56 protein-coding genes, 4 pseudogenes and 1 other annotated feature (1 of these 61 running past the window's edge) are annotated in these 55919 nt (G+C 59.0%); of the genes and pseudogenes, 30 read left to right on the top strand and 30 right to left on the bottom strand.

Annotated features, from left to right (window positions below; genetic code table 11):
- The 4 genes from PSOLE_RS17955 to PSOLE_RS17940 all read left to right on the top strand — a co-directional run.
- On the top strand, positions 1–217 hold the 3' portion of the coding sequence (locus tag PSOLE_RS17955) for a hypothetical protein (protein ID WP_169716115.1). 8 nt of this gene lie to the left of the window's left edge; only the last 217 of its 225 coding nucleotides appear in the window; its start codon lies off the left edge, out of view; it ends in the stop codon at positions 215–217.
- A 44-nt stretch (positions 218–261) separates the two neighbouring features.
- On the top strand, positions 262–651 hold the full coding sequence (locus tag PSOLE_RS17950; RefSeq protein ID WP_074858810.1) for a response regulator: 390 nt from the start codon (positions 262–264) through the stop codon (positions 649–651).
- 1 nt (position 652) lies between these two features.
- Positions 653–1192, top strand: coding sequence for a prepilin peptidase (locus tag PSOLE_RS17945; RefSeq protein ID WP_074858812.1), 540 nt, complete (start codon positions 653–655; stop codon positions 1190–1192).
- Positions 1193–1548: 356 nt separating this feature from the next.
- Positions 1549–2880: a tyrosine-type recombinase/integrase gene (locus tag PSOLE_RS17940; RefSeq protein ID WP_244597313.1), complete on the top strand. Its 1332-nt coding sequence runs from the start codon at positions 1549–1551 to the stop codon at positions 2878–2880.
- A 111-nt stretch (positions 2881–2991) separates the two neighbouring features.
- Here the strand turns inward: PSOLE_RS17940 and PSOLE_RS17935 are convergent, their stop codons facing one another.
- The 3 genes from PSOLE_RS17935 to PSOLE_RS17925 form a co-directional block, all read right to left on the bottom strand.
- The gene (locus PSOLE_RS17935) at positions 2992–3993 is read right to left on the bottom strand and encodes a hypothetical protein (protein ID WP_074858816.1); all 1002 of its coding nucleotides are present in this window, start codon (positions 3991–3993) and stop codon (positions 2992–2994) included.
- A gap of 418 nt (positions 3994–4411) precedes the next feature.
- On the bottom strand, positions 4412–5239 hold the full coding sequence (locus tag PSOLE_RS17930) for a 3'-5' exonuclease (RefSeq protein WP_074858819.1): 828 nt from the start codon (positions 5237–5239) through the stop codon (positions 4412–4414).
- Between the two features lie 266 nt (positions 5240–5505).
- A complete protein-coding gene (locus PSOLE_RS17925) occupies positions 5506–6615 on the bottom strand; it encodes a DNA-binding protein (RefSeq protein WP_074858822.1) in 1110 nt (369 codons plus the stop codon).
- A gap of 423 nt (positions 6616–7038) precedes the next feature.
- On the opposite strand from PSOLE_RS17925, the gene PSOLE_RS17920 reads away from it, so the two are divergent.
- The 6 genes from PSOLE_RS17920 (at position 7039) to PSOLE_RS17895 (ending at position 13483) form a co-directional block, all read left to right on the top strand.
- Entirely contained in the window at positions 7039–7719 is a 681-nt protein-coding gene (locus PSOLE_RS17920) for a cupin domain-containing protein (RefSeq protein ID WP_004574802.1), read from the top strand.
- A complete protein-coding gene (locus PSOLE_RS17915; RefSeq protein WP_004574803.1) occupies positions 7716–8300 on the top strand; it encodes a TetR/AcrR family transcriptional regulator in 585 nt (194 codons plus the stop codon). The genes PSOLE_RS17920 and PSOLE_RS17915 overlap by 4 nt, the downstream gene beginning before the upstream one ends.
- Positions 8301–8359: 59 nt before the next feature.
- A complete protein-coding gene (locus PSOLE_RS17910; RefSeq protein ID WP_004574804.1) occupies positions 8360–9136 on the top strand; it encodes an SDR family NAD(P)-dependent oxidoreductase in 777 nt (258 codons plus the stop codon).
- Positions 9137–9150: 14 nt separating this feature from the next.
- The gene (locus PSOLE_RS17905) at positions 9151–9717 is read left to right on the top strand and encodes an OsmC family protein (protein ID WP_004574805.1); all 567 of its coding nucleotides are present in this window, start codon (positions 9151–9153) and stop codon (positions 9715–9717) included.
- 239 nt (positions 9718–9956) lie between these two features.
- Positions 9957–10514 carry a recombinase family protein gene (locus tag PSOLE_RS17900; protein WP_012478189.1) on the top strand — a complete coding sequence of 186 codons (558 nt, stop codon included), beginning with the start codon at positions 9957–9959 and terminating at the stop codon, positions 10512–10514.
- Between the two features lie 2 nt (positions 10515–10516).
- Positions 10517–13483 carry a Tn3 family transposase gene (locus tag PSOLE_RS17895; RefSeq protein WP_074858824.1) on the top strand — a complete coding sequence of 989 codons (2967 nt, stop codon included), beginning with the start codon at positions 10517–10519 and terminating at the stop codon, positions 13481–13483.
- Between the two features lie 33 nt (positions 13484–13516).
- Here PSOLE_RS17895 and PSOLE_RS17890 read toward each other — a convergent pair.
- From PSOLE_RS17890 to PSOLE_RS17855, 8 genes and pseudogenes are all read right to left on the bottom strand, one after another.
- A pseudogene (locus PSOLE_RS17890) lies at positions 13517–13995 on the bottom strand (transposase); the annotation flags it as partial.
- Positions 13598–13714: a sequence feature (AL1L pseudoknot), on the bottom strand. Its footprint overlaps the pseudogene before it by 117 nt.
- An 86-nt stretch (positions 13996–14081) precedes the next feature.
- On the bottom strand, positions 14082–14909 hold the full coding sequence (locus PSOLE_RS17885) for a CbtA family protein (protein ID WP_074858831.1): 828 nt from the start codon (positions 14907–14909) through the stop codon (positions 14082–14084).
- A gap of 179 nt (positions 14910–15088) precedes the next feature.
- A complete protein-coding gene (locus PSOLE_RS17880; protein ID WP_012248397.1) occupies positions 15089–15280 on the bottom strand; it encodes a CbtB domain-containing protein in 192 nt (63 codons plus the stop codon).
- A gap of 40 nt (positions 15281–15320) precedes the next feature.
- Positions 15321–15755: a nitrile hydratase accessory protein gene (locus tag PSOLE_RS17875; RefSeq protein ID WP_012248398.1), complete on the bottom strand. Its 435-nt coding sequence runs from the start codon at positions 15753–15755 to the stop codon at positions 15321–15323.
- A gap of 2 nt (positions 15756–15757) precedes the next feature.
- On the bottom strand, positions 15758–16417 hold the full coding sequence (gene nthB, locus PSOLE_RS17870; protein WP_074858835.1) for a nitrile hydratase subunit beta: 660 nt from the start codon (positions 16415–16417) through the stop codon (positions 15758–15760).
- Positions 16418–16427: 10 nt separating this feature from the next.
- A complete protein-coding gene (gene nthA / locus PSOLE_RS17865; protein ID WP_074858889.1) occupies positions 16428–17063 on the bottom strand; it encodes a nitrile hydratase subunit alpha in 636 nt (211 codons plus the stop codon).
- A gap of 260 nt (positions 17064–17323) precedes the next feature.
- Positions 17324–18730 carry an Asp-tRNA(Asn)/Glu-tRNA(Gln) amidotransferase GatCAB subunit A gene (locus PSOLE_RS17860; protein WP_012248401.1) on the bottom strand — a complete coding sequence of 469 codons (1407 nt, stop codon included), beginning with the start codon at positions 18728–18730 and terminating at the stop codon, positions 17324–17326.
- Entirely contained in the window at positions 18727–18933 is a 207-nt protein-coding gene (locus PSOLE_RS17855; RefSeq protein ID WP_012248402.1) for a hypothetical protein, read from the bottom strand. The genes PSOLE_RS17860 and PSOLE_RS17855 overlap by 4 nt, the downstream gene beginning before the upstream one ends.
- A 154-nt stretch (positions 18934–19087) precedes the next feature.
- Here PSOLE_RS17855 and PSOLE_RS17850 point away from each other — a divergent pair.
- Positions 19088–19850 (top strand): IS5 family transposase gene (locus PSOLE_RS17850; RefSeq protein ID WP_088339335.1). Its coding sequence is split into 2 segments (ribosomal slippage): positions 19088–19413 and positions 19412–19850, totalling 765 coding nucleotides; the frame shifts between segments, so codons are not numbered across the junction.
- Here PSOLE_RS17850 and PSOLE_RS25220 read toward each other — a convergent pair.
- The 3 genes and pseudogenes from PSOLE_RS25220 to PSOLE_RS17840 all read right to left on the bottom strand — a co-directional run bounded on the left by PSOLE_RS25220 (position 19847) and on the right by PSOLE_RS17840 (position 23286).
- Entirely contained in the window at positions 19847–20005 is a 159-nt protein-coding gene (locus PSOLE_RS25220; protein ID WP_371916051.1) for a phage integrase central domain-containing protein, read from the bottom strand. The two genes, PSOLE_RS17850 and PSOLE_RS25220, sit on opposite strands and share 4 nt — an antisense overlap.
- Positions 19999–20127: pseudogene (locus PSOLE_RS17845) on the bottom strand (transposase); the annotation flags it as partial. The pseudogene PSOLE_RS17845 and the gene PSOLE_RS25220, both read right to left, overlap by 7 nt.
- 243 nt (positions 20128–20370) lie before the next feature.
- Positions 20371–23286: a Tn3-like element IS1071 family transposase gene (locus PSOLE_RS17840; protein ID WP_003049965.1), complete on the bottom strand. Its 2916-nt coding sequence runs from the start codon at positions 23284–23286 to the stop codon at positions 20371–20373.
- Positions 23287–23440: 154 nt separating this feature from the next.
- Between PSOLE_RS17840 and PSOLE_RS17835 the strand changes: the two genes are divergently transcribed.
- The 5 genes from PSOLE_RS17835 (at position 23441) to PSOLE_RS17815 (ending at position 30824) form a co-directional block, all read left to right on the top strand.
- Positions 23441–24001, top strand: coding sequence for a recombinase family protein (locus tag PSOLE_RS17835; protein WP_074858839.1), 561 nt, complete (start codon positions 23441–23443; stop codon positions 23999–24001).
- A gap of 2 nt (positions 24002–24003) precedes the next feature.
- On the top strand, positions 24004–26970 hold the full coding sequence (locus tag PSOLE_RS17830; RefSeq protein WP_074858842.1) for a Tn3 family transposase: 2967 nt from the start codon (positions 24004–24006) through the stop codon (positions 26968–26970).
- Between the two features lie 207 nt (positions 26971–27177).
- Positions 27178–27417 carry a ribbon-helix-helix domain-containing protein gene (locus PSOLE_RS17825; RefSeq protein ID WP_003089107.1) on the top strand — a complete coding sequence of 80 codons (240 nt, stop codon included), beginning with the start codon at positions 27178–27180 and terminating at the stop codon, positions 27415–27417.
- Positions 27417–27827: a putative toxin-antitoxin system toxin component, PIN family gene (locus PSOLE_RS17820; protein ID WP_003150546.1), complete on the top strand. Its 411-nt coding sequence runs from the start codon at positions 27417–27419 to the stop codon at positions 27825–27827. Before PSOLE_RS17825 ends, PSOLE_RS17820 begins: the two co-directional genes overlap by 1 nt.
- A gap of 3 nt (positions 27828–27830) precedes the next feature.
- Complete coding sequence (locus tag PSOLE_RS17815) at positions 27831–30824, top strand: Tn3 family transposase (protein ID WP_003299771.1); 2994 nt, start codon at positions 27831–27833, stop codon at positions 30822–30824.
- A gap of 12 nt (positions 30825–30836) precedes the next feature.
- Here PSOLE_RS17815 and PSOLE_RS17810 read toward each other — a convergent pair whose 3' ends face one another.
- Genes PSOLE_RS17810 through PSOLE_RS17800 form a run of 3 tightly spaced genes read right to left on the bottom strand, consistent with a single transcriptional unit; the run spans position 30837 to position 31695 of the window.
- The gene (locus tag PSOLE_RS17810; protein WP_003089113.1) at positions 30837–31049 is read right to left on the bottom strand and encodes a GDCCVxC domain-containing (seleno)protein; all 213 of its coding nucleotides are present in this window, start codon (positions 31047–31049) and stop codon (positions 30837–30839) included.
- A gap of 7 nt (positions 31050–31056) precedes the next feature.
- Positions 31057–31332: a mercury resistance system periplasmic binding protein MerP gene (gene merP / locus PSOLE_RS17805; protein WP_003150552.1), complete on the bottom strand. Its 276-nt coding sequence runs from the start codon at positions 31330–31332 to the stop codon at positions 31057–31059.
- Positions 31333–31344: 12 nt separating this feature from the next.
- The gene (locus PSOLE_RS17800; protein ID WP_003089115.1) at positions 31345–31695 is read right to left on the bottom strand and encodes a mercuric transporter MerT family protein; all 351 of its coding nucleotides are present in this window, start codon (positions 31693–31695) and stop codon (positions 31345–31347) included.
- Positions 31696–31769: 74 nt separating this feature from the next.
- On the opposite strand from PSOLE_RS17800, the gene merR reads away from it, so the two are divergent.
- A complete protein-coding gene (gene merR / locus PSOLE_RS17795; protein WP_003089120.1) occupies positions 31770–32168 on the top strand; it encodes an Hg(II)-responsive transcriptional regulator in 399 nt (132 codons plus the stop codon).
- Positions 32169–32481: 313 nt separating this feature from the next.
- On the opposite strand, the gene PSOLE_RS17790 is transcribed toward merR, so the two are convergent.
- The 3 genes from PSOLE_RS17790 to PSOLE_RS17780 are packed head-to-tail and all read right to left on the bottom strand — an operon-like array spanning position 32482 to position 33774.
- A complete protein-coding gene (locus PSOLE_RS17790) occupies positions 32482–32658 on the bottom strand; it encodes a hypothetical protein (RefSeq protein WP_244597301.1) in 177 nt (58 codons plus the stop codon).
- Between the two features lie 4 nt (positions 32659–32662).
- Entirely contained in the window at positions 32663–33343 is a 681-nt protein-coding gene (locus PSOLE_RS17785; protein ID WP_074858845.1) for a DsbA family protein, read from the bottom strand.
- Positions 33340–33774, bottom strand: a complete 435-nt coding sequence (locus PSOLE_RS17780; RefSeq protein WP_011078038.1) for a disulfide bond formation protein B — start codon at positions 33772–33774, stop codon at positions 33340–33342. Before PSOLE_RS17780 ends, PSOLE_RS17785 begins: the two co-directional genes overlap by 4 nt.
- A gap of 232 nt (positions 33775–34006) precedes the next feature.
- On the opposite strand from PSOLE_RS17780, the gene PSOLE_RS17775 reads away from it, so the two are divergent.
- The gene (locus PSOLE_RS17775; protein ID WP_011078037.1) at positions 34007–34966 is read left to right on the top strand and encodes an efflux pump; all 960 of its coding nucleotides are present in this window, start codon (positions 34007–34009) and stop codon (positions 34964–34966) included.
- A 25-nt stretch (positions 34967–34991) separates the two neighbouring features.
- Here the strand turns inward: PSOLE_RS17775 and tnpC are convergent, their stop codons facing one another.
- Together tnpC and PSOLE_RS17765 are read right to left on the bottom strand one after the other, a co-directional pair.
- Positions 34992–35354, bottom strand: coding sequence for a Tn3 family transposase post-transcriptional regulator TnpC (tnpC, locus tag PSOLE_RS17770; RefSeq protein WP_011078036.1), 363 nt, complete (start codon positions 35352–35354; stop codon positions 34992–34994).
- Entirely contained in the window at positions 35351–38365 is a 3015-nt protein-coding gene (locus tag PSOLE_RS17765; RefSeq protein ID WP_011078035.1) for a Tn3 family transposase, read from the bottom strand. Before PSOLE_RS17765 ends, tnpC begins: the two co-directional genes overlap by 4 nt.
- Positions 38366–38499: 134 nt before the next feature.
- Here PSOLE_RS17765 and PSOLE_RS17760 point away from each other — a divergent pair.
- The 8 genes and pseudogenes from PSOLE_RS17760 to PSOLE_RS17730 form a co-directional block, all read left to right on the top strand.
- Positions 38500–38793 (top strand): annotated as a pseudogene (locus tag PSOLE_RS17760) (Tn3 family transposase); the annotation flags it as partial.
- A gap of 282 nt (positions 38794–39075) precedes the next feature.
- Positions 39076–39615, top strand: a complete 540-nt coding sequence (locus PSOLE_RS17755; RefSeq protein ID WP_074858848.1) for a hypothetical protein — start codon at positions 39076–39078, stop codon at positions 39613–39615.
- Positions 39616–39630: 15 nt separating this feature from the next.
- Entirely contained in the window at positions 39631–39963 is a 333-nt protein-coding gene (locus tag PSOLE_RS23865) for a hypothetical protein (RefSeq protein ID WP_139204964.1), read from the top strand.
- A gap of 13 nt (positions 39964–39976) precedes the next feature.
- Positions 39977–40252 carry an ASCH domain-containing protein gene (locus PSOLE_RS17750; RefSeq protein WP_074858850.1) on the top strand — a complete coding sequence of 92 codons (276 nt, stop codon included), beginning with the start codon at positions 39977–39979 and terminating at the stop codon, positions 40250–40252.
- Between the two features lie 122 nt (positions 40253–40374).
- Positions 40375–41490: an extracellular solute-binding protein gene (locus PSOLE_RS17745; RefSeq protein WP_074858852.1), complete on the top strand. Its 1116-nt coding sequence runs from the start codon at positions 40375–40377 to the stop codon at positions 41488–41490.
- Between the two features lie 85 nt (positions 41491–41575).
- Positions 41576–41818: a hypothetical protein gene (locus PSOLE_RS17740; RefSeq protein ID WP_074858855.1), complete on the top strand. Its 243-nt coding sequence runs from the start codon at positions 41576–41578 to the stop codon at positions 41816–41818.
- An 8-nt stretch (positions 41819–41826) separates the two neighbouring features.
- Positions 41827–42237 (top strand): hypothetical protein, encoded by a 411-nt coding sequence (locus PSOLE_RS17735; protein ID WP_084344052.1) that lies wholly within the window; start codon positions 41827–41829, stop codon positions 42235–42237.
- Positions 42237–42566 (top strand): hypothetical protein, encoded by a 330-nt coding sequence (locus PSOLE_RS17730; protein WP_074858861.1) that lies wholly within the window; start codon positions 42237–42239, stop codon positions 42564–42566. Before PSOLE_RS17735 ends, PSOLE_RS17730 begins: the two co-directional genes overlap by 1 nt.
- 117 nt (positions 42567–42683) lie before the next feature.
- Here PSOLE_RS17730 and PSOLE_RS23860 read toward each other — a convergent pair whose 3' ends face one another.
- The 3 genes from PSOLE_RS23860 to PSOLE_RS17720 all read right to left on the bottom strand — a co-directional run bounded on the left by PSOLE_RS23860 (position 42684) and on the right by PSOLE_RS17720 (position 46423).
- Positions 42684–42920: a hypothetical protein gene (locus tag PSOLE_RS23860; RefSeq protein WP_139204966.1), complete on the bottom strand. Its 237-nt coding sequence runs from the start codon at positions 42918–42920 to the stop codon at positions 42684–42686.
- Positions 42921–43026: 106 nt separating this feature from the next.
- Complete coding sequence (locus PSOLE_RS17725; RefSeq protein ID WP_074858865.1) at positions 43027–46197, bottom strand: Eco57I restriction-modification methylase domain-containing protein; 3171 nt, start codon at positions 46195–46197, stop codon at positions 43027–43029.
- A 7-nt stretch (positions 46198–46204) separates the two neighbouring features.
- On the bottom strand, positions 46205–46423 hold the full coding sequence (locus PSOLE_RS17720; protein WP_074858868.1) for a DUF6471 domain-containing protein: 219 nt from the start codon (positions 46421–46423) through the stop codon (positions 46205–46207).
- A gap of 119 nt (positions 46424–46542) precedes the next feature.
- Between PSOLE_RS17720 and PSOLE_RS17715 the strand changes: the two genes are divergently transcribed.
- On the top strand, positions 46543–47550 hold the full coding sequence (locus PSOLE_RS17715) for an IS1595 family transposase (protein WP_011911811.1): 1008 nt from the start codon (positions 46543–46545) through the stop codon (positions 47548–47550).
- On the opposite strand, the gene PSOLE_RS17710 is transcribed toward PSOLE_RS17715, so the two are convergent.
- The gene (locus PSOLE_RS17710) at positions 47544–47981 is read right to left on the bottom strand and encodes a hypothetical protein (protein WP_011911810.1); all 438 of its coding nucleotides are present in this window, start codon (positions 47979–47981) and stop codon (positions 47544–47546) included. The two genes, PSOLE_RS17715 and PSOLE_RS17710, sit on opposite strands and share 7 nt — an antisense overlap.
- Between PSOLE_RS17710 and PSOLE_RS17705 the strand changes: the two genes are divergently transcribed.
- From PSOLE_RS17705 to PSOLE_RS17695, 3 genes are all read left to right on the top strand, one after another.
- Complete coding sequence (locus PSOLE_RS17705; RefSeq protein ID WP_169713336.1) at positions 47980–48561, top strand: hypothetical protein; 582 nt, start codon at positions 47980–47982, stop codon at positions 48559–48561. The genes PSOLE_RS17710 and PSOLE_RS17705 overlap by 2 nt on opposite strands.
- An 89-nt stretch (positions 48562–48650) precedes the next feature.
- Positions 48651–49538 (top strand): TonB C-terminal domain-containing protein, encoded by an 888-nt coding sequence (locus PSOLE_RS17700; RefSeq protein ID WP_074858871.1) that lies wholly within the window; start codon positions 48651–48653, stop codon positions 49536–49538.
- 123 nt (positions 49539–49661) lie between these two features.
- Entirely contained in the window at positions 49662–50747 is a 1086-nt protein-coding gene (locus tag PSOLE_RS17695; protein ID WP_084344051.1) for a site-specific integrase, read from the top strand.
- Positions 50748–51602: 855 nt separating this feature from the next.
- Here PSOLE_RS17695 and PSOLE_RS17685 read toward each other — a convergent pair.
- The 4 genes and pseudogenes from PSOLE_RS17685 to PSOLE_RS23855 all read right to left on the bottom strand — a co-directional run.
- Positions 51603–52154 (bottom strand): Arc family DNA-binding protein, encoded by a 552-nt coding sequence (locus tag PSOLE_RS17685; protein ID WP_074858880.1) that lies wholly within the window; start codon positions 52152–52154, stop codon positions 51603–51605.
- 7 nt (positions 52155–52161) lie between these two features.
- On the bottom strand, positions 52162–53004 hold the full coding sequence (locus tag PSOLE_RS17680; protein WP_058151442.1) for an alpha/beta fold hydrolase: 843 nt from the start codon (positions 53002–53004) through the stop codon (positions 52162–52164).
- 63 nt (positions 53005–53067) lie between these two features.
- Positions 53068–55662, bottom strand: a complete 2595-nt coding sequence (locus PSOLE_RS17675) for an autotransporter family protein (protein ID WP_074858883.1) — start codon at positions 55660–55662, stop codon at positions 53068–53070.
- 132 nt (positions 55663–55794) lie between these two features.
- A pseudogene (locus PSOLE_RS23855) lies at positions 55795–55919 on the bottom strand (IS1595 family transposase); the annotation flags it as partial.

The following is a 55919-nucleotide window of genomic DNA, read 5'->3' as shown; positions in this document are numbered from 1 at the left end:
CCTGCCCCTCTATCCGTTCCTCGGCCCGCTCTGGATGCCCTACGATACGGCCCAGAGCGCGAAGAACCGCAACTACTACGCGACGAAGGAATTCGTCGAGCGCGAGAAGCGTAAGGCGCTCACCGAAATAGACCACAAGATGGAAGATAAACAGCTCACGTATGAGCAGCACGTTCGCGAGCAACGCCTGATCGAGGCCAAATACTCGCCCTACTAACGACCCATAAGGAGCAGGCTTCTGGCCTGCTTTTTGGTGCCTAGATGAAAGTAATTATCCTCGACGATTCGCGTACCGATTCCTACCTCGCAAGCCAAGTGGCCAAGAACTACTTCGACGAGGTAGAGGTTTACGGGATGCCGGCAGAATTTCATGCCGGGCTCAAGGGGGGCAATGAGCCTGATCTGATGCTCATGGATGTGCATATCGGCGATTTGCACAACGGCATCGGAGAGTTGGCCAGCATCAAGGAGCAGTACAACTCCACCAGCTTCATTCCTGTCATCATCGTTACGGCCTCTACCGATGCTGCGTTGCACAAACTGGCGTTGGAGCGAGGTGCGGATGCGGTGATCGTCAAGCCGATCAGCAAAGAGAAACTGGAGCCGATCCTGCGCGAACTGCTCCCCGAGCTTCAAATCGAGGGCGCGTAAGGTGAGCGTTGCCGACCTGTCCTACGGTTGGGCAGTAGTCCTGTGGTTTGGCATCCTGGGCCTGTGCGTTGGCTCGTTTGTAAACGCGTTCTGCTATCGCTGGCCCATCATCAAGGGGGTTGGTGAGTTCGCGGACGGTAAGCGCCTCCAGGAGCTTGTAACCAAGCACGGCAAGTTCACGCTCGCCTCGCCTCGATCAGCTTGCCCGTGCTGCCAGAGCAAGGTGCGCGCTCATCACAACATCCCCGTTGTCGGCTGGTTGTGGCTCAGGGGCAAATGCCGCGATTGCGGTGCCAGTATCAGCTGGAAGTACCCTGCTGTTGAGCTGCTGTTCGGTGCGGTTTTCGCCGGCTATGTGTGGTTCGAGGGGGTGTGGGTAGCTGGCCTGCTGTCGCTGGTCCTGATGCCTGTTGCATTCAGTTTTCTATGGTTGCGCATTGCGCACCGGCATAACGACAAGGCGTTGATCTGGTCGTACATCGTCACACTGGCAGCCCAAATTGGGCTGAGCGGACTGGGTTTGAGCGCCTACGTCCAGTAAACGAGCACAGCTTTTGGCAGGCCCGCCGCCTGCCTTTTTTTTGCCCGAAAAAAGGTGATAGCTCATGCAAGACACGCCGATCCTGTCCATCGAGAAAGAAGCCGATCTGTGCAATCTGTTCATGAAGGAGTTCGGCGCCCTGCCCGGCTGGCGCTGCTATCCAGAAGCGGGCGGCTTCGATTGAGCCAAGCGTTTCGCGGGGCGGTGCCCTATTTGCTTGTGTGATTGCAATCTGCGTCAGCTCCGCTATTTGGATTCAGCATCCTGCGTTGTGCTCGATGCGGCAGGTGCCCTGCCCTCCCCTACGATTTATACTGTGACCACTCCCTAGTTTGCAGGCTATGTAAATCGTGAATATGCAGGCAACTCACCCAGTCAACAAAGCACGCGCACTGCCTCGCAAGTCAGCAAAAGGCGCCAGTATTCGTCTGATCCCGTTGATCGACACGCATGCGGCTGTGACCAACTCAGATGCTGATGAGTACGAGGGCGATAGGCCCTTCATCACTGAGTACCTGGAAGGCTTCCAAACTCAGTTTGATGCGCGGGCTGACTACGATGCTGTCCGTCGATTCCTCAAGGCGCACGACGACACGCCGACCACGTTCAACAACTACCGCACCCAGGTCGAGCGCCTGCTGCTCTGGGCCTGGAACAAGCGAAATAAGGCATTCAGGGATTTCGTCCGCAGCGACGTTGAGGACTTCCTCAGCTTCTGCAAGAACCCTGATCCCGCCTGGATAAGCAGCGCCATTCACCCGCGCTACATCATGGTGGAAGGAATCTACGAGCCCAATCCGGCTTGGCGCCCGTTCGCCATGAGAACCCAGAAGTCCACCGCCAAGAGCGCTATTGAGAACAATCGCGAGGTGCCGGCCCCAACCTTCCAGATGGCGGATAGTTCGCTCAAGCAGGTCTATGCCGTGCTGAATTCGCTATTCAGCTACTGCACCGCTGACAGGCTAATGGATAGCAACCCTTGCGTGCTCATCAAGCGCGACATGAAGAAGAACAAGTCCAAGGCGCTCAAGATTCCCAAGCAAAAGTCGTTGTCCAAGCTGCAATGGGAATTCCTGCTGGAAACGGCTGAGCTGATGGCTGCGGAGAGCCCGAGCCCAGGCGAAAGAACTCTGTTCTGTATCGTCATGATGTTTGGCTGCTATTTGCGCGTCAGCGACCTCGCCGGCAATGGTGAGTGGGTGCCGGCCATGGGGTCGTTCGTTCGTGAGCGCGATGCGTGGTGGTATCACGTTATCGGTAAGGGCAACGTGCAGGCCCGTATTGCCGTTAAGCCCGACTGCATCAACTACCTGACGCGCTATCGCCGGTTCCGTGGTCTGTCGGATTATCCGGCACCGGGTGACACCGAGCCGCTACTGACGACAGTTCACGGTCGCCATGGATTGAAGGCGCGTCAGATTCGCGATGACGTTCAGGCGGTACTGGACCGAACTGTTCAGAGGATGAAGCATGAAGGCTTCCCCGAGTTCGAGTTGAGCGAGCTGCGGTCTGCAAGCCTGCATTGGCTTCGCCACACAGGCGCTACATTTGATGCCCCGCTGCGCAATCCGAAGAACCTCCAGGCCGACCTGCGGCACAAGAGCTTGGCGACTACCCAGAATATCTACTACCACGCCCTGGACGACGAGCGCAGTTCTGAGGTTGCGGGGCTTTCTTTGCGGCGCTGATCAAGGCCGGGGCAATGTCTCTCATTGCCCTTCGAGCTGGGCAAGTTCCTTAACCCCTAACATGAGAGTTGAGGCAGAGTAGGCTGTAGCAGTGCCGAAGGTAGTGCTCGGTTAAAACAAATTACAGAAATCACTTGTTGTCAAAGGGATTGGGAGCTTTGAGTCAGACTCAATAGAAACAGGGAACTGACCTACCTCTAACCATTGCCCGTGGTGATATACAAACCTAATCCAGTGCAGAGGAACGAAAGCTAAAATTTTAGCTCCATATAGACCTCTTTGAAGCTCCTTTGCTATCTCCATTTCAACTGCAAAAAGTGGCTCATCTTGCAGGCGGCTCCGTATGGCTTTATTGAAAGTTGGGTAAAACTCAATCGCACCACGATTCGACCACCATAGGTCAGTTTTGAAAAACCTAACTATCGTGCATTCTAGGCTTGTCCCAGAGGTTAAGATTACATCTTTTTCGCCCCCTTTGACCGTTGCAAGTGCTTCTCCCTCGGGAATTGTTACCATCACCTGCGTATCTTTGAAGACACTGCGAGTCATCAGTGTTTTGAATGACTTATCATAGTTGACCTCCAGTGAGGTAAAGATATGCCTATCTAGAAATTCTGTATCAATCAAGAGCAATTTATAAATGTCATGTAGCCATGATGTGGCTTCATTACTTATGAAGTAGTCGTGAAGGATGACATTGCTGCCATATAGAATGCTGGATGCTATATCAATTGCATACATCATGCGTGTGGCTGACACTGCATCGTTTTCCATTGCAAAAGATGCTACTTTGCTACTAATTGACTCTACCGCGTGGAAATTTAAGCTTGAGCTTTCATCGTGCATTTGGGGAAAGTATTTAGAATTGTAGAAGCTTCTCAGATCGTCCAGGTAGGATAATATCCATGGGCAATCTTGCTTGCTGAGAAAGGGGGGCTCGGAAGCAACAACCTCCATTGCGAATGTGATCGGATGGAATTCAGTTCCTAATCTTGGTTGTGGCTCCAGCTTCAAATACCTGACAGGGAAGTGCGACTCGCTATCTGTGACTAAATTGAAAGTGTATGGCCCGTTGCATTCCCGCTCAATAAGATCAATGCCTATGTATTTCATACGAAGTCCTCAATGAATATCTAGAATATTTCTCTTAACAGTTTCCAGGTGCCGATTTGGCGTAGGTGAGATAGTCATCGAAGCCCGTTTCGACATGCGCCAGATTCCCGCAATGGTTATTCTTATTCAAGCAGGGCAGCAGGAACCCTCACTCGAACTTACCGTACACACTTGACGAATCCGCTGCCTGAACCTCTCGCTTCGTGGGAAGGCCCGCAGGCGCTGCACACCAGCAGCCCATCGCGCTCAGGGGCGAAGCTCCAGTCATAGCATTCGGTGATGCCCTTGAACCCCGGCATCGAATGCGCCGTATTCTCGCGGCAGCCGCACACCTCACATTGAAACAAGCTCATAGCTAGGCATTTGTGGGATGCGAATAAACATCCGTACAAATAAAGTCTCTCTTCGAAATAGAGTTTCATCCTAAAACAGGGGGCAAAGCCTCCTGTGGGACGGTGGCCACTTTCGGCCCTGCCGGTCGCCGTCCGTTCGTGCGGCGCTGCAAGTATCGCAGCACACCCAGCGTCATGCGGGCGTCGGCAAGGGAGCGGTGTGCGCCGCCTTCTGCCACGCCGCAGTCGGTCGCAGCCTCGATCAGCTTCAACCATCGCCAGCGGTCGCGGCTCCGGTCGTACTCTCCATGCCACTCGGCATACATCAGCATCGCGCAAGCGGTCGTCAACACTGGCGCGGTGAGTCCGTGTATCTGGTAGGTCTGCCGCAGCAAGCGCGCATCAAAAGCGACGTTGTAGGCAACGACTGTTCGGCCAGCAACGGCGGCGGCGTACTGCTCGGCCACCTCGGGCCAGCTCGGCGCACTGGCCACCATGGCGTCGGTGATTTTGTGAATCGCTGTCGCCTCGACCGGGATTGGCCGGGTCGGGCGTACCAACGTGTCGAGGATCGGTGCGCCGGTCACGTCGAGTATGGTTATCTCGCAAATCTCGGCGTCATCACCGAGGCCGGTGGTTTCGGTGTCAAGCACAATGCAGCCTGCGGCAATCAGGTCTTTTGCCTGGGCTGCGACGTGCTGGCGACGGACTTGGGCACGCCCAGGCATCCAGCGCCACGGCACGCACTCAGCTGGGTTGTACACATTATAAGCCCCCTGCCCTTGCCAGACACTGCCAGCGGGCTTTGTGTTTAGTCCCGGCATGAGGCGGAAGCGCTCCTTGAGGTGCTTACGGCATAGAAGCCCCTTGGCCTCTGCTTCGGCTGGGGTGAGGTGTTTTCGGGTTTTGCTCATTCGACCTCCTTGTTGGTGTCTCAGGCCCGGCGGTAGTGGGCGGCGATTCAGACGCTCGAAAGTATGAGACTTTATTTTCACGATTCAGGCCGCGCCCAATGCCACGCGATCCTTTCAGAATGACACTTTGCCCGCCTGCCAAGCCTGAGCCTTTCAAAACAGTCCAGAAAATTGGCGCAGCTTAGGATGCGACTTTATTTGCATCCCACAGCATTGGTCAGTCAGGGGCAGTTGTGCAAAGCCCTGCGCCTGTAGGCACCCTTGCTTCAAGTCTTCTGGAATAGCCGTTCAATCTCGCGTTGAGCAATGGCCAGCTCCTTGAAGTCTGGACTGTCCTTTGCCTTGGTGTTTCGCGCAAGCTCGAACACGCGGCGGGAATGATCCACAAGGTTGGCGATCACCGAGCGATTGTCAGTGGCCATTTCATCCAGCTGCTTAGCGCAGCGAGCTTGCACGTCGATAATCTGTGATTGCATGCCTGCGAGCTGGCGCTGTAGTTCGCTGTTGGCGCTCATCGTGGTTGCCAGCTTGCTCTCTCGCTCGTTCTCGCGGCGTTTGAACTCAAGCTGCTCCACGGACAAGTCGCTGACCAGGGCTTCGAGTTTGGACTGCTGCGCTTCGGCCTGTGCGGCTCGCCGCGACAGCTGTTCACCGTCCTTTGTCAGCCGTTCCAGCTCTCGCTTGGCGTTGCCCAGTTGTTCGGTGAGCCGAAGCTCATTTGCGTGAGAGTCGCGAAGGCTGCTCTCAAGCCCTTCGACCTGCTTGGCATGCCTGTCCGCATCCTGTTTACGTTGGGTGGCAACTTGCTGCTCGTAGTGCTCAGCCATTTGCTTCATTTCGTCGATCTGGCGGCTTTGGCCTAGCAGACGCTCATTCAGCTGCTCGTTCAGCGCCTCGGCGACGTTAGCGCGATCTTTCAGTTCGTCCCGATCAGCTACTACAGATTCGAGCTTTTTCGTCAGGGCCTCCAGGCGCTGCGTGAGGTCGGCGGTGATTCGCTTCTCCGCCTCGAACGAGTTGACCGCTGTTTCTTTCTCCATCAGCAGTGTGTTCCAGCGCGCCTCGATGTTGCGCCTCACTGCCTGTACCTCCGCCCGCTCTTTGGCCACCCGCTCATCTGCCAGCTCGCCAAGCGTTTGCACCATTTCCCGACACAAGCTTTCGAGCCTGCTTGGGAACTCGTCCAGGTGCTGCTGTGGGCTGGCGCTGCCCGAGCGGACCATATCGATGAATCGCATGAGGGTGGTGTTCGAGCCTCCCCCAACCCTGGCCCTGACAGCCCTCACTGATGGTTCGGTGCCTTCCTCTTGCAGCTCCCGCATTGCATCGGCGACCTCGGCCAGGGTCACTGGATGCTGGCGTTTTGTGGGCTTCATAGCGGGCTTCTCCGGGTCTGTGTTTCATGTGGCGGCGTAACGATAAAGATAACGCGGATAACGTAACGGTAAAAGAGTAACGGTGAAAAAAATGCAGGTATTTTCTGACATTGCATAAAGCCTATAAGCGCATGTCAGAGCGCCTTCATGGGGTGCTCTACGCTTGATTAAGGGAAAACGCACGTTTAGTGCGATGTAACGTCATCACAGTCGTTACGGCATGGCTGGGCAGTGTGGCGTGCAGGATGTGGGCTACTGGGGGACGATAGAGAATTCGGAAAAAATCGTACGCTAAGCTTCGCGAGTTCTTGTAACCAATTCATTGTTTTTTCAATGGATGAAAGAAAATGGCGAAAGCTATTTGACAAACAAATCGGGATCTTATAACTTACCTACCAAGTAGTCGGTAGATGAAATAAAGCCATGAAACTCAATTCAGATCTTTCGCAGCGTGTTGTCGTCGAGCCTTCAAGCTTACAGTGGGTCGATTCGCCAGCGACCGGGATTCAACGCCAGTTACTGGAGCGTGATGGCGACGAAGTGGCGCGTGCCACCTCGATCGTGCGATACGCGCCGGGCTCCGCTTTTGAAAATCATAAGCACGACTTGGGCGAGGAGATTCTGGTCCTGGACGGCGAATTCAGCGACGAATCCGGGACCTTCGGGCCTGGGACTTACATCAAGAATCCACCAGGTTCTTCGCATGCACCGAGCTCCGCGACGGGTTGCACGTTGTTCGTCAAGCTGCGCCATCTTGATCTAGCCGACAGCCAACGCACCGTGGTCGACACCCGTAACGGCCCCTGGTTTCCAGGCCTCGTGCCGGGTCTGTCGGTGATGCCACTTTCTGAGTTCGACACACAACATACGGCTTTGGTGCGCTGGGCCCCGGGGACACGATTCAATTCGCATCGTCACTACGGCGGTGAAGAAATCTATGTGTTGGAAGGCGTCTTTGAGGATGAGTTCGGAAGCTACCCTACCGGCACATGGATGCGCAGTCCGCATTTGAGTGCTCACCGTCCCTTCAGCAATACAGGCTGCACCATCCTGGTCAAGACAGGCCACCTGCCAGTCGCCGAATCAAATGAGGCGCTTGCATGAAGCATTTCTCCGAAATCTCGCCGACCGCCGAGCGGGTGGTCGATGCCGCTGAAGGGTTGGTACAGCAGCACGGCTACAACGGCTTCTCATACGACGACGTGGCCCAGTTGGTAGGCATCAAAAAACCAAGTATCCACCACCACTTTCCCAAGAAGGGTGAACTCGTGGCCGTGGTCGCACAGCGCTACACGCACCGGTTTCGTGAGGAGTTGCTGAGCATCGAAGGGCAGCATGCGAAAGCGCCTGACAGGCTAACTGCGTATGCGGCACTTTTCGAACGCACCTTCGCCAAGGACCGGCGCCTTTGTGTCTGCGGCATGTTGGGTGCCGAGTCGGACTCGCTGCCGGACGCCGTTGTGAGCGAGGTCGAGCGATTCTTTAAAGTCAATCTCGACTGGTTGACTCTTGTCGTTGCCGATGGTCAGCGTGCCGCGCTGATCACCTCGAATTCCACCCCAGAGGCTCTCGCAGAGGCATTCTTGTGCGCGTTGGAAGGCTCGATGATGGTGGGCCGTGGCATGCGGTCGTCACGCGGACCGGCCGAAGTTGGAAACACTTTTCTTTCCACCGTGTTGACCTGAGGTCGGCACTTTTTTTGCAACACAACCCTACCATTTAGTTGGTAGTTAAGGAGATTATTATGAGTACTGAATTTAATGGCAAGAAGTTGTTGGTCATCGGCGGCACTAGCGGGATGGGACTGCAAACTGCCCGCATGGTTCTTGAGCAAGGCGGAAGCGTCGTCATCGTCGGTCACCGTGAAGACAAGGCCGAAGAGGCCCGCAAGGCGCTGTCGTCGTTGGGCACCGTGACCGCCCTGACTGCCGATCTCTCGCGAGCCGAAGATGTGAAGCGACTCCTGCATACCATCGATGAACACCACAAGGACATCAATCTTCTGGTCAACGCGGCTGGGGTGTTCTTCCCGAAGGCGTTTCTTGAGCACACGGAAAGTGATTACGAACAATATTTGACGTTGAATAAAGCGTTCTTCTTCATCACACAAAAAGTCGTGGCCAATCTCGTGGCCAGCGAGCGTCCCGGCGCCATTGTGAACATCGGCTCGATGTGGGGCAAGCAGGCGATTGCGGCTACGCCGTCGTCCGCGTATTCGATGGCAAAAGCAGGTTTGCATTCGCTGACCCAGCACCTTGCGATGGAGCTGGCATCCAAACAAATCAGGGTCAATGCCGTTTCTCCGGCGGTTGTCGAAACGCCGATTTACGAGGGATTCATACCCAAGGCCGAGGTTCATGGCGCCTTACAGGGATTCAACAGCTTCCACCCAATCGGCAGGGTTGGGACGCCACAAGACGTCGCCGAGGTCATCCTCTTCCTGTTGTCGGACAAGGCAGCATGGGTGACGGGCGCAATCTGGGACGTTGACGGCGGCGTGATGGCCGGGCGTAACACATAATGGGGGAACGAGAAATGAACACAAACATTAAAGGAACTCCCGGCAACGGGATCAACGTCGGCGCATTGCGTGAGTTTGCAGATCAGGTCGCAGCAAAGCCCGCCGCAGGCATCGCGACGTTCGGCGTCGTGACAACCTGGGAGGGTGGCACCCGGACGCGTGCGCGAACCATGCCGCTCGTACTAGGTGACACGGCCTTGGCGCGCGGCTTTGTCATCGACGCGGACGAACCGGCAGAATTGCTCGGTACCGACACGGCCGCTAATCCACAAGAATTGATCCTGGCTGCGTTGAACGCATGCATGACTGCAACCTACGCGGCAAATGCGGCGGCAATGAACATCGAGTTGCAATCGCTGACTATCCGCACGAAGGGAAGCCTCGATCTGAGAGGTTTTCTTGGAATCGATCCTGGGATCAATCCAGGGTACGACCAGGTCGAGTATGAGGTCGAAATGGAGTCGTCGGCGGATTCGGCGGCGCTGAAAGCATTGCACGCGCAGGTGCAGCGAACATCGCCGAATTACCACAACTTCGCGAGAGCCATTGATCTCAAGGCCAAGCTGACCATTCTCCAATGATCGAGTCAGTGTTTCCCGTGGTTGGCTGACGGGAGGCCAAACCAGATGCGCTATGACGGAAGGTTCAACCTTCCGTCATCACGTTCTCTGGAATACGCAGTGTCAATTTGAGGTATACCCTAACGCAACGTCAGGGAAGAGACTGTAATCACGTCAGAATAGAGTCCAATATGAAATTTATTGACACAATCAGTCAAGAGTAATAGATTTCACTCTGACACATTACCCTTGGAGACACTTTGTACGGTCAACGCATCGGCTACGTTCGCGTCAGCAGCTTCGACCAGAACCCGGAACGGCAATTGGAAGGGGTTCAGGTGGCGCGGGTGTTCACCGACAAGGCATCCGGCAAGGACACCCAGCGTCCCGAGCTGGAAAGGCTGCTCGCCTTCGTGCGCGAAAGCGACACCGTGGTGGTGCACAGCATGGATCGCCTGGCACGCAACCTGGATGACTTGCGCCGCATCGTGCAGGGCCTGACCAAGCGCGGGGTACGCATCGAATTCGTCAAGGAAAGCCTGGCCTTCACTGGCGAGGATTCGCCGATGGCGAATTTGATGCTGTCGGTGATGGGCGCGTTTGCCGAGTTCGAGCGGGCCTTGATCCGCGAGCGGCAGCGCGAAGGAATCGCGCTGGCCCGGCAGCGGGGTGCGTACCGGGGCCGCAAAAAGTCACTGAACGATGAGCAGATTGCCGAACTGAAACGGCGCGTCGCGGCGGGCGAGCAAAAGGCCCTGATCGCCCGCGACTTCGGCATTAGCCGTGAAACCTTGTACCAGTACCTGCGCGAGTCCTGAGCATGCCGCGTCGTTCCATTCTGTCCGCCACCGAGCGACAAAGCCTGCTGGCATTGCCCGATGTCAAAGACGATCTGATCCGATACTACACGTTCAGCGACACCGACCTGTCGGTGATTCGTCAGCGGCGCGGGCCTGCGAATCGGCTGGGCTTCGCCATTCAGCTTTGCTACCTGCGATTCCCCGGCGTCATCCTGGGCGTTGATGAGCCGCCGTTTCCGCCCTTGCTGCGCATCGTGGCGTCGCAACTCAAAGTGCCGGTCGAAAGCTGGGACGACTACGGGCAGCGGGAGCAGACCCGGCGCGAGCACCTGGTCGAACTGCAAACGGTGTTCGGCTTCCAGCCGTTCACCGTGAGTCACTACCGGCAGGCTGTCCACACGCTGACTGAGCTGGCTATGCAAACCGACAAGGGCATCGTCCTGGCCAACGCCTTGATTGAGCATCTACGGCGGCAGTCGATCATCCTGCCCGCGCTCAACGCCATCGAGCGCGCCAGTGCCGAGGCCATCACCCGCGCCAATCGGCGCATCTACGAAGCCCTGTCCGAGCCGTTGTCGAGCGGGCACCGGCATCGCCTGGATGAACTGTTGAAGCGCCGCGACAACGGCAAGACCACCTGGCTGGCATGGCTGCGGCAATCACCGGCCAAGCCGAATTCCCGCTACATGCTGGAACACATCGAACGTCTCAAAGCCTGGCAGGCGCTCAACCTGCCTACCGGCATCGAGCGGCTGGTTCATCAAAACCGGCTGCTCAAGATCGCCCGCGAGGGTGGCCAGATGACGCCCGCCGACTTGGCCAAGTTCGAGCCACAGCGACGTTACGCCACCCTCATGGCGCTGGCCATCGAGGGCATGGCTACTGTTACCGACGAAATCATCGACCTGCACGACCGCATCCTGGGCAAGCTGTTCAACGCCGCCAAGAATAAGCATCAGCAGCAGTTCCAGGCGTCCGGCAAGGCCATCAATGCCAAGGTGCGTTTGTACGGGCGCATCGGCCAGGCGCTGATCGACGCCAAGCAGGCGGGCCGCGATCCGTTCGCCGCCATCGAGGCCGTCATTTCCTGGGACGCTTTCGCCGAGAGCGTCACCGAGGCGCAGAAGCTCGCCCAGCCCGATGATTTCGACTTCCTGCACCGCATCGGCGAGAGTTACGCCACATTGCGCCGCTACGCGCCGGAATTCCTCGACGTGCTCAAGCTGCGAGCAGCGCCCGCCGCCAAGGACGTGCTCGACGCCATCGAGGTGCTGCGCGGCATGAACATCGACAACACCCGCAAGGTGCCCGCTGATGCACCGACCAACTTCATCAAGCCGCGCTGGCAGAAGCTGGTGATGACCGACGCCGGCATCGACCGACGCTATTACGAGTTGTGCGCACTGTCGGAACTTAAGAACGCGTTGCGCTCGGGCGACATCTGGGTACAGGGTTCACGTCAGTTCAAGGACTTCGAGGACTACCTGGTGCCACCCGAGAAGTTCGCCAGCCTCAAGCAGTCCAGCGAATTGCCGCTGGCCGTGGCCACCGATTGCGACCAGTACCTGAGCGAGCGCTTGGAGTTGCTGGAAGCGCAACTTGCCACGGTCAATCGCATGGCGGCGGCCAACGACCTACCGGACGCCATCATCACCGAATCGGGCTTGAAGATCACGCCGCTGGATGCTGCGGTGCCCGACACCGCGCAGGCATTGATCGACCAGACGGCCATGATTCTGCCGCACGTCAAGATTACCGAGCTGCTGATGGAGGTCGATGAGTGGACGGGCTTCACCCGCCACTTCACGCACCTGAAATCCGGCGACCTCGCCAAAGACAAAAATCTGCTGCTGACTACGATCCTGGCCGACGCGATCAACCTGGGCCTGACCAAAATGGCCGAATCTTGCCCCGGTACGACTTACGCCAAGCTCGCCTGGCTGCAAGCCTGGCATACCCGCGATGAAACCTATTCGATGGCGCTGGCCGAACTGGTCAACGCCCAGTTTCGGCATCCCTTTGCCGGGCACTGGGGCGATGGCACCACATCATCGTCGGACGGACAGAATTTCCGAACCAGCAGCAAGGCAGAAAGCACCGGGCACATCAATCCGAAATATGGCAGCAGCCCAGGCAGGACGTTCTACACCCACATCTCTGACCAGTACGCGCCGTTCCACAACAAGGTGGTCAATGTCGGCGTGCGCGATTCCACCTACGTGCTTGACGGCCTGCTGTACCACGAGTCCGACCTGCGCATCGAGGAACATTACACGGACACGGCGGGCTTCACCGATCACGTCTTTGCCTTGATGCACCTGCTGGGCTTCCGCTTCGCACCGCGCATCCGAGACCTGGGCGACACCAAGCTCTACACCCCGAAAGGCGAAGCCGCCTATGACGCGCTGAAACCGATGATCGGCGGCACTCTCAACATCAAGCACGTCCGCGCCCATTGGGACGAAATTCTGCGCCTGGCCACCTCGATCAAGCAAGGCACGGTGACGGCCTCGCTGATGCTTAGGAAACTCGGCAGCTATCCGCGCCAAAACGGCCTGGCTGTCGCCCTGCGTGAGCTGGGGCGCATCGAGCGGACGTTGTTCATCCTGGGCTGGTTGCAAAGCGTTGAGCTGCGCCGCCGCGTCCATGCCGGGCTGAATAAAGGCGAAGCACGCAATGCACTGGCCCGCGCCGTGTTCTTCAACCGGCTGGGCGAAATCCGCGACAGCAGCTTTGAGCAGCAGCGCTACCGGGCCAGCGGCCTCAATCTGGTGACGGCGGCTGTCGTGCTGTGGAACACGGTCTACCTGGAGCGCGCAGCGCATGCGTTGCGTAGCAACGGCCATGCCGTCGATGAAACGCTATTGCAGTACCTGTCGCCGTTGGGCTGGGAACACATCAATCTGACCGGCGATTACCTCTGGCGCAGCAGCGCCAAGATCGGCGCGGGCAAGTTCAGGCCGTTGCGACCTCTGCAATCGGCTTAACGTGCTTTATTCTCCGTTTTCTGAGACGACCCCCACCAGGGTGTCGTCACGTTGAGCGCGCGGACAGCGCAGTTGGGGGTTGCGTTGTTGAGCGGCGTGGCGCCAATAGCCTGACGGGGCGACCTGCAACACCTTGCAGATCGACTCGACCCCGTAGGCCTGTCGATACTGGTCGATGAAGCCCTTCAGGGCTTCAGACGGCGGTCGAGCTCCGCCTGGGCGAAAAACGCGCTGGCCAGCTTCAAGATCTCGTTGGCCTTGCGCAGCTCCTTGTTCTCGCGTTCGAGCTCCTTCAGACGCTGCAGCTCGGAAGTGCTGACGCCCTCACGCACGCCGCTGTCGACCTCGACACGCTTGACCCAGGTATGCAGGGTCTGCGGCACACAACCGATATTGGGCGCGATCGAATCGATGGCCGCCCACAGAGATGGGTACTCGCCTCGGTGCTCCAGCACCATGCGAACAGCACGCTCGCGCACTTCGGGTGAAAACTGGTTCGACTTCTTGCTCATGGCTCTATCCTCTCAGGGAAAAGAGCCTCCTCAAAACCCGGGGCGGTTCAGATCAGCACCCCGCACGACCCTTGCGTTGACGTCGCTTATCGCGGCGTCTCCATGGCTGGGGCCCGGGCGGTGTCCGTGCGCTGCAGCAGCGCCGCCACGGCGGGGCTCAGCCAGCGCTGGAAGGCCAGACCGGCCACCACGCCCATACTCACCCAGAACGACAGCGACAACCAGGTGGTGGCCCAGATGAACTGGCTGCCCAGCTCGCGCAGCGCCGCCTGGGCCTCACCCGTGAAACCGGCCAGCGGGTCGGCCACGATGTGCGGCGCGCCCACCACGAAGGGCAGCGCCAGACAAGCCATTGCAGCGGCCCAGCGCAGGGGGCTGCGCATCAGCGCAACCGACGCACAGGCCAGCGCCGCACCGCCCGCCGCGAGCACCCACCAGCCCTGGCGCGAACCCAGCCGGCCGGCGTCCATGCCGGGGATCTCGGCGTGCAGGCCCAGCGAAGGCCAGAAGTGAAACGTAAGCCAACCGGCGGCGGCCACCCAGGCGGCCAAGGGCACAGCGCGCAAGGCGCTACCGCGCCACTGACACACCGCCATCACGGCCAGCACTAGCAGCGCCATGCTGAACGCGTGCAGCACATTGGCCACCCAGGTCCAGGAGTAGCGCTCCACCCCGTCGGCGGGCGCCCATGCTTCGGCGGCGTCGCCATGGTCGTGCGCCGCACCGTCCGCATGGACGCGCGCAGCAGCAGCGGTCGGCGTTGACACCGGCTCGGGCGCGGCCACCTTCTGGCTTTCAAACCTCTCGGCCGCCAGGATGATGGGAGCGGTCTGCAACTGCTGCAGGCCCGACTGCACACTGCCGACCAGCAGGGCCACAGCCAGCGCCGCCCAGATCAATCGTCGAAAAATCATGACTCTCTCCATACAAAGATGAGCGACGGTGTGGCCCCGTCAATAAGCGGACCCGGGGAAGCAAGACCTGCAACGCCAGCAGCGCCCAAAATCAGGAACAAGGTGAAACCCGCTCCGTCGGGCTACGCGCTTCGCCCCTTGGAGGGGGGCGCGCGCAGCGCGGTGGGTTATTCATTCCCTCAATGACAGGGCTTGACAGTCACGTGGCGCACATCGTGTGCAGCGTTGTGCGCCAGCGGGCTTTCGGCAAAAGCCACGCCGTACAGGACGACCAGGCCCAGCGCGGCGCCAGCGGACAGTTGCAACAGTAAGCTGCGCGTGGCGCTCAGGCGCTGGGCGGCGGGGACAGCAGTGGTAGAAAATGAACTCATGGTTTACTCCATTCAAGGTAGGGAAACAGGACAGTGGATCTCAAGCCATTGCGGCAACGACCTTGATCGGTGAGCGTTGTGGCTCGTGCTTGTGCTTGGGGTCGATCGCTGGCGGGCAAAGCGCATGGGCCAGCAGGATCGGGTGCCCATGTGGGGTGTTGAGGTGGGCCTGTTTCCACTCCTGTGCGCGCGAGTTGACGTCTCCACCCGTCACAAGCCCCAGCGACGCCACCAACTTTTCCAGCGCCGACACCCATTGCCGGTAGTAGGTGTCGTTGACGCTTTCGCCGGGCAGAGCCGGGGAAGCGTCGATTTCGGCGGTGAAGGTCTCGGCCCAGTCTTTCCACTGAAAGAGACCGGCCTTGTGCATGCTGACCACCAAGGCAAACGCCTGGGACTGCCAAGGCTCGTCAAACACAGGGCCATCGAGGTCCTTCAGCGAACCCTCTGGCAATGGAAACCGTTCGTCTTTCATGATCACGCTGGCTCCAGGTAGTCATCCCACAAGTCGACGCGAATCGTGTCCTTCGGCGAGGAAGCGTCTTGCCCCCACAGTTCGACCGACGTGAAACTCACGGTGTAAACGTGCTGGGGGTGCTCGCCCTTTCCGTGTGCCGCGGTGTCCGGCGTCACGAACACACCATGGTCGATGACCACTGTCCCCACTTTGCCCCGCGTGTAGCGCGGCATGCGGGTATGGCCCACCGGGTTCTTGTTGAGGACGCGAACCTTGTCCCCCACAGCGAACCGCGCCCGCGCACCCTCCTCCCGGGCGGCAGAAGCCCCGGTGCTGAGCAGTCCGTCCACGATGGCCGGCGTCAGCACCGGCGTCGCCGTCTTGCCAGACGCAGCCTTGCCGGTCGCGACTTCCGTGGCCGTGAGCACACCCTTCTCGACCAGCAGGTTCTCAAAGGCATGAAGCCAGTGTTCGTAGTAGGTTCCCTCCAGATAGTGGGCCGGGCCCATTCGCTCGATCGAATGCCGAAATTCATCGACGTTGAAGTTGCCGTTGGCGAACAGCGCCGGGAACAGGGACATGACCGTTTTTTCCCAGTCGTAGCGAAAGACGGGTTCGTTCGGTTCTCTGTAAACCGGCCCATAACCATGTGCTCCGCCAGTATCGTGAATGCCATTCATGACGAACTCCTTAATGAGATGGAGTGGGTTGGGTGGGCAGGCCGGTGCCGATCATCGAATCGCGGGTAACGAGTTCGGCCAGTTGTTCTTCGCTGTAGGCTTCAGTTCCCGCGGGCCGTTCCGGCAGCACCATGTAGCGCAATTCGGCCGTGGTGTCCCAGACGCGGATTTCCTTGTTGGCGGGGATCACCAGGCCGAACTCCGCGAGAACCCCACGCGGGTCGCTCACCATGCGGGACCGGTAGGGCGCGGCCTTGTACCAGGCAGGGGGCAAGCCCAGCGTCGGCCATGGGTAGCAAGAGCACAAGGTGCAAACGAAGACGTTGTGGACGGCGGGGGTGTTTTCCAGAATGACCATGTCCTCGCCCTGTACCCCGGAGAAGCCCAGCTCGGCAATGCCGGCAGTGCCGTCTGCCAGCAGACGGGCCTTGTAGGCAGGGTCCACCCAGGCCTTGGCCACGACTTTGGCGCCGTTTCGGGGGCCTACCTTGTGTTCATACGTTTGGACGACCAAGTCCATGGCCGCTGGGTCGACAAGACCTTTCTCGATCAGCAGAGACTCCAAGGCCTTGACCCGCAGCGCGATGTCTTCGGGCGGTGCCTGGTACCCGTCGTGATGGTGGTCATGCGTGTGTGATTGCCCCATGGTGCGGTTCTCCTGGTGTGGTTGAAAAAAGGGGTACAGCGACTTCAACTCGGCATCGACACTGAAGGCCAATGCCACCTTGCAGATTGCGCTCCCGGCGCAACCCCATGCAAAGAACTTCGAGCATCCAGAGGGCTCCGAGAAGACGGCAGATTGTAGGAGGCTATGTCACCTCCTTCTTCTGCTTGGTCTCGGCCACTTCAGGCAGACGCAGCGGTAGCACAATGGGTCGTGCGCCGCCGCGCCTGCTTTCTTGCAGCTCAGCCCGCTCCGATCAGTTCCGGATGACGCTGGTGCCAGGTCGTGGCTTTCTCGTAGGCCAGCCCAGCACGCAGCAGGGTCTTCTCGTCCAGCGGCCGGCCGCTGATCTGCATGCCGATCGGCAACCCATCCTTGGAGAAACCACAGGGCAGGTTCAGCGTGGGTAATCCTGTCACGTTGCCGAACGAGGTGAAGCGCGTATAGGCCATGACCAACGCCTCTACCGTGCCGTCCGGCCATGTGTGGACCTCCTCCCCGCTGCGAGCAGCCGGGATGGGCAGTGTGGGTGCGATCAGCACATCGATGCGCTGGTACATCTCGGCCACCGCGCGCTGCATCAGCGTACGGACGCGCTGCGCCTGCAGGTAGTCGGTGGCGGTGACTAGATCTCCGAGTTCCAGCAGTATGCGGACATCGGCGGTGTAGAGCTCGGGTGACTCGCGCAGCATCGTGCGGTGGTAGGCGCTGGCTTCGGGTAGCATGATCCCGAACTCCACCGGGATGATCTGCTCGGCCATGGGCACTTCGACTTCCACCAGTTCGGCGCCCAGCTCTTTCAGTTGATCGATGGCGGCACGAACCGCACTTTCAACTTCCGGGTCCACGCGGTCGAAGAAGTAGTTCTTCGGCACGCCCACGCGCAGGCCTTTCACGCCTTGGCCGAGCCCTTCGGCATAGCTGGGCACCGGCTCATCCAACGAGCCGCGGTCGGCTGGATCGAAGCCAGCCATCACCTGAAGGCTGAGCGCCGTGTCTTCCACGGTGCGCGTGATCGGGCCTGGATGGTCCAGGCTCCAGGAAAGTGAACTCACACCGGCACGGCTCACGCGCCCGTAGGTTGGCTTCAGGCCTACGGTGTTGCACATCGACGAAGGGATGCGAACGGATCCAGCGGTGTCGGTGCCGGTCGCCAAGTAGACGCCGCAGGCTGCGACCGTGGCCGCCGAGCCGCCGCTGGAGCCACCCGGTGTTCTTCCCGGGTCCCAGGGGTTGCGCGACTTCGGAGTGATGGCGCCATAGGCGAATTCGTGCGTATGGGTCTTGCCAAGGATAACGGCACCTGCGTCTTGTAAGCGCCGGACTACGGCGCAGTCTTGCTGCGGCGTCCAATTCGTGCGCTGGCGCGACGATGCCGTGGTGGGTACGCCAGCGATGTCGTATAAGTCCTTGACCGCTACAGGCACGCCATGCAGCGGGCCTTTCCAGCGCCCGGCGCTGATGTCGGCGTCAGCTTGCTGGGCTGCTGCACGGGCCTGATCCTCCAGCACGCACACGTACGCACTGATCTGTTTTTCGGTGGAGCGCACCTGCGTCAGACAGGCGTCCAGAACTTCAACGGCGGAGACTTCCCGTGCCTTAAGTTTCTGCGCAACTTGCGCGAGGGTGAGGCGGGTTAGCGAACTCATGACTGCACCTCCTTCCAGCGCGGGTCGAAGGCAGGTGCCGGCTGGATTTCACCGGTATTGACCGCATCGAGTTGCTGGAGGGTCGGCAGCACCATCAGGTTGAACGCCTCGGCAAGGGACGCCATGCGTTCGGACGGCAGGCCGAGGGCGACGGAATCGCTGACCGAACGCACGCCAGCGTCGGTGAGTAGGGATCGTGGCATGGCTGGCTCCGGGGTAGTTGGTTTGAATGGGCATTGTAGCATGTTGGTCAAAGCCTTGCCATCGTGTCGGGTTCTCACCGGTACGATAACCCCGCACACTAGGGCGTGTTAACACTAATGGCGACGGCGACGATTGCGCCAGAAAATCTCCGACATGGAGATCACGCCCGAACAATTCGCTACCATTGAACACTGCCTGCCCAGGCAGCGTGGCAACGTCAGCCTGAGCAATCTGCAGGTGGTCAATGCGATCCTCTATGTGGCCGAACATGGTTGCAAGTGGCGCGGACTGCCCAAACGCTTCGGCAACTGGCACACGATTTACACGCGCATGAATCGCTGGACCAAAGCTGGCGTCCTGGATCGCATGTTCGAGGAGTTGCAGCGTGCGCAAGTCGTGCGTATCAGGATCGAAGCCGTCTCGCTGGACTCCACAAGCATCAAGGTCCATCCCGACGGCACAGGGGCACTAAAAAAAAGGTCCGCAGTCCATCGGAAAGTCCCGAGGCGGATGGAACACCAAGATTCATATGGTTGCCGCGGATGCTCGAACGGCCGTGACGTTTTCGCTCTCGCCTGGGCAGGCGCACGACGCACCCGAAGGCCGGCGCCTGCTCAGCAGTCTTGGGCCGACCAGCAGACCGGTGCATTTGTTGATGGACCGTGCCTACGAAGGCAACGAGACACGGCAGCTGGCACTGGATCTGGGTTTCATTCCGGTGGTGCCACCAATGAAGACGCGGATCGAACCGTGGGACTACGACCGCGAGATGTACAAGCGCCGCAATGAGGTGGAGCGGTTGTTCCGTCGACTCAAAGGCTATCGCCGTATCTTCTCGCGGTTCGAGAAACTCGACCTCATGTTCCTGGGCTTCATCAGCTTCGTGCTCGTCGCTGATGGACTGAGGATGTGTTAACAGGCCCTAGCCCAACCAAAAATTCGTTCAATGCGCCCACGCACCCGGCTCGTGGTTTCGTCCTTGGTGTTCCAGATCGGCTTCAGGATCCGGCGAATATGGTCGACGGTAATGTCATCGACTGGTAGCTTTCCAATGATTGGATGGGCATCCATTTGTACAGGCTGTGGGTGCTCACGCCCAGGCGGTTGGAGACATCGGCCACGCTGTGGCCCTGGTCAAGGATTTGTTTGACCGCCTCGGTCTTGAATTCTTCGGGGTAACGTTGACTGCTCATACGGGCTCCTATTGGACAGGAAATAGGAGGCTCTTGAACCGCCCCGGGAATCGTGGAGGCCGGTTGGTTTAAGTCAGGCCACCACCATGGAGGCCTGATTGGGGTCTCCTCGTTTTCAGTGCAATAAGTGACGGTACGAAAAGCTAGCACTGGCGCGGAGGTGGTGTTGGTAGATCGTTGATTTCATTGACTTTCCTGTTCACTTTCAAATCTGCGATTCGTGGCGTCAAACCGTGGTCGGTTTCATCCATTGGTGCCAGTTATCGATGCATTTGGCCGCGAAGGCAGGATTTGGTCAGCATAGCGGTCAACCGGGAAGCGAAACACACCCCGCAAGTTGATGCTCTCCAGCCTGGTGGGCGCAATCTTCCCGATCAGTTCCGGTGGAATGACCTGGCGGCGGTTCGACCAGCGATCCAGGACCGCCTGCATCTGTGAGGTATTCCACGCCATCACGATGTTGGCCATCAGGCTCAACGCATCGGCCACAGCCTGCATTTCATCGACACGTTTGGCCTGCGCCGGGCTGATCCGGCCGGTATAAATGGCGCGCTTGAGGGCGTTAACAGCCTCGCCCCGATTGAGCACCCGGCGCAACTCGTTCCTGAAAGCGTCCTTGACAAAGTAGTCAGCCAAAAACGCCGTACGCAGCAACCGCCCCAATTGCACGCCAGCCTCATAGATTGGATCGCCCTGGGCGGCAGAACCGAACCGCGCAAGAGCTGCCACCGCACTGGCATGTCCGCTCATGACCGAGGCTGCCAGGTGCACCAGACTATCCCAATGCTTTTCGATCAAAGCGACGTCGACATTGGCTTCGCACACCGCAGCGATTTCTGCGGGCACTTTGGTGCCGCGTGGCACAAAGAGGTGGCGCTGTTTGAGTTCCTTCAACCGCGGGCAAAGATCAAAACCAAGCAAACGGGCATGTGACATGGCAAAGTCGGTGTAGCCATGGGTATCCACAGCAAGCTGGCTGGTCTCCAGCTTTTCTTGGCGGATGACACCTTCAATGGCCACGCCCGCCTGGCGCTCATTGAGCACAAAGGGCTGCGCATGGAAGATGCCCCACCGGTCTTTTACATGGGAGTAGATTCCAATGGAAGGTGTGTTGCGCCGAGGATCAAGCCGGGCTTGCCACACCCGTTTGGTGGTCTCCATGCTCATCATGTCAGAAGATGCCAAATCGGACCGCCCCCAGGTGGCGGCAATCGGGTGTCGCTGCATGAATTCCAGCACAGCCTGGCAGGCCTGGCTCAGACGCCGTTCGTCCCGCGCCCAGCGCATGGCCTGGCGAATGCTTGTGGCAGACAATTGCGGAATCATGCGCGCGCATTCGACCGCAGTCAGACTGGTGCCGTGGGCCATGATGCCGGCATAGACCATCAGCAGCTCGTCGGTAGAGCGCGGCTCACGTCCGAGCATGATCCAGCTAAAGCGCACCTGGGCGTCAACGGCCAGAATCACTTCCGGCAATTGAACCTCACCGATGCGGTGATCCAAAGCCGCGCGCAGCTTGGTCACTTCTGGGTCTTCGTCCTCTGCGGGCAATGGCGACAAATGGAGTTCATCATCCACGCGCAGTACGCCACTGCGGGCTGCAGCGGCCACCGCATCGACACCGGCAGTTACTCTGGCCAGCAAAGGCTTCAAGAAAGTGGCAGCCTTGCTGGGTAACGATAGACGGGCATAGTGTTTCTTGGACTCTGCCTGCCAACGCTCGTCCGTGAAGAACAAGCGCGCACGACCCCGAAAGCTCAGGCTGTGCTCAATCCAGACCGAGCCATTGCGCACCGCGCGGCGCAGGGCAAACAGGGTGGCCACCTCCAACGCCTGAAACGCCCGTTCCCGGTCTGGGCTGGAGATCGAAACCTGCCAGATCATTCCCAGACTTGGTGCCACCACTTCAACTGGCAGCTTTCTGGATCCTTTGAGATATAAAGCTTGCAGCTTGGCAAGGTACTCGATGGCAGGATGCTCGCCGGTGGCCTGCCAGGGCAGCTTTGCAATGGCGACGAGCAACGACCGCACGGGGCGAATTCCATCAATCAATCCCTCGCGGACCAGGGAGGCCCTGCTCGGTGGTTTGCGTTTCTGGGTTTCGGTGATCAAGGCTTCAAGACGGGCACGCAACTCAGCATCTGGCACCGCACCTTGCGCGCTCAAGGCAACAAGTTCGCCGAGCAGCGTTTTGTACATTGCGGCCCAATTGACGGTAGCGGGGACATCGGCGGCAGCCTGACGCCACAGATCGGCGATCCGGCGCTGCACCATAAGGATCAACTGGTCTGTGGTGGTGAACAGGCAATACCGAAGAAAGCATGCGACCTCCACGGTGCGCGCTGGCTCTTTGATCTTGGCTCCGGCTGAGGGCGGCCTGGAGACAAGTCGGCGCGCGTAGCGGCGCAAGATGAGATCGGGGATGTCTGCCAGGTGCTTATGAACGTCCAGCGTGTAAAGCAGGTCGATGCGCTCCAGTACCTCGCTGATTTGGCGGGTTGAGTGTTTCGCCGGTGCAGCCCATAGCCAACTCTGCTGGGTTTGTCCATCTGGGCGCAGCTCTGAAACTGAGGCTCGCCAGCGATCAAGTGTTGCTGGATCAACGCTGGCGGCGATGGCGGTGCCTGTTTCAACTTCAAGCTGGGCAAGTGCCGCCGCAATCAGTGTCCGAATTGCCCGCTCGTGCACGATCACCAGCTTGTTCTTGTACAGCCATTGACGCGCCCGCACGAGTAGCTGATCGCGGTCGGCGCAGCGCGCCACTTCGTCGCGCAGTTCACGTACCAGTGAGCGGCGCTGGTGCTCGCTCATCCACTGGAATCCAAGGACCGTGCAGGCTACTTGTTGGTGATCGAATAGCGTGCGCCCGCGTTCATACATGGCTCTCAGCGAGGCGACTTCTGGTGCTGCAATGCCAAGCTCGTTGCCAAGGTGGCGCCACAAGGCTACTGGAATTACCCGAAAGGCACCGAGCAAACGCCCACTCATGCGCAGGAAACCAATATGGAGCGCCAGACCAAGCTTGTGGGAATCACCTCGGCGTGCATTGATTGCGTCGCGCTCGGCACCATCGAAGGTGAAAAATGCCTTCATCTCGAAGTCGCTGATATCGCGGGGGAGCCCACGCATCCCCAAAAACGTTGTGTGCCAACCCTGCATCGTGAACCTCAAAAGTGGGAGGCCACCATACCCGTTTACAAAGCGAACAGGAAAGTCAATGAAATCAACGGTCTACCCAGACCACCCCCGCGCCAGTGCTAGCTTTGCGTACCGTCACTTATTGCACTGAAAACGAGGAGACCCCGAGGATACCTTGCACGGTCAGCGCATCGGTTACGTCCGCGTCAGCAGCTTCGACCAGAACCCAGAACGGCAGCTCGAACAGATCCAGGTGGATAAAGTGTTCACCGACAAGGCGTCGGGCAAGGACACACGGCGGCCCGAACTGGAACGGCTGCTCGCCTTCGTGCTCGAAGGCGACACGGTCGTGGTGCACAGCATGGATCGTCTGGCGCGCAACCTCGACGACCTGCGCCGCCTGGTGCAGGGCCTCACCCAGCGCGGCGTACGCATCGAGTTCCTTAAGGAGCATTTGACCTTCACCGGCGAGGACTCGCCGATGGCGAACCTGATGCTGTCGGTAATGGGCGCGTTCGCCGAGTTCGAACGCGCCTTGATCCGCGAGCGGCAGCGCGAGGGCATCGCGCTCGCCAAGCAGCGCGGGGCCTACCGTGGCAGGAAGAAATCCCTGTCGTCTGAGCGTATTGCCGAACTGCGCCAACGTGTCGAGGCTGGCGAGCAAAAGACCAAGCTGGCTCGTGAATTCGGAATCAGTCGCGAAACCCTGTATCAATACTTGAGAACGGATCAGTAAATATGCCACGTCGTTCAATCCTGTCCGCCGCCGAGCGCGAAAGCCTGCTGGCGTTGCCGGACACCAAGGATGAGTTGATCCGTCACTACACGTTCAGCGAAACCGACCTCTCCATCATCCGGCAGCGGCGCGGCCCGGCCAACCGGCTGGGCTTCGCCGTGCAGCTCTGTTACCTGCGCTTTCCTGGTGTCATCCTGGGCGTCGATGAGCCGCCGTTTCCGCCCTTGTTGAAACTGGTCGCCGACCAGCTCAAGGTCAGCGTCGAAAGCTGGGACGAATACGGGCAGCGGGAGCAGACCCGGCGCGAGCACCTGGTCGAACTGCAAACGGTGTTCGGCTTCCAGCCCTTTACCATGGGCCACTACCGGCAGGCCGTCCAGTTGCTGACCGAGATGGCCTTACAGACCGACAAGGGCATCGTGCTGGCCAGCACCTTGATCGAGCACCTGCGGCAGCAGTCGGTCATTCTGCCTGCCCTCAACGCCGTCGAGCGGGCGAGCGCCGAAGCAATCACCCGCGCCAACCGGCGCATCTACGATGCCTTGGCCGAACCGCTGTCGGACGCGCATCGCCGCCGCCTCGACGATCTGCTCAAGCGTCGGGACAACGGCAAAACGACCTGGCTGGCCTGGCTGCGCCAATCGCCCGTCAAACCGAATTCGCGGCACATGCTGGAACACATCGAACGCCTCAAAGCGTGGCAGGCGCTCGACCTGCCTTCAGGCATCGAGCGGTCGGTGCACCAGAACCGCCTGCTCAAGATCGCCCGTGAGGGTAGCCAGATGACGCCCGCCGACCTGGCCAAGTTCGAGGCGCAGCGACGCTATGCCACCCTGGTGGCGCTTGCCATCGAGAGCATGGCCACCGTCACCGACGAAATCATCGACCTGCACGACCGCATCCTGGGCAAGCTGTTCAACGCCGCCAAGAACAAGCATCAGCAGCAATTCCAGGCGTCCGGCAAGGCGATCAACGCCAAGGTGCGGCTGTTCGGCCGCATCGGCCAGGCGCTGATCGAGGCCAAGCAGGCGGGCCGCGATCCGTTCGCCGCCATCGAGGCCGTCATGTCCTGGGATGCCTTCGCCGAGAGCGTCACCGAAGCGCAGAAGCTTGCGCAGCCCGAGGACTTCGATTTCCTGCACCGCATCGGCGAAAGCTACGCCACGCTGCGCCGCTACGCGCCGGAATTCCTTGCCGTGCTCAAGCTGCGGGCCGCTCCCGCCGCGAAGGACGTGCTCGACGCCATCGAGGTGCTGCGCGGCATGAACAGCGACAACGCCCGCAAGGTGCCCGCCGACGCGCCGACCGAGTTCATCAAGCCGCGCTGGCAGAAGCTGGTCATGACCGACACCGGCATCGACCGGCGCTACTACGAACTGTGCGCGCTGTCGGAGATGAAGAACGCGTTGCGTTCCGGCGACATCTGGGTGCAGGGGTCGCGCCAGTTCAAGGACTTCGAGGACTACCTGGTGCCGCCCGCGAAATTCGCCAGCCTCAAGCAGGCCAGCGAATTGCCGCTGGCCGTGGCCACCGACTGCAACCGGTACCTGAACGACCGGCTGACGCTGCTGGAAACACAGCTTGCCACCGTCAACCGTATGGCGACGGCCAACGAGCTGCCGGACGCCATCATCACCGAGTCAGGCTTGAAGATCACGCCGCTCGACGCGGCGGTACCCGACACCGCCCAAGCGCTGATCGACCAGACGGCAATGATCCTGCCGCACGTCAAGATCACCGAACTGCTGCTGGAGGTGGACGAATGGACGGGCTTCACTCGGCATTTCGCGCATCTGAAATCGGGCGACCCGGCCAAAGACAAGAACCTGTTGCTGACCACGATCCTCGCCGACGCGATCAACCTGGGCCTGACCAAGATGGCGGAGTCTTGCCCCGGCACGACCTACGCCAAGCTGGCTTGGCTGCAAGCCTGGCACATCCGCGACGAAACCTACGGGGCGGCGCTGGCCGATCTGGTCAACGCACAGTTCCGCCATCCCTTCGCCGAGCACTGGGGCGACGGCACCACCTCATCGTCGGACGGCCAGAACTTCCGCACCGGCAGCAAGGCCGAGAGCACCGGCCACATCAACCCGAAATACGGGAGCAGCCCAGGGCGGACGTTCTACACCCACATTTCTGACCAGTACGCGCCATTTCACACCAAGGTCGTGAACGTCGGCGTGCGCGATTCGACCTACGTGCTCGACGGCCTGCTGTACCACGAGTCCGACTTGCGGATCGAGGAGCATTACACCGACACGGCGGGCTTCACCGATCACGTCTTCGCCCTGATGCACCTCCTGGGCTTCCGCTTCGCGCCGCGCATCCGCGACCTGGGCGACACCAAGCTCTACATCCCGAAGGGCGACGCCGCCTATGACGCGCTGAAACCCATGATCGGCGGCACGCTCAACATCAAGCACGTCCGCGCCCATTGGGACGAAATCCTGCGGCTGGCCACCTCGATCAAGCAGGGCACGGTGACGGCCTCCCTGATGCTCCGAAAGCTCGGCAGCTACCCACGCCAGAACGGCCTGGCCGTGGCGCTCCGCGAGCTGGGCCGCATCGAGCGCACGCTGTTCATCCTGGACTGGCTGCAAAACGTGGAACTGCGCCGCCGCGTGCATGCCGGCCTGAACAAGGGCGAGGCGCGCAATGCGCTGGCCAGGGCAGTGTTTTTCAACCGCCTGGGTGAAATCCGCGACCGCAGTTTCGAGCAGCAGCGCTACCGGGCTAGCGGCCTCAATCTGGTAACGGCTGCCGTCGTGTTGTGGAACACGGTCTATCTGGAACGGGCTGCGCACGCGCTGCGTGGCAACGGCCATGCCGTTGATGACGCGCTGTTGCAGTACCTGTCGCCGCTCGGTTGGGAGCACATCAACCTCACCGGCGATTACCTCTGGCGCAGCAGCGCCAAGATCGGCGCGGGCAAGTTCAGGCCGCTACGACCGCTGCAACCGGCTTAGCGTGCTTTATTTTCCGTTTTCTGAGGCGACCCCTGGATTAGCGAACTTTGATTGGCGAAACGAGTTTATCGCACCACTTTTCGGGTGGTCACGGCCTTTCCTAGTGCTCGCTGAAACGGTTTCATAAAACGGTCGTTTTGTCGAACCATTGCATCGCCCTTTGTGATTGGCGTATAAACACACAAACACCTATTAGCGGAGAACGCTATGAATACCATTCGCTGGAATGTCGCCGTCTCGGCCGACACCGACCAGTCGCTTCGGATGTTTCTGGCCAGCCAGGGCGGCGGCCGTAAGGGCGACCTGTCGCGCTTCATCGAAGAAGCGGTACGGGCACACATCCTGGAGCTGAGCGCTGAGCAGGCCAAGGCCGCTAACGCCCATCTGAGTGAGGCAGAATTGACCAACGCGGTTGACGAAGCGCTCGACTGGGCACGTAAGCGCTGATGCGGGTCGTGTTGGATACCAACATCCTGTTCAGCGCCCTGATCTCGCCACATGGCGCGCCCGATGCGATCTACCGTGCCTGGCGGGCGGCGCGTTTCGAGGTGGTGACCTCGCGGATGCAACTCGATGAAATTCGTCGAGCCAGCCGCTATCCCAAGCTTCAGGCCATCCTACAGCCCGCCAAGGTGGGCGCCATGATCAATAACCTGCAACGGGCTGTGGTACTGGAGCGCCTGACCATCGAGGTCGAAGCCGATGATCCGGATGACTCGTTTTTGCTGGCCATGGCCTTGGCGGGCGATGCGGACTACCTGGTAACCGGTGATCGCCGCGCCGGCCTGCTGCAACGCGGGCACATCGAACGCACGCGGATCGTCACGCCCGCCGTGTTCTGCGTCGAGGTGCTGTGATCAATGCCGGTCGGTTTTCTGACTCAAGAGCAACGCGACGGTTTTGGCCGCTATGTTGATTCGCCCAGCCGTGAAGAGCTGGAACGTTACTTCCACCTGAGCGATGAAGACCGTGAAGCCATCCAGGTGCTGCGGGGTAACCATAACCGTCTGGGTTATGCCGTTCTGCTGACCACCGTCCGCTTCGTTGGCGTTCTGCCGGACAAGCCCGCCGCCGTGCCGGTGGAAGTCCTGCAGGTGCTTTGCCGACAACTGGCGATTCCAGACCCCGACTGCCTCCAGCGCTATAGCGATCATCGCCGCTGGATACATGCCACCGATATTCAGAACCGCTTTGGCTATCGTCATTTCACCGATCCGGGCATCGGCTTTCGCTTGAGCCGCTGGCTGTATGCCCTCTGCTGGACGGGCACCGACCGGCCGGGAGTGCTGTTTGAGCGAGCCACCTCGTGGCTGTTCACACAGAAAGTCCTCCTGCCTGGTGTGTCTCAACTAGAGCGCTTTATCGCCCAGTTGCGCAGTCGGGTCGAAGAACGCCTCTGGTTTACGCTGGGCCGCAGCGTGACTGAGGAACAGCGATTGCAACTGCAAGACTTGCTGACGGTGGCCGAAGGCAACCGCAGCTCCCGGCTGGATCAATTGCGCTCCGGCCCGGTCATGGTCAGTGGCCCCGCGTTGATTCGGGCACTGCGCCGGCTCGATGACGTGCGCGGCATCGGCATCACCTTGCCGGCGGCGGCGCACATCCCTCCCAGCCGTATCGCCGCCCTGGCCCGCTTCGCCAACACGGCCAAGGTCACCGCGATTAATCGGCTGCCGGCGTCGCGGCGGATGGCGACACTGGTGGCCTTCGCACTCTGCCTGGAGGCGACTGCGCACGACGACGCACTGGAAGTCCTGGAGGCCTTGCTGCGCGACCTGTTCAGCAACGCGGAGAAGGCCGACAAGAAAGCCCGCATGCGCAGCCTGAAAGACCTGGATCGGTCGGCCGCGACGCTCGCCGCCGCGTGCAAGGTCGTGCTGGACAGCTCGATCAGCGATGACAACGTGCGCGCCCGGCTGTTCAACGACCTGCCGAGGACCACCCTGGAAAAGGCCCTGGAAGAGGTCAACGCGCTGATCCGCCCGGTAGATGACGTCTATTTTCTTGCATTGGAAGCGCGCTACCGCAGCGTGCGCCGCTTCCTGCCCGACCTGCTCAAGCACATCCGCTTCGGCTTCAGCCCGGCCGGCAAGGGCGTGGCGGCTAGTCTGGAGTGGCTGCAACTGAACCTGCCGCGCCGGAAGCCAGAGGATGACGCGCCGCAGGAGATCGTGGCCAAGGCTTGGCAGAAGCACATCACCCGCGAAGATGGCTCCCTCGACATGGGTGCCTATGTGTTCTGCACGCTCGATGCGCTGCGCACGGCCCTGCGCCGCCGCGATGTCTTCGTCTCGCCCAGTTGGCGCTATGCCGACCCGCGCCTTGGCCTGCTCGACGGTGCCGAATGGCTGGCGGCGCGACCGATCATCTGCCGGTCACTGGGCCTGACCATCGACGCCAAAACCACCCTGGACGCCTTGTCCGTCGAGCTGGATGCAACCTGGCTGGCAGTAGCCGCGCGCCTGCCCGACAACCCGGCGATTCAACTGAGCGAGAACACCGAGGGCAAGACCGAACTGTCGCTCGGGGCGCTGGACAAGCTGGACGAGCCCTGCTCGTTGCTGCAACTGCGGGCGGCCGTGTCTGACCTGATGCCGCGTGTCGATCTGCCGGAAATCCTCTTGGAAATCGCCGCCCGCACTGGCTTTTCCGAGGCCTTCACCCATGTCTCCGAACGCAATGCACGCGCCGACAACCTGGTCACCAGCCTCTGCGCGGTGCTGTTGGGCGGGGCCTGCAACACCGGCCTGGAGCCCTTGATCCGCACCGACAACCCGGCGCTGCGCCGTGACCGGCTGTCCTGGGTCAGCCAGAATTATATCCGCGACGACACCCTGTCAGCGGCTAACGCCATCCTGGTCGGAGCGCAAAGCCAACTGGAACTGGCCCAAGTCTGGGGTGGCGGCGAGGTCGCCTCCGCCGATGGCATGCGCTTCGTCGTACCGGTGCGCACCGTGCATGCCGGCCCCAATCCGAAGTATTTCGGCACCGGCCGGGGTGTCACCTGGTACAACCTGATTTCCGACCAATTCTCCGGCCTCAACGCCATCACCGTGCCCGGCACGCTGCGCGACAGCCTGGTGTTGCTGGCGGTCGTGCTGGAACAGCAGACCGAGTTGCAGCCGACGCAAATCATGACCGACACCGGGGCCTACAGCGATGTGGTGTTCGGGCTCTTCCGCCTACTTGGCTACCACTTCAGTCCGCGGCTGGCCGATGTCGGCGGTACCCGCTTCTGGCGCACGCGCCCGGACGCGGACTACGGCAAGCTCAACGGGCTGGCCCGCCAGTCGGTCAAACTCGACCTGATCGCCGAGCACTGGGACGACCTGCTGCGCCTGGCCGGCTCGCTCAAACTCGGCCGGGTGCCGGCGACTGGCATCATGCGCACGCTGCAAACGGGAGATAGACCCACCCGGCTGGCCCAGGCGCTGGCCGAATTCGGGCGGATCGAAAAGACTCTGCACACGTTGACCTATATCGACGACGAGTCCAAGCGCCGCGCCACCCTGACCCAGTTGAACCGAGGCGAAGGCCGGCACAGCCTGGCCCGCGCCGTGTTCCACGGCAAACGCGGCGAGCTCCGCCAGCGCTACCGCGAAGGCCAGGAAGACCAGCTCGGTGCTCTGGGCCTGGTGGTGAACATCATCGTGCTGTGGAACACCCTCTACATGACGGCGGCCGTGGAACGGCTCAAGCAGCACGGCTATCCAGTGCTGGAAGAGGATTTGGCCCGGCTATCGCCGCTGATCTACGAGCACATCAACATGCTCGGGCGGTATTCCTTTGCGGTACCGGAAGAAGTTGCGCGCGGCGAGCTGCGGCCACTGCGTAATCCAGACGACGACCTGTGATCCCCCTAAACGCTATGAGCAACACCCAAGCTGCTGCTGGATCGGCGGGCACTTCACCGAGCCGAACGAACAGAAAACGCAGCAATCCCCTGGGTTGGGGCGCAGCAGCGCCTTGCAGTTGCTGCACTCGTAATAGAACTGGCAGGCGTCCGTGGGCATGGTTTCCGGCTTGGCGAAGCCGCAGCGCGGGCAAGTCAGCACGGACTCAAGGACAATGGCGCTCATCGTGACCTCACTTCTGCACTGTGGAGGGGTATCCCGCGTTCGCGGTCGCCTCAGTCAGTGCCTCGGGCTGGGCCTTATCGGGATCGTAGGTGACGGTCGCCGTCTTCTGGTCGAAATTGACCTGGACGTCACTCACGCCGGACACCTTCTCCAGCGACTTCTTGACCGTGATCGGACAGAGTCCGCACGTCATGTTCTGCACGTCGAGCGTGACGGTTTTCGGGGGAGCCGCCAGCGCCACGAAGGGCAAGGCGAAAAGCACGGCGATCAGCAGTTTGCGCATGGTTAATCTCCTTCAGTAGAACAGCGGGGCGAGCCACGGCACGGCCAATAGGCCGAGCAGCAGCACGCTGACGATCCAGAACACGAGTCGCTGTCGCACGAGCGTGCGCGGATCGGCGCAGGGTGTACCTGGCGTACAAACCTGTGGCACCAGGTAGAGCTTGCGGAATGCCAATCCCAGGAACAGTAGAGTCAACCCGATGAAGAGGGGGCGTAGTGGCTCCATCATGGTCAGAGCGCCCACCCACGTACCGCCGACACCGAGTGCCAACAGCACCAGTGGCCCGACACAGCACACCGACGCACCGATGGCGGTCAGCGAACTCGCGACCAGCGAGCCTTTCCCGGTGAGTTGCATCCCCATTCCCATCTCCTGAGCCTGATTGCCTAGGTGCTATTCTAAACTCCGTACCAAAGTACGGAATCAAGGAGAAAGTGATGGCCACAGAGCTGACCATTGGCAAGCTGGCAGACGCCGCCGGGGTGAACGTCGAGACGATCCGCTACTACCAGCGACGCGGGCTGCTGGATGAACCAGCCAAACCCTTGGGTGGCCATCGGCGCTATCCGGTGGACATGGTGAAGCGACTGCGTTTCATCAAGCGGGCTCAGGCGCTGGGTTTCACGCTCTCGGAAGTCGGTGGACTGCTGACGCTGGATGAGTCGTGCGCCTGTGCCGAAACGCGAGCACGGGCTGCACGCAAGCTCGCGTTGATCGAGCAGAAGATGGCCGACTTGGTCGTCATGCAGCAACTGTTAGGCGAACTGGTGCAGCAATGTGATGCGGGAGACGGCGGAACGATCTGCCCGATCATCGAGGCACTGATCAGAGAGTAATGCCTGGCGGGTGAGCTGGAGATCGGAAAGCCCCTTTACGGTGGGATTCAGAGCTTACGTTGGTTTTTGGTTCCATTGCTCCCCAAACCCCAGCCCCGCATGAAAGACCTCAAAGACGCTCTAGCCTACATTGCCGCCAGGGACAACCTGACCACCGAACGCCCCACGTAACCAGACACATAACCCCGAAAACCGAGCCAAGTCGCGCTCGATATCCCGAGTTCAAATCCAGTCAGGCGGTATTCCAAATGGTATTCCACCGACTTTATTAACCGGTGTTTTTGCTTATTTTTCAAATAGATATACAATCATTTCAGATTACCCCGGCGAAACACACGCCGAGCCCCAGGAACAGTACCGGCAAAGCGAAGGTCAGCCGCGCGGTCCATGCCAGTTCGATGCTCGGTAATCTGGGCCCCGACAAACCCATCAGCAGAGCGATCAGGCCAGCTACGAGCAGCGGTGGCACGCGGTTCTCCAGCGCGCTCATAGTGTCATTCCCGTGCCTTGGCCACTTCGCTGCTCACTAATCGGCGCAGCGGCTCCGGGCCGAACTCGCTGAGCGCTCGACCATTGACAAAAAAGGTCGGGGTGCCACGAATCCCAACGGCCTTGACGTCCTGCATGTCCGTTTCAAGCACGGCGTTGACGCTAGGCGTATGCATGTCCTGGCGGGCCTGCTCCAAGTTCAAACCGACGCGCTCGGCAGCAGCCCATGCCTGCGTGACTTTGGGGTCGTCGTGCCAACCGGGCTGGGCCTCCAGCACGGCCTCCAGCACTTTTTCATGAAGATTTTGCTTACGCGCCGCCTCCAGCATCCGTGATACCTCTTCGGAGCCCTGATGGAATAGCACATAGCGCAGCACCAAACGCACATCTTCCGGGTTCTCGGCGAGTATCTGCTTCACATAGGGATGGAATGCGCGGCATGCTTCGCAGGAAGGATCGAAGAATTCGACGATGGTCACTGGAGCCTGCGCCGGACCAAATACTGGTGAGTGGAAGCGAACCAGTTGGCCGCCGTTCTGTTTGGGTTGTGTCCCGGTCTCTTGGGCGGTCGAACCGGGAGCCTGGGCCTGTTGAGGCGACTGCGACGGGGAATAGAAGAATGCGGCGGCAGCAAACACGGCCAGGACCACGACACTGGTGATCAAGACCACGGAACGGCGATTCATGGGGTGGTTCTCCGACGGATAATAATGAGCAGGATGGCAATAATGATAAAAGCAAACAAGGCGAGTGCCGGCAGTGGCACGACGCCAAAGAGGGTCATCCCGGCGCCTGAGCAGGATGGACCGGTGGCCGTGCAGGGCTGGATCGGCTGTGGAATCAGCCCTGCATAGAGCAGCGTATGAACAAATGCCAGCGCCGCACCGATAACGGTCAGCGGTAGGGCATAACGCCAGACTGTGAAATCCGAGCGGTAGCAGGCGATGGCCAGGATCACCGTCAGCGGAAACATGAAGGCTCGCTGGAACCAGCACAGCACGCAGGGTGCCTGGCCCATCACCTCGCCAATGAACAGCGCGGACAAGGTCGATATCAGTGCGACCAGCCAGGTTAGCAGCAGGAGATTCCAGGTCATGCCTGAAGGTTGAGGATTCATCTCGGTTAGCTCCTGGCGGTGAAGAACACTTGCGTCAGACCCGCCATCCGGTTTTTTCGAAACACCATGCTTCCTCTTGTCGGCAATACTTGTTAGGAGCTTTGTAGACCTTCGCCCACCGCCACAAAGCGAAAAGCAACCAGGCAGCCCGCTGCGCAACCAGCCTCAACGCTGGGTTAAATCCGATGCCAGTGCGAGAATGTCGCCCTTGCGCAACAAGGGAAGATATCAGATGTCGCGGGACTGGCTGGAAGAACACCAGATAGCATTTTATTTCGCGGCGGTGGTGGCCGCTGCCATTGCAGGCCTGAGCTCTGCGCAATTCACCGGTGTGGCGGCCATGGCCATCACACCGGCTATTGCCGTGCTGATGTATGCCATGTTTCTGCAGATTCCTTTTTTGGAGCTGCGAGAAGCTTTTGCCAACCGCCGCTTCGTCGGTGCCTTGTTGCTGGCCAACTTCCTGTTGGTTCCATTAATGGTGTGGTTGGTGACGTGGCCGCTCTCATCGAACCAGGCCTTGTTGGTCGGCGCGCTGCTTGTCCTGCTGACGCCTTGTATCGATTACGTGGTGGTCTTCACCCACCTGGGCAAAGGGGACTCTCGTCTGGTGCTCGCGGCGACGCCATTGCTGCTGTTGCTCCAGCTTCTGCTGCTACCCCTCTACTTGCAGCTAATCCTTGGTTCCCAAGCAGGCACAGTGATCGAGCTGTGGCCCTTCGCAGAAGCCTTTCTGTTACTGATAGTCCTACCCTTGGTAGCGGCTGTGCTCACCGAATCTGGCGGGCGCCGATCTCTGCTGGTTCGCGCATGGAGCGCAGGTTGGGCCTGGCTGCCAGTACCTGCAATGGCCCTGGTTCTAATCGTGGTGGTGGGTTCGCAGATCGAGGCCGTCGTGTACCAACTCGACATCCTGGCGCCGTTGCTTCCGGTATACGGAGCGTTTCTACTACTCGCTCCCGCCCTCGGCGTACTCAGCTCCTGGCTATTTGGCTTGGAGGCATCTGCCGCACGGGCTGTGGCCTTTAGCTCAGGCACTCGCAACTCGCTTGTAGTGCTTCCCCTGGCCCTAGCGCTCCCGGAGTCCATTCGCGCGCTGGCCGCGGCGGCTGTGATCACTCAGACACTCGTAGAACTGATTGGTGAATTGATCTACTTACGGGCGATTCCAGCCATCGTCGGGAACAGGTGAGCCTGAGCGAAATCGGCGAGAGCGCTCATGCCTCGTGCTGTGGAGCAAGATTGATCAACGGCGCAATGATGAGCTGAGCAGTGCGAGCCCAGGAAACCAGCGCCTCAAGATCCGTCTGCAGAGATTCGGCTTCTGCCCAGATACAAGCACTCTCGGCAGGCACCGTAAGAGCGATGCTCTCAACCATCGTCAGAGCCATCGCATGCAATCTCAGCAGCTCGTCGCGAATGGCGGTGGTTCCACCCAGTTCCAACAAGCAGGCGTCCAATCGATCAACCAGCCGGAGCAGTTGAGAGGTGTCGAAGCCGTCGCGCAGGTTTTCCAACGCCACCGCATCGACTTCGCCGTACGGTGTAACGCGAAAGGATGCGGGAGGAACATTGATCATGTAGTTTTCTCGGTATCTAGCTGGCGAGGTGTGATCACCCGCAGCGAGCCGGCAGCTTGTTGGAACACCGAGTCCTTGATCCAGGGCTCCGGTGGCCGGTTGAGCTTGAGGCTGAACTCGCCGAAGCGCTTGACGTTGCTGGTTAGATAGGGACTGAGGAACGACACGTCCTCATCGGTGAACTGCCAGCCCTCGCGGGCCAGCTTCTGCAGGATGCGCATCATGTCCACAGTGTTCTGCAGGATCACGGACGAGGCCACCATGTCGTTGTAGCGCAGCCGCTTCTGCTGCTCATCCGGATCGTTTTCGGCAATCACATCACCGCCGAAGGACAACCACTTGGAGAATCCGTTGTAGGACTCGATCTTGTTGGTGTTCGCGGTGACTTCCTGGCGCAACTCGCGGCTGCCGATCCAGTTGAGCAGGAAGATCGTGCGGATCACGCTGCCCAGTGCCTGGGCCGCATGGTAGAGCTTGTTGCGCCGACTATAGGAGCCGAGTTTTCGCAGCAGCATAGGCGAGGAGATTTTGCCGGCCTGGATGGACAGCGCGACCTGCATCAGATCTTGCCAGTGAGTTTCGATCGAGTGCCAGTCGGCAGTGTCGGTGAACAGGCGGTTGATATGCTTGTACGACGCACCGCGATCCGGCCTGCACATCACCAGGTCACGCCAGTTGCGGATACGCGGCATCAGGTTGATGCCCAGCAGATGGGTGAAGGCAAAGACTGTCGCCGATTGCCCCTGAGTATCTGAATACACAGTGTCTGCCTCGACACTGAGATCAGCCTTTAGCAGCCCCTCAATTACGTAAATCGCCTCCCATATGCCAGGTGGGATGAAGTGCTGGAATACAGCGATGTAGTTGTTGGCCACGTGCCGATAGGCCACGGCACCCATCTTGCGGTAGCGGAAGTGATAGCCGGCCAGCAGGTTGTCATCATAGAAGTCGAACTGCGTGCCGTCCGCTGCGACCGCCTTGCCATCGCCCCAGAGCTTAGGCAGATCAAGCTGCAGATAGAGTTCCACCAGCTCGCGGTTAGCCTTGTCCAGCTTCTCCAATGCTAGGTGGCGGCGATTCGTATAGGACAGCATGTGTGGCGTGACGTTACCGGCCAGATGCCGCGCGGCCTGGTTGGGGCCGAGATTGCAGCCCATGGCGAAGATGGTCATCAGATAGCGCTCGGCAGGCTCTTTGAGCTTCGGCTCGTTACCGGACATGGGACCGAAATGCCGCGTGAACTGAATCCAGTGCTCGATGTTGGCCATGATGTCGAGCACGTGCCTGGCCGGCATGCGCTGCATAAGCGCCGTCTGTAGTGAGATGGCCGAAGGTGGGGTGTCTCGCGCCGTTACTCGGCGCAACACCGGTTCTCCGGCTTCGTTAATCGATACGTCCCCTCGGCAAGATGGGAATTTGTCGTCCAGTTGTTGCGCGGTTTCCTCCAGCTGAGTCTGGAGGGAGGCAACAAACTCCTTGGCCGTGCATGGCAGCCCGACCTTTTCGCAGTAGGCCGGTAGTCGCTGGAGACATTCCTCCCAGGGCAGCAACTGCTTGCGGTAGTCGGCGAAGGATTCCGACCCCTGTACACACATGTCACCCGATCGCAGCTCGCTGGCCAGGTAGGAGAATACACAAACTTCTAGATAGCGCCGGTTGGTCGGTGGCCCCTCACTGGCAGGACGGCGAACGACCTTGACCCAGCGCTCCGACGCAAACGACAAGTCGACGTGCTCGTCGATCCATTCGCGGTGTAGATTCTCGCTGTCCTGGATCAGTTGAAGAGCCTGAACCAGCGATCGATCCTGAGTCGTGGGCTCCAGTTGAAGAAGGTGGCTTAGACGGAACAATAACGAGCGATGGGACTTGAAGTGCTTCCAGATCAGCGGCAGGTAGTTATTACCGCCGGTAGCCTGTACTTCGGCGCAAGTCTCACGCAACCGATCCAGATTGCCACCGGGGGAGAGGTATTCCCGAATTAGACTGCCAGCCTCCTGGTCATCCGGTTCTTGAACCAGAATCTGCACCACGCCATCCAGGGTCGCCACCAACTGCTCCAGCTTCTGGCGTTGCCGCGCCTGGATTTGCTCCAACTCCTCCTTGGCGCGTTTATGGATCGTCGAAATCCGTCGGATGAACATCTCGGCCAAGTGATCCCGGGTCCGCACGCGCATGCGGTAGATTAAGGCCAACATCAGCGTGTAGCGCTTCGGCAGTAAGCAGTCCTTCAACTCGGCTACGTCCGACGCCGCGGCTTGGGCAGCGAAGTGACGGATCTTGGTGTCGACTATTCCTTCAAAAATGGCACCCAGATCCCCGAAGCTCTCTAGCCAAGCCAGATGATCGATCAGTACCTCCAAGTGCTTGCGAGATGGCTTCTTGGGCGCCTGCTTCAGCGCATTGAAGTCGCTCTGGCGTCGGCCGAAGTCAGTATCGAGCAGATCCTTTAGCTTGTGGATCACCTCGACTGGCGTTCTGGTTACTACAAGGTTGAATATTGCCTCTTGGGATTCGGCATGAATTCGCTCAGCAAGATCATTCAGGGTCGAGTACGCAGGGAGCTCATAATCCTGGCGGATCAGCTCTTCGATTACGGAGTTGATGATGTCGGCGCGCTGGTCAAGCACAAACGACATCGCTTTGGCATGCCGCTCGGCGAGCTCCATGGCATCGGAGCCGTAGAATGCCGTCACACCGAGGCGAGCTCGGATCGCGTTCATGTGGCGATATTGCTGGAACCACTTGTATTCCGCGAGTTTCACCTTGCTACGCTGACCCAACTCTCCGCGAATGAAGTCCACCAGTTGATTAGGTACGTCGGTGATATCAGGAAAATATCGGAGCACCTGAAAGGTCTTGAGGAGAACGGCGAGATTGAGGTGAAAGGGGGCCTTGGACTTGCTTCGTACCCACTTAATCTCATCATCTGAGAACGAAAAATCACGTTGCAGCTCAGCTTTTGAATACGCCTTTGGCAGAGTGGGATACGCCGTACGCTCTAATGAAGCCATAGGAACTCCTTTTCTGAGGAGTCAGAAAAGATAGTCCACGATCAGAGGCTGTGCGGTCTATTTGGTAAACTTTCTTGGCGTCAACACGTTACGAGCGAAGTGAGTGAATTTTCCCTTTATCTCGGCATGACCCCGTGTTCTTTAACCGCCTCGGCGAGATCAGGGATCGGAGCTTCGAGCAGCAGCGCTACCGGGCCAGCGGCCTGAACCTGGTGACGGCCGCCATTGTGTTGTGGAACACGGTGTACCTGGAGCGCGCCACTCAGGGGTTGGTCGAGGTCGGCAAGCCGGTGAACGGTGAGTTGCTGCAATACCTGTCGCCGCTGGGCTGGGAACACATCAACCTGACCGGCGATTACGTCTGGCGGCAGAGCCGCAGGCTGGAGGACGGGAAGTTCAGGCCGCTACGGTTGCCCGGAAAACCTTAGCGTACGATTTTTTCCGAATTCTGCGGGCTCCCCTACTGGGTTGGGCCGAAGTGTTCCGGGTTGGGTGGAGAGCAGCAGAGGCTCGCCGTTATTCTCGATGCGCACTGGTTCAGGTGAGCGCCCTGAGCGGAACCCGGTAGTCCTGCACGCGGAACTGGCAGAACGGATTGGCTGGCGTGGCAGGAGGCCCCTTCGCAGCGACAGCAAACGCCGGCAGGTGTCACCAGGGCGCTCACCTGAATCAGTTTCCCAACATCATCATCAGCACTACGGGGAATAGGCATGGGCTGGAAAGCACTCAAGGACGCCTACGGCATCACACACAACGTCTGCGTCACCAGCGTAGGCATCTGCATCGGCAGCGGTTATGTCCATGACCTTGTGGTCGTCGATCCGGTATCCGGCAGGGTCCGCGAGAACGAAGCCTTCGGGCGCATCCTCTCCCAGTATTACCCTGCGTTGGCTGAAGCTTCGCCGGCTGAAATTCTCGGCCAGGTCCAGGCAGAGGACACATTCGAAGCATCTATCCCTGTTTACACCTACGAAGGCGCCGAAATTATCGAGAAGCGCTGTGAAGTCCTTGGCTGGCCTAACACAACGCATGATGGCGACCTCATGTATGACAACAAGTACAGCGCTGATCGCGATGTGGTCATTGGCTGGGCAAAACGAAGTGCGATGCTCGAAGCGAAACACCTTGGAGAGGCAATTGAGCGCCTGCAAATACAGCTTTGTGATTTGCAGAATCGCCTGGCAAGTGCGCGTACTTGCCGAGTGCGGCTTGATGCCGAACACCCGGCAGTGCCTGCAACTGAATACTAATCTGGGATCGAATTTATGAAGCGGATCATTGTTCGCAGCTCAGTTGCTGCCATCGCGATTTTTGTTTGTGTCGTTGGATTCCAATTCTTCAACAACTCAGTCCAGTTGGCCCATGCAGGTGAGGCTGCCCTTGCTGCATGGGAGAAGAATCCCGAACAGAGTTCTGATGTTGCGCACTACCGAGCCGAATGCCTTTTAAAACCTGCAAATGACCCGGCGAACCCTGTCCCAGTTCGTCCTGAGTCATACCGGGAGTGCGCAGCTCGAATCGGCACCCTGGAGTTGGGGGCGGCAGTAGAGAAAGCCATGGCTGCCGTGCCTGTTCCGGCACCACTCAGCTGGTTCTGATAAGGGGGTGGCAATGGCGACGTTGACGCTTCCGCTCAAGAGCGAGTATTTCGAAGCAATCAAGCAGGGAGAGAAGCGAGAGGAATTCCGGCTTGTGACGCCCTACTGGCGAAAGCGGCTTGAGGGGAGGTGTTACGACTCCATCGAGCTGACTTGCGGCTACCCCAAACGGGATGACCTGAGCCGGAGACTAAAACGCCCATGGAAAGGCTACCGGATCACGACTTTGACGCATCCGCACTTCGGGGATGAGCCTGTTCAGGTGTACGCCATCAACGTTGAGCAATAACCCATCTACGCGTGATCTGGGCGTGGTGGCCAACTGACACAAAGTGCTTCGTGTTGAATGGAAGCATTCGAGAGGACGCCTTTATTCTCCGATGAACTCACAATTCACCTCGGAGAGTGCTTGTGTTCAAGAAGAAAGCGTCAACAACGATTCTGGCTGCCGTAATTATGGCCATCGCGGGCACAGTTAGTGCCGGCCAAGAAATCCACGTAGCCAACTGGAATGACTACATAGACCCAGCCCTGCTCGCACGATTTGAGAAAGAATCGGGAATTACGGTCCACCACAAGACCTACGAGACTGGGGAGGAAATGGTAGCGCTCATAAAGTCGAGTGATCCACTCGATGTAGTGGTGCCTGCTACCGATACGCTCCAGGAGCTGATAAGTGGGAGCCACATTAGGCCTTTCGACGCATCGAAGATCGAAGGCTTCTATGATTCGCAGCCGCTGATCCGCAGCCATCTTTTTCGCCAAGACCCAACATTGAGCTACGCAGCCCCGTATTTCTGGGGGCGCGTCGGCGTGCTACTTGATCGTGGTAAGGCAGAGGCAGCGCTTGGGCGCCCGATTGAGCAAACCTGGGGCCTGATGTTTGACGAGGCATCAGTTCAAAAGCTCAGCTCATGTGGTGTCAGCATTCTTGAGGGGCGCGAAGAAGTCTATTCGCTGATCATGAACTACAAGGGTCGTAGTCTTGATTTCGCCACGAAGCGCTCACTTGAGGAAGTGGATCAGTCGTTGACCTCCTTGAAGCCACACTACGCGATGGTTGATAGCGCGGCCTACATCGAGGCAATTTCAGAAGGGAAACTCTGCATCAGCATGGCTTGGGAAGGCGATGCCCGTGCGCTAATCAAGGATAATCCTAATCTGGAGTACATCCTGCCTGATGAGGGCACGATGTTCTTTCTCGACACTATGGCGATCACATCGAAGTCGCAGAATTATGAGGCTGCGCGGGAGTTCATCAGCTTCTTTATGCGCAACGACGTGGCCCAGCAGAATGCTGAGTACACGCTCTACAACACCCCAAGCGAGACAGCGCTGGCTGCCATGAAAGCTAATGCAGGAAGCACGCAAGCGACGACCCTCTACTGGGATAAGGGCGTCCATGTTTTCACATACAAGGCACCGCGCCCAGAACTGGAGAGTAAGTTCCGGGATACCTGGAGCCGCTTCGTAGAGAAACCACATAAGGTTGCGAGCACAACTGATACAGCAGGCGTTATGAATTGATGAGCGCCACGGGCAACGCCTGTGGATAGCGAGCATTCGAGCAGCTGTTAGGCTGCTCGCCTTTTACCCAAAATCAGGAACACCCATGTCCATTGCTAACCAACCCGTAGACTTCATAGCTGCATCACTAGCTGACGCTGACTCAGCGTTCGTTGATGACTTTGTGCAGAACGGGCCAATTCCAGGTGGTGCTGAGGGTGCTTACCGTTATCTGCTTGCAGTCGCTCTGCGTAAGAAGACAGCACCTGAATTAGCCGCTGAAACGGGTGTAAGCGAGGCGGTTGCCGGGCGCCTGCTGGAATGGCTCGAAAAAGGGACCAAGGAATGACGGACAGCATGAGTGCAATAGTCAGGGTATCCCGCGAAAAGGTTGATGAGGCGATTCGTGCTATGGCCTCTATCAACAGTGGAAATGCACATCAAATTAAAGTCCCGCAGGACGATGAGCCGGTGTATTGGCAGCGGCGTGAGTGGGTCAACTGGGCAGTTCAGGTAGGCAAAGAGCTTGCTGCTGATGTAGCCAAGATGAATGATCTGCCTTCGGATACGAAGCATGCTGAAATGGCGTACCTGCCTGTAGACGCTATAAGCCTGCTCAAGATTTGGCAAATCCATCTAGGTTCCTGCCGCGAGAGTTGCGACGAGTCTGGAAAGGAGCTTTGGGATCGTATCAATGCTGCCATTGAGCGTGCCCAACCCGCATGCGCTTATCAGGTGCAGGATGTTGCTCTGAGCAAGGGGGTCTAATGTCACGTCACACCATTGATCTTCCCTCCACCACTTCGGCTGGCCGAGCAATCGTTGTAATAGGCTTTCAGGTGGGCGTAAGTGGTCCTCACTACTTTTGCTACCTGTTCGACGCAACTGATCCCATGACAACCCCGCTGTGGAACTCTTTGTTTGCCCCAGGTTACGGGGAGGTTCAGGAGGCGGACGGTTTCGATGAAGTGCTCCAGAAGTGGGGTGTGCAACTGCCCGATTTTTTGAAGCGAGCGTTGCGTGAGGACTGGGTAAAAACTCAGCTCAACACCGAATACTGCTGGCAAGCAGACGGTAGCTTCGACCAGATTCGCTGAGCAGCGATATTCACTGACAGATTGCGCAAAACCGGAATTATGTAGCAAACGCACAAAGTCAGAAGCCCGCAAAATCGCGGGCTTTGTGCATTTAATGAGGGGCTGAATCCATCGCAGTCAGTACGTCCTCTGCGAAATAGGCTGGCCCCCGTCTTGGCGACAAGCCGTGTCCGCTGCATCGACCAAGGCATCAATCGCGTCCGTCAGTGCGCCCGGAGCCGCATAAGACACCGACAGCATCCCATGCTTTTCCTTGATATCCAGCCAATGAAAGCCTTCACGTAGTTCGCCTTGAATCAGCACATCGACATTGGCGCATAGGGAGGAAATATCCGACAGCCAGCTATCCGGCACGCTGTTATCGACTCCCCGTCCTGTTTTGAACTGCTAACGGTAACGATGGCGAATGTCGTCATGTCGCATGCGGCCTCCCTCTTGCACTTCTGTTTGAATGTCGCCGTTACAGCAGCTTACTGCCAAGGTCGCTGATTTTCGCCAGCAGCACCTGCCGTTTAGCCTGATCGTGTTCGGCGTGTGCCTGCTCGACCAGTGCGGCCAGTTCACGGTGCCGTGGGTTCTTCGCGTCGAACTGCGGCACGCTCAGATGCTTGAACACGTTGCCAATTTGGGTCTTGATGACGTGGCTTTCGATGAACTGGCGCACTTTCGCAGTATTCAGCATGCCGCACAGAAAGTACGCCGGTTCTGCCGCATCAAAATCCACAAAGAACAACTTGTGGTCGGGCACGACAACCCGCTCGCCAGCACCCGGTACGGTAGCAGTGGACACGACGGCGGCGCAGAAATCCTTCTGCTCTGCCCATATCACTTTCCATGGCGCGAAGGTATAGTTTCCGACGTTGTAGACGGCGTAGTACGGTGCGTTAGGCATCCGCCCACGATAGGTCGAACGGCGGGCCAGCAGCTCGCGGAATGACGTGAAATAGCGGCCTAACTGTGGCATTTCGGCATCGATCAGCGCTTCGGCACCATCGTACTCTTCCTTGGTAATGCCACGGTTCGGCACCAACGCATACAGTTCGTCTTTCGGGCTAACGTAGCAAGCCGAAAAGTCACTGGCTCCTTTCAGCAACGGGTAGAGCATGTCCGGCTCAATCCAGTGACGCTGCTTTGGACCTATGTTTGTCTTGCCTGCCTCGGGGCGGGTTTCGATCTGCACCAAGTTGCCGTCTTCGCTGACGCGGGTGACGGACACGAAATAGATCCCGTTCAAGTCCACGGTGACGCCTTTGCGGCCCTGCGCCCACTCGCTTTGTCCGGTCAGGCAGGCCATCGAGGCAAACTCCCCAACCGGCAGTACCGCCCACGGAGAGCCTTCACCACCAACGGGGGTGGCCTCTTGCTGGTCAATGATCACGCCGGACAGCGCGGCGGCCTTGTCCAGTGACGCCGAAATGACTTTCTTGGCCCCAGGCGCGGCATTCCACACATAGTAGGGGAGCGGGTAGCTCGGAACACGCGACCGGCTTTTGCTTGCAACGAAAATGGCCGTCTTGTTGGCCGCATCCGGGAAGGGTTTAAGCGACTTGAGGTCGTCTACCGATTCGGGGATCAGGTTATAGCCATCCTTGATGCGGAAGCGCCGGAAGCCTTCCGATGAGGGAGACTGGAACAGGGTCTGCGTGACCAGGAAGGCCAGTTGGCCTTCTTCCTTTAGCCACTTGTCGGACACCGTGTATGAAATCATCGCGGAGATATCCAGCTCGTTACCACCATGGTGCGGCGTACTGGAGAAGATGTCATAGTCGCGGCAGGTTGGCATGACTCGCTCCCGATACAACTCTGGCAGCTTCGACCAACGCACCCACGGCGGATTGCCGATCACCACGTCAAATTCTCCGGCAGTGGCCGACCAGAAAAAGTTGCGCACGATGCGGAACCAGATGCCATTCCAGTTCTTGCGATGCAGATCAAGCACCCGCCCATAGGTTTCCGATAGAGGGAGACGCCAAGAGTCAGCTTCCTCCTGGCTTAACTGGCGACGAGCGATCAACTTCTGTTCAACATCAGGGTAGTCGGTATCTGCTTCGACCAGTTCCCCCATGGTCGAGAACACCGCATCGAGGCGCTTGCGATCCAGCGCCAATGCCGCAGGCAAGGTCACTTTCAGGTTGGCGACCTGGCTACCGATGGTGTACTCCACCGTGTCTTCGTCGCTATCTGGATTGCGAGCGGGCGAATACACCGCATCAGCCAGCAGAACAGGCAGTTCAATGCGAGAGCCAGGGCAGGCTGCCAGTAAGTCGGTAATGGAAATCAGCAGATTGACCCGCGCCGCTTGTACGGCCAAGGGGTTGAGGTCGAAGCCCCACACGCTACGGGTGATATGTTCCAGCGTGGCTTTTTGCGACCAACTCGCCGCTTCGGCCTGTTGGCGAATGCGCTTGATCGTTGCCAGCAGGAATGATCCAGAACCACAGGTCGGGTCGAGGAAGCGCTTATCAGTCCAGTCGGAGACGCCGGTTTTGTCGAGCGTGACCTCTACCAACCAGTCCGGGGTATAGAACTCGCCCAAGCTCTTGCGCAGCGCATCGGGCACCAAGTCTTGGTAGAAGTGTTTGAGCACGTCCCGTGAACGGGCAACGGTCAGATTGTCAGTGCGGTACATCGCCAGGCCAACCAGAACTTGCCGCAGGCCACGGCAGATGTCGGCTCCATGTGCCGGATCGGTAGCAGCGTCGAGATACCAACTGAAAATGGCCTCTTCAACAAACCCCTGAATCCCTGCGCGGCTAAAGAATTCGCCACGTTCGATCTCGGCGGCAATGCGCTGAGTCAGCTCGACATCGCCAAGCACCGAGGCAGCCTCAGCAAAGCCCTTGTAGGCAGTATGGTCGCCAAGCATGGAGACGATTTCGGCACCGAGCAGCTTGATGAGGAGAGAGTCATAGGTGTGAATGACAAATAGTGCGACCGGAATGATGCTGTTGCTTGCTTGCTTGCTTGCTTGCTTACAGGTCAGGTTAAAGCCAATGCTGCGCAAGATGTCATCAACCTGGTTGGCCGACAAGTCGGCCACCTGGCCGTACAGGTGACGCCATTCTTCGAATAGCATCTTGATCTTGTTGGGGCCTTTCGCGGCCAACTGGCTCATGAGCGAATCAGCCAGCGCTTGCATCATGCCCGCACCGGCTGGCGACATGTGGCCGAAATCTTCGATCAGGTTTTCTGGGGTGACTGCACGGCGCTTGGCATCTTTCAGTGCCTGTGCGACCAACGACACCGATGACTCGCAGATCGGCATCAGGTGGCGATGCACAATCTGGTCGTCCTGCATGAAAGCGAAGGCGACATGGCGGCCGTCTGTCGCAATCCCGATGTAATCTGCCGAGTCTTCGCCTTCACTCTCTGAACGGCGCTTGATGTACTTGTCCAGACGGTCGTACACCGCCTCCTTGAAGGCGGGACTGCTGGTCTTTCCGCCAAATAAGCCCGCATTCTTGAATTCGATGACAACACCGTTGTAGTAGGCATCGTTGCGTTCGCGTTCAGCCTGAAATTGCACGCCCAGCGCGCTTTTCAGTTCACTCAGCCAGAGGAATCGTACCTCTTCTTCGGTGACACAGCGTGCTACGCCGCTGGTCAGTCGGTCTGTCAGTTCTTGATACATAGTCGGCTCACAGTCGAATTTCGTTAACGCCCAACGCCTTCATGCACTGCATGAAGAACACGAAGCTGAACGTTCCCCGGTTGATCTTGTTGGCAATGCCCTTGTAGCTCTCGTCTACGCCAATTGCGGCCAGCCGCTGTATCAGCTCCTCGTAGTTCACTCCCGCCAGCACCATCTGCGACTTCAGTAGGTTGGTGGCGCGTTGATTCCAAGTCTGTTCATTCATGGCGACCTCGCTATTTATGAAGAATACTCTACCACAAAAGGGATATTTCCCTAAATATAAGTTCGATAAGGCACAGATATGGCATATAATCCACATATATGTAGAAACGAGTTGCTGCCATGTCACAACACTTCCTGCTCTCCGCCCAAGCTCGCACCCTGTCGCTGCGCAAGATTTATTCGCTCAGCGACGATCAGGCATTCGAGATGTTCAAGCAGAGCTGTTGGGGCCATCACGACGCGATCTGCCCGTGCTGCGGCAGCATGGCCAAGCACTATTTCATCAAGACCCGCCGCCAGTGGCGCTGCCGCGACTGCAACCACACGTTCTCGGTCACGTCCGGCACGATCTTCGCCAGCCACAAGCTGCCGTTGAAGGTCTACCTAGCCGCCATTGCCATCTACTGCAATGCCGTGAAAGGCTTGTCGGCCCTGCAACTGGCGCGTGATCTGGACGTGCAGTACAAGACCGCCTTCGTGCTGGCGCACAAGATTCGGGAGTCGTTGATGGCTCAGCGCGATGAAACCGAACTGGACGGTGAGGTGGAATTGGATGGGGCCTATGTGAACGGGCATGTGCGCCCGAAGAACAAAAAGGCCGACCGTGTGGACCGTCGCTTGGCCGAGAATCAGAAAGCAGATAAGCGCTGCGTGTTCGTGATGCGCTCACGTGCTGAGTCAGGCCAAGGCGGCAAGCGCACTCTGACATTTGTAATGAAGAGCGAACATCAGGCTGGCGTGCTCAAGCTGGCAGGTCGCTTCATTCGCAAGGGAACAACTGTGTTTGCTGACGAAGCGCCAGCCTACGACCCCCTGCACGCTTACTTCCCGACCAATCGCGTCAATCATCAGGTCGAATACCGTTCGGACGATGGAGTGACCACCAACATGGCCGAAAGCTACTTCTCGCGCTTCCGCCGCATGCAGTACGGCCAGGTACACAAGTTCGGCATCATGTACCTGAACCACTACGCCAATGAAGCCGCCTACCGGGAAGACAATCGCCGCATGAGCAACGGCGAGATGTTCTTCGACATCCTGATGAAGTGCGCCGAGACGCGCACCTCGCGAGATTTTGGCGGCTACTGGCAAGGCAACAAGCGCCTGATGGAACATCTGGTTCACTGAGCCAGATCAGCTAGCTTCCACAGATTGCCGGACTCGTTGCGGCCAACCTTCACCAGCAAGCCAGAACTGGCGGCGCGACGCAGCACCGCGTCCAGGCCATGATGAACAGCCTTGAGTGCATCCTCTTCAAAACCCTTGCAGGCATGAATGCGCTGGGCAATCTCGCCGGTGCTACCTTGCCCACCCATCTCGCGCAGCGCCTCCAGCATCAGCCGGTGGCACTCACCATTGGCAAACAGCCGGCTGCTCTGCCGTACTTGCTTGGGTCGGATGGTGCGCAAGTCATACTCTGGGTCGAATAGCTTGATGGTGGCGTCGAGATGCTGCATATCGCCCTGTAGCCGAGCGATTTCGTGCTGATAGTGCGAGATCAGGCCGGAGACTTCCGACCGTTTGGCGACCAAGCCAGAAACTACATGTGATTCAGCCATGAAAATACCCCTGTCCGAGATGGAAACAGGGGTATTTTGGTTTGATCGTGGCAGATTAGTCTTGTGCGTTTGCTACATAATTCCGCGCAAAACGACTATGGGAACTGACACCACTGAGCGCTCGCTTGCGAATGGCGTGAGCGAGGGTTTCTCGAAGAATGAAGTCTTCATCCTGCGAATCAACCCCAGCAGGAAGGTCGCGTTCTACGTCCACGCCTTGATTTTGTACTCCCTGTTCCTGCTTGGGACATTTGGCCAGCAGCCACTCCTGGATTACCTCGAAAAGTCGTCTGAGGCCGAAATGGTCGAAGAACTACTGCCTGCGATGAGGGAGCTTGCTCAGCAGGGAAAGCCAGCTGCTGCGGTGTGGTTGTTGAAGCATGACTGGGAGGCTTCCAAGGCATCCGGGTTCAGTGCAATAACTGACGCGGCGTTGACTGGCGATCCTGAGAGCATGTTCACCTACGGGGTGCTCCAGTACGACCTGGAGCGCTTCGATGTAGGTCGGGTGTGGATTGAAAAGGCTGCTGCCGAGGGGTATCCGACCGCCGTAAGGTTCCTCCAGAACAGTGACAGGTAGTCTCGCTGAGAAACTGCATGCAGTTGGGATGATGAGCTGTATAGGGCCGGCGTAGAGTCGCTGCATCTGGCTTGCGGAGGATGCGCCCCTTGAACGAATCGAAGTTGACCTACATCGCGCTGGCACTTGGTGCCGGCGCACTCGCTGTAAGCGTTGCATCGGCAGTGCTTAGCGCCCTTCCCAACAGCAACAAGATTGCTTCGCTGTCTACCGAGGTGGCTGACCTGCGCAAGCAAAACGTCTCGCTCACCGAACAGCTCGAAATCGCCAACCAGAATCGATCCCGAATTGATGAGCTGGACATAGGCCTGACAGCGATGGCCAACGTCCTGAACATCGACCGCAAGCAGTTGGCCAAGGCCATGATGGCAATGAAGTCTACGGACTCCAAACTGGGTCAAGCGCAGCTGAATAGCGCGACCAGCCCGAAGGCCGCTCAGCCTTCGTCCGTAACTCAGCAGTTGCCCCCAGCCGGCTCCGCTGCTCCAGCCTCCCCTGTAGATCGTCCAGCTCCAGGCGTGACGGAGGTGCCTGTAGTTCCTGTTGGCGCCAGTTCTGGTAAGCAGCCGGCTGGACAGGACTTGGCGCTTGAGGTGGACAACCCATTCGCTGATGCCTCTATCCATGCCGGTGGAGAGATTCCGGCGCCGATAGCAGTTGTACCAGCTGGAGCCCCAAAGCTGACCATCGAGCATGTCGATTCGATCCTGGCCAAGCGTATCTCTGAGAAGTGGTACAAGCCGGCAGGCTCATCGGCAAATCTCAATGCTCTCATCCAGATGAAGATGACTCGCGAGGGCAAGGTCGATTCCGTGGTGCTGACTCGCCCGTCTGGCAACGCTGAATTCGACACTTCTGTGATCAGCGCTGTGAAGTCCATTGGCGCAATTGACGAGGTTCAGCGCCTGTCCGATGCCGACTTCGAAAAGGCCTACGCCAACAGGATCATCCAGTTCACTCCCCAGATGGGCGATTGAGGCCGTCACAGCGGTCCTCGCCTCCCAGTTTCAAGATTGAGGATCGTGCTGGCCTTGCCGGCTGGATACCCTGGCCACGGCGTTATACTCAGCGCACCTATCACTGAGCTGCCTTTGCCCTCCATGAAATCCTCTACAGCATCCATACCCGAAGCACCTGCTAACCCACCTGGGGAGGTGCGCTCGGGTTCCGATGCAGAGGCACTGGCTGCCCGCTACCGTCAGAGCGGCAAGTCTGCCAACACCGAGCGAACCTACAAAACCCACATCAACCACTACCGTTATGTTTGGGGTGGGTTTTTGCCTGCCGGTGAAGACGCTGTTTGCCGGTACTTGGCCACCTATGCGCAGAGCTTGAAAGTGAGCACCCTGCGGCAGCGGTTGTCGGCCTTGTCCAAGTGGCATAAACAGCAGGGCTTCTTCGACCCGACTACCAGCTCTGCGGTCAAGCAGACCATGAAGGGAATTGCCAAGGAGCACCAGGATCGCCCCAAACAGGCATACCCTCTGACGTTCAGGCATTTGCTCGCCATCTGCGACCAGCTCGAAGCCGAGAAAATGGCATCCATTCAGGCGGGCGATCAAGGGGGCATTCTTCGCACTCATCGCGACCTCGCCCTGGTCCTGGTTGGGTTCTGGCAGGGCTTCCGAAGCGATGAGCTGAGCCGGGTCGCCGTTGAGAACGTGAAAGCAAGCCGCACCGATGGGATCAGCATCTTCCTGTCTCACAGCAAGACAGATCGAGACGCAAGCGGGCGCATATACGAAATGCCAGCGCTAAGGGCCTACTGCCCTGCCTCCGCCTATATCGACTGGATTCAGGCCTCTGGCATCACCTCGGGGTTGGTGTTTCGCTCAATCAACCGCTGGGGGCGGTTGGCCGAAACCGGAATCCACAAGCAGAGCATTGGCCACATCATCAACAGAGTGGCTAACGCCCTTTTCCCCGGTGAGCCCCATTTCAGTACCCACTCCCTTCGCCACGGCTTCGCAGACTGGGCGGTACGAGCGGGTTGGGATATGACCATGCTGATGGAGCACGTTGGGTGGCGCTCCATCGAGAATGCCAAAAGGTACATGCCGAAGCGCAAGGATTTTGGAACGCTTGCTCTCAACCAGCCGGTTTTACCAGCGGGTGGCGATTTGAGTAACGCCGGCAGCGCGAACACCCTGCTCTCACATTTCCAGTCGTCGCCAGACAGCGACTGATCCCGGTTCTCAGCTATCAACACATTGGAGTGACAATGGAAGCACAAGCAAAGCTCGATAGGGCAGACGAAAAGAACAAGCGCCTGATTGCTAGTGTGCTCAGAAGCCCTTTCATTCGAGGGATGCACGCGGACCCCGAGTGGCTGATGATGCACGGGAGCCCAGGCGAACGGGCTGCGTTCGTGCGGCTGGCTCGGCGCCGTACTTTCCTCATGCTGGGTGGGGTTGCGCTGATCGTTGCCGTCATTGGATCGTTACCGTCCAAGCCAGTTGCTGCGCCTCCAGCCCCCACCCTTTGAGCCGGCAGGCTCCGTTGTTCGGATACAGCTTCACGAAAGCGCCTTCTCAAGCTCATCCTCGGTTGAGACAACGGAGGGTGTCTTTCAGGTCCAGGGCGCTGTGACTGGTGCATCCGGTGACGTGGCCACGATGAAAACGGTGGATCAGCACGGGGTGGTTAGACGCGAGCTGTGCATCGAGTCCAAGTTCAAGTCTGCGTGCTACACGCTGCTTTAGCGCCGCCTGGATGCCGCTGATTTGTCAGCAGCCTCGAAATCGCCGAGAATGCCCATACGCGATTGCGTAGTCAGTGATCGAGCAGTGGTCATGGATGATGTAGAAAACTCGGTCACAGAACAAAGGCGCCCTATGGCGCCTTTGTTCTTTCTGGGCATCCGAGCCGCACGCCTAATGCTGCGAAGTAACTGCACCATGTTGGGGTTCGCCTGTTAGGTGCGGTCAGTATCATGGCGAAGTACCAACAGATTGGTCCGCAGCCCATAAACACAGAATCACCTTCCTCTGACCTACAGAACCCCTCTCTTGCTCCCCCTTCCGAGCCCGTATCCATAGCCCCTACTGAGGTCCAGTAAGAGCCCACTGCTCCATCGCGATAGAGGCCGCCAGCAGGGCGTACTGCTGGCGCTGAGTGTTGATCCAGTCCACCAGTGCGTCGAGCAGCCATGTATTCATCGACTTGGTGCCGGTGCTCTGCTCAGCAACAGCGTTCACTACGCCCTCACGTATGGTGTCTCGGACGCTGGGCGGAAGCCTCATCACGAACTTTCTCGGGCTCTTGCACTTGGCCAAGTCAAAGCTGGGGACCTCAGCCAGGATTCGTGCAGCTACATCTTCGCCCAGATGCGCCTTGAGGATGTTGACCATTGCGGCGGCTCGCTTCACCCCCGCCAGGGCCTCCAGAACTGCCGCGACTGACTCCGAGTTCAGGCTGCGGCCCTGGTGCCTGCCAATAGCAGCCAGCTCATCGAACAGCTCATCGAAGCCGCGAATCACGAACTTGTCAGCGGTGCGGCTGCTGTACTTTGGCCTCGGCGCAGGGCCAATTCGGGCAGCGGCTATAGCACGCTGCATTGCCGCGATTGCCAATGGATTGCTTAGGCCTTTCATCAATACCTCACTTCACGTTTGAGCCAGGATCAGGCTCGCACTTAACTGGTTTGTCTCGGTACAAGGCCCAGGCTGACTGGAACCCGGAGTAGTGGTCGGCGTCAACGAAGACCGTCTCGCCACAATGAGGCTGGACCTTGAGCATGTAGGCTTGGCTTACCTCTGGTGGAACAACGGTGTCGTTCAAGCCGATCAGGTGTCGCTGTGGTACGGCGGCAAGCCTATCGGCGAAATCGACAGGGGTCATTGACCCTGAAAGCGGCGTCAGGCCTTTCAGCTCAGTCCAAGCCTTCGGATCGACGTTGCCGGCGATGGTTTGCACCAGGGAAACGTCCGTCCGGGTTGCCGCCAACAGCAGTGCGATGGCGCCACCACCGGAATACCCGACCAGCTCGAAGTCTCGCACCCCATATTGGGATTTGAGGGTGTCGAGCACTTCGCTTGCGGCTTGAAGCACGTCCTTGCCGAAGCGATGCGTGGTCCAGAGTTTCTGTTTGCAGTTGGCACCGAGGACAAACTGGCACGGGCGGGCGAGATAGACTGCTGGTGCTGGGTCTGCAACGACCAATCCCGGCACCAAGCTCTTTACTGGTGTCGGGTCATCGCTCACGGTGCGGCTAGTGATCCAGGCGCGGCCATCGCCCTCGATGTACACGCGAAGGCGTTGTTCTTGTCGTGCTGCGGGTTGAAGGGTCTGGATGGTGAACTGCGACGTTTTGACGGCAACCGGCTTTAGACCACTGCCCTCGCTGACTCGCGCTAGGTCCATAGGCTTCATCGCGCACCCGGTGGCCAGAGTAATGCTGGCCAGCAGGCCTGCACGAAAAAGCTGCTTTCGAACTGCATTCATGGGTAGCTCTCCCCTTAAAACAAACCCGCCTCAGAGGCGGGTCTGTTCATCCCAAGCGTGCCGTTAGAAGTCGTAACGGGCCTTGAGGGTCATGGTGTCGGCGTTGAAGTCAGCCTTACGGGTGTAGTCGTAGGATGCGCCGATGGTGTAGTTGCCTTTGGTCCAGTCCAGACCAACGCCAGCTTCGTAGGTCCACTTGGTCGCCGGAGCGCCGGTAGTCGCGAAGGTGGCGCCGCCGAGTGCATAGGCCGAGGTGGTATCAGCCGAGTCCTGGGCGAAGTCGTGGAAGGCCATCAGGCGAGCGCTCGGCTTGAAGTCGCCGTAGACGCCTTCCAGCTTGAAGCCGCCGCCAACGTCGAAGACTTCCAGCGACTGACTGCCGGTGCGCAGCGCGGCCTGGGTGCCCTTCTCGGTGAAGCTGTCGATCTGCACCTTGGCGTAGCGGCTTGCCAGAGTCGGGATCAGGTCCAGGTTCTCGTTCAGCTTGATGGTGTAACCAGCGCTCAGGTCGGCTGCCAGGACATTGGAGTCGTAGTCGCCCTTGGCGCGCTCACCAGCGATGTAGCGCTTCGACTCGTTGTCGCTCTGGCCATAGGACAGGCTACCGATAACCGAGTACGGACCCTGCTCCCACGCGCCGTAGGCAGTCAGGAGTGTGGTGGCCACATCGGTGTCGTTGCCGGTGTCAGAGGAAACATCGGTGCGAACATGGCTCAGGGCGAGGCCCAGAGTGGTCTGCTCGTTCAGCTTGCCATCGGCGCCGATGATCAGGCCGGTGGAGTCGGCGTCGTAACCGGCGATGCCGCCGCGCTCACCTTGGTCGCTGTTGCCGTGCAGCACTTTGACCCACGCGCCGGTTTCGATCAGCGCGTCACCCGAGTTCGCACCCAGCGAAGAAGCACGGCTGCCAATGGCCGAGTTGGTCAGGCCGGTCGCTGCGAGCGAAGCGGATTGCGCTGCACGGTTGGTTTCCGGCTGGAGCTGGCGTGCCAGCTGGCGCAGTTCTGCATCGTTGGCGTTGATGAAGGTCTGATACAGGCTGCTGTTCACCGGCAGCTTGGCCAGCACGCTGTCGATGAAGGCCTTGGTTGCAGCGACGCCGTTGCGGTCTACGCCGGCATTCGCCAGACCTTCACCGGCTTGGCTGCCAGTCGCGAGGCCGATGTTGGCGGTGACGCTGTTGTTCTCGAACGCGACGTTGGTGACGGCCAGCAGAGGGGTCAGGGTCTTCACTTGAGCGCCCAGGTTCTCCAGTTGGTCGGCGCTCACCAGCACGTACTTGGTGCTTTCTTTGGTGAACTGGCCCGGATTGGTGGTCACGCCGATGACGCTACCCTGCTCCAGGGTGAGCTTGCCGTCCACCTCGACGATGGCCTTGCTCGGGTCGGTGCTGTTGTTGACGAACAGGCTCAGGCCGGCACCGTTACGGACGAACATATCGCCAGTCACGTTGGTGACTTCCGCTATGTAAAGCTTGCCAGCGGTCACATCCAGCTTGTTGGCCTCGATCAGCCTTGAGTAGATGGCCACGTTGCCGTTCACGAAGGCATTACGGATACCTTCAATGTCACCGATGATGGTGCCGCCGTTCAGGTGCAGGATGGTTTGGCCGTTGCCGTCGATGGCGGAGTCGCCGCCTTGGATGGTGCCGGCGTTCTGCGTGATGCGGTAGAAGTTGCTGGCGTTGCTGGTTTCACCAGGGCCGGTTTGCAGCAGGTCGTTAGTGACTTTGATGCCCACGCCATCAGCGACAATGGTGCCGTTGTTGATGATGCCTTGGCTCAGGGCGTTGTTGCCGAACGACTCACGGCTCTCGATGCCGATGGAGTTGGCACCTTGGGCGCGGATGGTGCCGGTGTTCAGGATGCGGTTGTAGTCAGAGCGGTCCATGCGGATGGCCACAGCATCGTCGCCGTTCACGTTGATGGTGCCGCCGTTTTCAACGTCCTGGCCGAAGTTGACCATGCTCAGCTCGATGCCGCGAGCATTCTGGCCGGTCACGCTGATGGTGCCGGTGTTCACCACGTCGCGGTCGATGGTGGCGTACTTCACGGTGTCGGTCGGGTCTTGGTCTTGGCCGTCCACCTTGATCCCCGAGGCGTTGCGGGCCTGGACGCTGATGGTGCCTTTGTTGATCACGTCGCCAGACAGTTGGACGTTCTCCAGCATGATGGCTGCTTGTTCATCGACAGGGGCGATGCCGGAAGTGTCGGTCACGTTGATGGTGCCGTTGTTCACCACATTGCCGATGGCGTCGTCGGTCACACCGCTCTGACCGATCACGGTATCTGCGATATTGATGCCGGAAGCGTTGTAGCCGTTGGCATTGATGGTGCCGTTGTTGATGAAGCTACCGCCGATGGCGCCATCAGCGGAATCGTCCTCGATGCCGATGGCATCAACGTTGTTCCCGCTCAGGTTGAAGTTCGCATCGTTCACGAAGTTGCCCGAAATCTGCGGGCCGTCGAAGTCGATGCCGTCTTCACCAGCGTTGCGGTTGGCGGTGCCGGTCAGCGTCATGCTGGTGAAGTTGCCAGTTGCGACTTCAATGCGGGTGCTGCCGCTGACGTTGATCTGACTGGGTGCCGGTGCTGCGTGAGCGCTGGATGCTGCTGCGATTGCCAGTGCCAGGATGGTCTTTCTGCTAATGGTCGCCACGTATCTATTTCCTTCTGGTTACGTCCGATTTCGCCCTGCATCGAGTGGCAAGTGCCGGGCAGATTGCTTTGCGGAACGAATCATAACGACCGTGACGTGGGATTCCACTCCTGATCGGGGCATTTCCTTTGGCTATGTCTGAGTTAACTGTTGCATATCCCTATACCCCAACGCCTCTTTCAAGCAAATCAATGGGTTGAGCTGTGTTTTGTAGCGCTCAAGCAGGCGGCGCCAGCCCAGATAGTTCGTTAGGTACT

The sequence above is a fragment of the Pseudomonas oleovorans subsp. oleovorans genome, from assembly GCF_002197815.1.
In the GTDB taxonomy this organism is placed as follows: domain Bacteria; phylum Pseudomonadota; class Gammaproteobacteria; order Pseudomonadales; family Pseudomonadaceae; genus Aquipseudomonas; species Aquipseudomonas oleovorans.
Note: the sequence above shows the minus strand (reverse complement) of the source record. Positions and strands in the feature narration are given on the sequence as shown.

What these genes read in the sequence shown, in the direction of transcription:
- PSOLE_RS17950 (WP_074858810.1), top strand. Translation starts at nt 262, where the DNA reads ATGAAAGTAATTATCCTCGACGATTCGCGTACCGATTCCTACCTCGCA.
- PSOLE_RS17940 (WP_244597313.1), top strand. Translation starts at nt 1,549, where the DNA reads ATGCAGGCAACTCACCCAGTCAACAAAGCACGCGCACTGCCTCGCAAG.
- PSOLE_RS17935 (WP_074858816.1), bottom strand. Translation starts at nt 3,993, where the DNA reads ATGAAATACATAGGCATTGATCTTATTGAGCGGGAATGCAACGGGCCA.
- PSOLE_RS17930 (WP_074858819.1), bottom strand. Translation starts at nt 5,239, where the DNA reads ATGAGCAAAACCCGAAAACACCTCACCCCAGCCGAAGCAGAGGCCAAG.
- PSOLE_RS17925 (WP_074858822.1), bottom strand. Translation starts at nt 6,615, where the DNA reads ATGAAGCCCACAAAACGCCAGCATCCAGTGACCCTGGCCGAGGTCGCC.
- PSOLE_RS17920 (WP_004574802.1), top strand. Translation starts at nt 7,039, where the DNA reads ATGAAACTCAATTCAGATCTTTCGCAGCGTGTTGTCGTCGAGCCTTCA.
- PSOLE_RS17915 (WP_004574803.1), top strand. Translation starts at nt 7,716, where the DNA reads ATGAAGCATTTCTCCGAAATCTCGCCGACCGCCGAGCGGGTGGTCGAT.
- PSOLE_RS17910 (WP_004574804.1), top strand. Translation starts at nt 8,360, where the DNA reads ATGAGTACTGAATTTAATGGCAAGAAGTTGTTGGTCATCGGCGGCACT.
- PSOLE_RS17905 (WP_004574805.1), top strand. Translation starts at nt 9,151, where the DNA reads ATGAACACAAACATTAAAGGAACTCCCGGCAACGGGATCAACGTCGGC.
- PSOLE_RS17895 (WP_074858824.1), top strand. Translation starts at nt 10,517, where the DNA reads ATGCCGCGTCGTTCCATTCTGTCCGCCACCGAGCGACAAAGCCTGCTG.
- PSOLE_RS17885 (WP_074858831.1), bottom strand. Translation starts at nt 14,909, where the DNA reads ATGATTTTTCGACGATTGATCTGGGCGGCGCTGGCTGTGGCCCTGCTG.
- PSOLE_RS17880 (WP_012248397.1), bottom strand. Translation starts at nt 15,280, where the DNA reads ATGAGTTCATTTTCTACCACTGCTGTCCCCGCCGCCCAGCGCCTGAGC.
- PSOLE_RS17875 (WP_012248398.1), bottom strand. Translation starts at nt 15,755, where the DNA reads ATGAAAGACGAACGGTTTCCATTGCCAGAGGGTTCGCTGAAGGACCTC.
- nthB (WP_074858835.1), bottom strand. Translation starts at nt 16,417, where the DNA reads ATGAATGGCATTCACGATACTGGCGGAGCACATGGTTATGGGCCGGTT.
- nthA (WP_074858889.1), bottom strand. Translation starts at nt 17,063, where the DNA reads ATGGGGCAATCACACACGCATGACCACCATCACGACGGGTACCAGGCA.
- PSOLE_RS17860 (WP_012248401.1), bottom strand. Translation starts at nt 18,730, where the DNA reads ATGAGTTCGCTAACCCGCCTCACCCTCGCGCAAGTTGCGCAGAAACTT.
- PSOLE_RS17855 (WP_012248402.1), bottom strand. Translation starts at nt 18,933, where the DNA reads ATGCCACGATCCCTACTCACCGACGCTGGCGTGCGTTCGGTCAGCGAT.
- PSOLE_RS25220 (WP_371916051.1), bottom strand. Translation starts at nt 20,005, where the DNA reads ATGGATGCCCATCCAATCATTGGAAAGCTACCAGTCGATGACATTACC.
- PSOLE_RS17840 (WP_003049965.1), bottom strand. Translation starts at nt 23,286, where the DNA reads ATGCAGGGTTGGCACACAACGTTTTTGGGGATGCGTGGGCTCCCCCGC.
- PSOLE_RS17830 (WP_074858842.1), top strand. Translation starts at nt 24,004, where the DNA reads ATGCCACGTCGTTCAATCCTGTCCGCCGCCGAGCGCGAAAGCCTGCTG.
- PSOLE_RS17825 (WP_003089107.1), top strand. Translation starts at nt 27,178, where the DNA reads ATGAATACCATTCGCTGGAATGTCGCCGTCTCGGCCGACACCGACCAG.
- PSOLE_RS17820 (WP_003150546.1), top strand. Translation starts at nt 27,417, where the DNA reads ATGCGGGTCGTGTTGGATACCAACATCCTGTTCAGCGCCCTGATCTCG.
- PSOLE_RS17815 (WP_003299771.1), top strand. Translation starts at nt 27,831, where the DNA reads ATGCCGGTCGGTTTTCTGACTCAAGAGCAACGCGACGGTTTTGGCCGC.
- PSOLE_RS17810 (WP_003089113.1), bottom strand. Translation starts at nt 31,049, where the DNA reads ATGAGCGCCATTGTCCTTGAGTCCGTGCTGACTTGCCCGCGCTGCGGC.
- merP (WP_003150552.1), bottom strand. Translation starts at nt 31,332, where the DNA reads ATGCGCAAACTGCTGATCGCCGTGCTTTTCGCCTTGCCCTTCGTGGCG.
- PSOLE_RS17800 (WP_003089115.1), bottom strand. Translation starts at nt 31,695, where the DNA reads ATGGGGATGCAACTCACCGGGAAAGGCTCGCTGGTCGCGAGTTCGCTG.
- merR (WP_003089120.1), top strand. Translation starts at nt 31,770, where the DNA reads ATGGCCACAGAGCTGACCATTGGCAAGCTGGCAGACGCCGCCGGGGTG.
- PSOLE_RS17790 (WP_244597301.1), bottom strand. Translation starts at nt 32,658, where the DNA reads ATGAGCGCGCTGGAGAACCGCGTGCCACCGCTGCTCGTAGCTGGCCTG.
- PSOLE_RS17785 (WP_074858845.1), bottom strand. Translation starts at nt 33,343, where the DNA reads ATGAATCGCCGTTCCGTGGTCTTGATCACCAGTGTCGTGGTCCTGGCC.
- PSOLE_RS17780 (WP_011078038.1), bottom strand. Translation starts at nt 33,774, where the DNA reads ATGAATCCTCAACCTTCAGGCATGACCTGGAATCTCCTGCTGCTAACC.
- PSOLE_RS17775 (WP_011078037.1), top strand. Translation starts at nt 34,007, where the DNA reads ATGTCGCGGGACTGGCTGGAAGAACACCAGATAGCATTTTATTTCGCG.
- tnpC (WP_011078036.1), bottom strand. Translation starts at nt 35,354, where the DNA reads ATGATCAATGTTCCTCCCGCATCCTTTCGCGTTACACCGTACGGCGAA.
- PSOLE_RS17765 (WP_011078035.1), bottom strand. Translation starts at nt 38,365, where the DNA reads ATGGCTTCATTAGAGCGTACGGCGTATCCCACTCTGCCAAAGGCGTAT.
- PSOLE_RS17755 (WP_074858848.1), top strand. Translation starts at nt 39,076, where the DNA reads ATGGGCTGGAAAGCACTCAAGGACGCCTACGGCATCACACACAACGTC.
- PSOLE_RS23865 (WP_139204964.1), top strand. Translation starts at nt 39,631, where the DNA reads ATGAAGCGGATCATTGTTCGCAGCTCAGTTGCTGCCATCGCGATTTTT.
- PSOLE_RS17750 (WP_074858850.1), top strand. Translation starts at nt 39,977, where the DNA reads ATGGCGACGTTGACGCTTCCGCTCAAGAGCGAGTATTTCGAAGCAATC.
- PSOLE_RS17740 (WP_074858855.1), top strand. Translation starts at nt 41,576, where the DNA reads ATGTCCATTGCTAACCAACCCGTAGACTTCATAGCTGCATCACTAGCT.
- PSOLE_RS17735 (WP_084344052.1), top strand. Translation starts at nt 41,827, where the DNA reads ATGAGTGCAATAGTCAGGGTATCCCGCGAAAAGGTTGATGAGGCGATT.
- PSOLE_RS17730 (WP_074858861.1), top strand. Translation starts at nt 42,237, where the DNA reads ATGTCACGTCACACCATTGATCTTCCCTCCACCACTTCGGCTGGCCGA.
- PSOLE_RS17725 (WP_074858865.1), bottom strand. Translation starts at nt 46,197, where the DNA reads ATGTATCAAGAACTGACAGACCGACTGACCAGCGGCGTAGCACGCTGT.
- PSOLE_RS17720 (WP_074858868.1), bottom strand. Translation starts at nt 46,423, where the DNA reads ATGAATGAACAGACTTGGAATCAACGCGCCACCAACCTACTGAAGTCG.
- PSOLE_RS17715 (WP_011911811.1), top strand. Translation starts at nt 46,543, where the DNA reads ATGTCACAACACTTCCTGCTCTCCGCCCAAGCTCGCACCCTGTCGCTG.
- PSOLE_RS17705 (WP_169713336.1), top strand. Translation starts at nt 47,980, where the DNA reads ATGAAAATACCCCTGTCCGAGATGGAAACAGGGGTATTTTGGTTTGAT.
- PSOLE_RS17710 (WP_011911810.1), bottom strand. Translation starts at nt 47,981, where the DNA reads ATGGCTGAATCACATGTAGTTTCTGGCTTGGTCGCCAAACGGTCGGAA.
- PSOLE_RS17695 (WP_084344051.1), top strand. Translation starts at nt 49,662, where the DNA reads ATGAAATCCTCTACAGCATCCATACCCGAAGCACCTGCTAACCCACCT.
- PSOLE_RS17685 (WP_074858880.1), bottom strand. Translation starts at nt 52,154, where the DNA reads ATGAAAGGCCTAAGCAATCCATTGGCAATCGCGGCAATGCAGCGTGCT.
- PSOLE_RS17680 (WP_058151442.1), bottom strand. Translation starts at nt 53,004, where the DNA reads ATGAATGCAGTTCGAAAGCAGCTTTTTCGTGCAGGCCTGCTGGCCAGC.